This is a genomic window from Acinetobacter sp. Gutcm_16, assembly GCF_028649355.1.
GTDB lineage: Bacteria > Pseudomonadota > Gammaproteobacteria > Pseudomonadales > Moraxellaceae > Acinetobacter > Acinetobacter johnsonii.
In genome coordinates, this window is record NZ_JAQSUV010000029.1 from 1 (window position 1) to 57,671 (window position 57,671).

54 protein-coding genes (1 of these 54 running past the window's edge) are annotated in these 57,671 nt (G+C 41.2%); 25 read left to right on the forward strand and 29 right to left on the reverse strand.

The features are described 5' to 3' along the window. Window positions 1-232 precede the first annotated feature (232 nt). On the forward strand, window positions 233-1,390 hold the full coding sequence (locus PTT44_RS07115; RefSeq protein ID WP_168159585.1) for a PQQ-dependent sugar dehydrogenase: 1,158 nt from the start codon (window positions 233-235) through the stop codon (window positions 1,388-1,390). A 34-nt stretch (window positions 1,391-1,424) separates the two neighbouring features. On the opposite strand, the gene PTT44_RS07120 is transcribed toward PTT44_RS07115, so the two are convergent. Beyond that, window positions 1,425-2,459: a TauD/TfdA family dioxygenase gene (locus PTT44_RS07120; RefSeq protein WP_168159584.1), complete on the reverse strand. Its 1,035-nt coding sequence runs from the start codon at window positions 2,457-2,459 to the stop codon at window positions 1,425-1,427. A gap of 233 nt (window positions 2,460-2,692) precedes the next feature. On the opposite strand from PTT44_RS07120, the gene PTT44_RS07125 reads away from it, so the two are divergent. Next, on the forward strand, window positions 2,693-3,088 hold the full coding sequence (locus PTT44_RS07125; protein WP_168159583.1) for a tautomerase family protein: 396 nt from the start codon (window positions 2,693-2,695) through the stop codon (window positions 3,086-3,088). Window positions 3,089-3,315: 227 nt separating this feature from the next. Here the strand turns inward: PTT44_RS07125 and PTT44_RS07130 are convergent, their stop codons facing one another. The 5 genes from PTT44_RS07130 to ribF form a co-directional block, all read right to left on the reverse strand. Further along, the gene (locus tag PTT44_RS07130) at window positions 3,316-3,858 is read right to left on the reverse strand and encodes an NADPH-dependent FMN reductase (RefSeq protein ID WP_087014932.1); all 543 of its coding nucleotides are present in this window, start codon (window positions 3,856-3,858) and stop codon (window positions 3,316-3,318) included. 154 nt (window positions 3,859-4,012) lie between these two features. Further along, window positions 4,013-4,495, reverse strand: a complete 483-nt coding sequence (locus PTT44_RS07135; RefSeq protein ID WP_004684162.1) for an FKBP-type peptidyl-prolyl cis-trans isomerase — start codon at window positions 4,493-4,495, stop codon at window positions 4,013-4,015. Beyond that, complete coding sequence (gene lspA / locus PTT44_RS07140) at window positions 4,488-5,027, reverse strand: signal peptidase II (protein ID WP_005401585.1); 540 nt, start codon at window positions 5,025-5,027, stop codon at window positions 4,488-4,490. Before lspA ends, PTT44_RS07135 begins: the two co-directional genes overlap by 8 nt. Further along, window positions 5,020-7,863, reverse strand: a complete 2,844-nt coding sequence (gene ileS, locus PTT44_RS07145) for an isoleucine--tRNA ligase (RefSeq protein WP_168159582.1) — start codon at window positions 7,861-7,863, stop codon at window positions 5,020-5,022. The genes lspA and ileS overlap by 8 nt, the downstream gene beginning before the upstream one ends. 64 nt (window positions 7,864-7,927) lie before the next feature. After that, the gene (gene ribF / locus PTT44_RS07150) at window positions 7,928-8,929 is read right to left on the reverse strand and encodes a bifunctional riboflavin kinase/FAD synthetase (RefSeq protein ID WP_273795587.1); all 1,002 of its coding nucleotides are present in this window, start codon (window positions 8,927-8,929) and stop codon (window positions 7,928-7,930) included. Window positions 8,930-9,135: 206 nt separating this feature from the next. Between ribF and PTT44_RS07155 the strand changes: the two genes are divergently transcribed. Continuing rightward, window positions 9,136-10,272, forward strand: coding sequence for a TDT family transporter (locus PTT44_RS07155; RefSeq protein WP_168159580.1), 1,137 nt, complete (start codon window positions 9,136-9,138; stop codon window positions 10,270-10,272). Window positions 10,273-10,404: 132 nt separating this feature from the next. Continuing rightward, window positions 10,405-10,965, forward strand: a complete 561-nt coding sequence (locus PTT44_RS07160) for a 5'-methylthioadenosine/S-adenosylhomocysteine nucleosidase (RefSeq protein WP_168159579.1) — start codon at window positions 10,405-10,407, stop codon at window positions 10,963-10,965. A gap of 60 nt (window positions 10,966-11,025) precedes the next feature. Here PTT44_RS07160 and PTT44_RS07165 read toward each other — a convergent pair whose 3' ends face one another. The 14 genes from PTT44_RS07165 to ubiG all read right to left on the reverse strand — a co-directional run bounded on the left by PTT44_RS07165 (window position 11,026) and on the right by ubiG (window position 22,989). Then, a complete protein-coding gene (locus tag PTT44_RS07165) occupies window positions 11,026-11,664 on the reverse strand; it encodes a TetR/AcrR family transcriptional regulator (protein WP_004684172.1) in 639 nt (212 codons plus the stop codon). Window positions 11,665-12,022: 358 nt separating this feature from the next. Further along, window positions 12,023-12,823 carry an ABC transporter ATP-binding protein gene (locus PTT44_RS07170; RefSeq protein ID WP_168159578.1) on the reverse strand — a complete coding sequence of 267 codons (801 nt, stop codon included), beginning with the start codon at window positions 12,821-12,823 and terminating at the stop codon, window positions 12,023-12,025. A gap of 10 nt (window positions 12,824-12,833) precedes the next feature. Further along, window positions 12,834-13,649, reverse strand: a complete 816-nt coding sequence (gene ssuC, locus PTT44_RS07175; protein WP_168159577.1) for an aliphatic sulfonate ABC transporter permease SsuC — start codon at window positions 13,647-13,649, stop codon at window positions 12,834-12,836. Further along, window positions 13,649-14,824, reverse strand: coding sequence for an FMNH2-dependent alkanesulfonate monooxygenase (gene ssuD, locus PTT44_RS07180; RefSeq protein ID WP_168159576.1), 1,176 nt, complete (start codon window positions 14,822-14,824; stop codon window positions 13,649-13,651). Before ssuD ends, ssuC begins: the two co-directional genes overlap by 1 nt. Before the next feature lie 26 nt (window positions 14,825-14,850). Then, on the reverse strand, window positions 14,851-15,846 hold the full coding sequence (locus tag PTT44_RS07185) for an aliphatic sulfonate ABC transporter substrate-binding protein (RefSeq protein ID WP_168159575.1): 996 nt from the start codon (window positions 15,844-15,846) through the stop codon (window positions 14,851-14,853). A gap of 10 nt (window positions 15,847-15,856) precedes the next feature. Continuing rightward, a complete protein-coding gene (locus PTT44_RS07190) occupies window positions 15,857-16,822 on the reverse strand; it encodes a sulfonate ABC transporter substrate-binding protein (RefSeq protein WP_126039024.1) in 966 nt (321 codons plus the stop codon). Between the two features lie 331 nt (window positions 16,823-17,153). Then, entirely contained in the window at window positions 17,154-18,506 is a 1,353-nt protein-coding gene (gene argA, locus PTT44_RS07195) for an amino-acid N-acetyltransferase (RefSeq protein ID WP_168159574.1), read from the reverse strand. Window positions 18,507-18,630: 124 nt separating this feature from the next. After that, window positions 18,631-18,987 carry an RcnB family protein gene (locus PTT44_RS07200; RefSeq protein WP_159126938.1) on the reverse strand — a complete coding sequence of 119 codons (357 nt, stop codon included), beginning with the start codon at window positions 18,985-18,987 and terminating at the stop codon, window positions 18,631-18,633. Between the two features lie 301 nt (window positions 18,988-19,288). Then, a complete protein-coding gene (locus PTT44_RS07205) occupies window positions 19,289-19,672 on the reverse strand; it encodes an RcnB family protein (protein WP_004983820.1) in 384 nt (127 codons plus the stop codon). Between the two features lie 246 nt (window positions 19,673-19,918). Beyond that, window positions 19,919-20,074, reverse strand: a complete 156-nt coding sequence (locus tag PTT44_RS07210) for a hypothetical protein (RefSeq protein ID WP_168159573.1) — start codon at window positions 20,072-20,074, stop codon at window positions 19,919-19,921. Window positions 20,075-20,224: 150 nt separating this feature from the next. Beyond that, the gene (locus tag PTT44_RS07215) at window positions 20,225-20,644 is read right to left on the reverse strand and encodes a hypothetical protein (RefSeq protein ID WP_168159589.1); all 420 of its coding nucleotides are present in this window, start codon (window positions 20,642-20,644) and stop codon (window positions 20,225-20,227) included. 153 nt (window positions 20,645-20,797) lie between these two features. Continuing rightward, window positions 20,798-21,544: a YciK family oxidoreductase gene (locus tag PTT44_RS07220; RefSeq protein WP_005401600.1), complete on the reverse strand. Its 747-nt coding sequence runs from the start codon at window positions 21,542-21,544 to the stop codon at window positions 20,798-20,800. A 36-nt stretch (window positions 21,545-21,580) separates the two neighbouring features. Beyond that, entirely contained in the window at window positions 21,581-22,276 is a 696-nt protein-coding gene (locus PTT44_RS07225) for an HAD family hydrolase (protein WP_168159572.1), read from the reverse strand. Then, window positions 22,273-22,989, reverse strand: coding sequence for a bifunctional 2-polyprenyl-6-hydroxyphenol methylase/3-demethylubiquinol 3-O-methyltransferase UbiG (gene ubiG, locus PTT44_RS07230; RefSeq protein WP_168159571.1), 717 nt, complete (start codon window positions 22,987-22,989; stop codon window positions 22,273-22,275). The genes PTT44_RS07225 and ubiG overlap by 4 nt, the downstream gene beginning before the upstream one ends. Window positions 22,990-23,169: 180 nt before the next feature. On the opposite strand from ubiG, the gene PTT44_RS07235 reads away from it, so the two are divergent. Then, window positions 23,170-23,787, forward strand: coding sequence for a thiol:disulfide interchange protein DsbA/DsbL (locus PTT44_RS07235; protein WP_168159570.1), 618 nt, complete (start codon window positions 23,170-23,172; stop codon window positions 23,785-23,787). A 75-nt stretch (window positions 23,788-23,862) separates the two neighbouring features. On the opposite strand, the gene PTT44_RS07240 is transcribed toward PTT44_RS07235, so the two are convergent. Both PTT44_RS07240 and PTT44_RS07245 read right to left on the reverse strand, forming a co-directional pair. Continuing rightward, complete coding sequence (locus PTT44_RS07240; protein WP_168159569.1) at window positions 23,863-25,497, reverse strand: O-antigen ligase family protein; 1,635 nt, start codon at window positions 25,495-25,497, stop codon at window positions 23,863-23,865. A gap of 108 nt (window positions 25,498-25,605) precedes the next feature. Beyond that, window positions 25,606-26,283 (reverse strand): TetR family transcriptional regulator, encoded by a 678-nt coding sequence (locus tag PTT44_RS07245; protein WP_160362098.1) that lies wholly within the window; start codon window positions 26,281-26,283, stop codon window positions 25,606-25,608. 161 nt (window positions 26,284-26,444) lie between these two features. On the opposite strand from PTT44_RS07245, the gene rph reads away from it, so the two are divergent. Further along, a complete protein-coding gene (gene rph / locus PTT44_RS07250; RefSeq protein ID WP_004684198.1) occupies window positions 26,445-27,161 on the forward strand; it encodes a ribonuclease PH in 717 nt (238 codons plus the stop codon). Between the two features lie 75 nt (window positions 27,162-27,236). On the opposite strand, the gene nadC is transcribed toward rph, so the two are convergent. Further along, on the reverse strand, window positions 27,237-28,082 hold the full coding sequence (nadC, locus tag PTT44_RS07255; RefSeq protein WP_168159568.1) for a carboxylating nicotinate-nucleotide diphosphorylase: 846 nt from the start codon (window positions 28,080-28,082) through the stop codon (window positions 27,237-27,239). A 184-nt stretch (window positions 28,083-28,266) separates the two neighbouring features. Between nadC and ampD the strand changes: the two genes are divergently transcribed. Next, window positions 28,267-28,839, forward strand: a complete 573-nt coding sequence (gene ampD / locus PTT44_RS07260; RefSeq protein WP_168159588.1) for a 1,6-anhydro-N-acetylmuramyl-L-alanine amidase AmpD — start codon at window positions 28,267-28,269, stop codon at window positions 28,837-28,839. Window positions 28,840-28,916: 77 nt separating this feature from the next. Continuing rightward, window positions 28,917-30,473 (forward strand): murein biosynthesis integral membrane protein MurJ, encoded by a 1,557-nt coding sequence (murJ, locus tag PTT44_RS07265; protein WP_171527557.1) that lies wholly within the window; start codon window positions 28,917-28,919, stop codon window positions 30,471-30,473. Between the two features lie 160 nt (window positions 30,474-30,633). Here murJ and PTT44_RS07270 read toward each other — a convergent pair whose 3' ends face one another. The 5 genes from PTT44_RS07270 to PTT44_RS07290 all read right to left on the reverse strand — a co-directional run bounded on the left by PTT44_RS07270 (window position 30,634) and on the right by PTT44_RS07290 (window position 36,026). Further along, window positions 30,634-31,326, reverse strand: a complete 693-nt coding sequence (locus PTT44_RS07270) for an FKBP-type peptidyl-prolyl cis-trans isomerase (protein ID WP_004983850.1) — start codon at window positions 31,324-31,326, stop codon at window positions 30,634-30,636. Between the two features lie 54 nt (window positions 31,327-31,380). Continuing rightward, window positions 31,381-32,085, reverse strand: a complete 705-nt coding sequence (locus PTT44_RS07275; protein WP_125274497.1) for an FKBP-type peptidyl-prolyl cis-trans isomerase — start codon at window positions 32,083-32,085, stop codon at window positions 31,381-31,383. Between the two features lie 213 nt (window positions 32,086-32,298). Then, window positions 32,299-34,482, reverse strand: a complete 2,184-nt coding sequence (locus PTT44_RS07280; protein WP_168159566.1) for a polysaccharide biosynthesis tyrosine autokinase — start codon at window positions 34,480-34,482, stop codon at window positions 32,299-32,301. A gap of 15 nt (window positions 34,483-34,497) precedes the next feature. Further along, the gene (locus PTT44_RS07285) at window positions 34,498-34,926 is read right to left on the reverse strand and encodes a low molecular weight protein-tyrosine-phosphatase (protein ID WP_168159565.1); all 429 of its coding nucleotides are present in this window, start codon (window positions 34,924-34,926) and stop codon (window positions 34,498-34,500) included. After that, window positions 34,926-36,026: a polysaccharide biosynthesis/export family protein gene (locus PTT44_RS07290; RefSeq protein WP_168159564.1), complete on the reverse strand. Its 1,101-nt coding sequence runs from the start codon at window positions 36,024-36,026 to the stop codon at window positions 34,926-34,928. The genes PTT44_RS07285 and PTT44_RS07290 overlap by 1 nt, the downstream gene beginning before the upstream one ends. Before the next feature lie 469 nt (window positions 36,027-36,495). Between PTT44_RS07290 and wecB the strand changes: the two genes are divergently transcribed. The 17 genes from wecB (at window position 36,496) to galE (ending at window position 57,180) form a co-directional block, all read left to right on the forward strand. Continuing rightward, a complete protein-coding gene (gene wecB, locus PTT44_RS07295) occupies window positions 36,496-37,620 on the forward strand; it encodes a non-hydrolyzing UDP-N-acetylglucosamine 2-epimerase (protein WP_273795588.1) in 1,125 nt (374 codons plus the stop codon). Window positions 37,621-37,659: 39 nt separating this feature from the next. Continuing rightward, the gene (gene wecC, locus PTT44_RS07300) at window positions 37,660-38,913 is read left to right on the forward strand and encodes a UDP-N-acetyl-D-mannosamine dehydrogenase (RefSeq protein WP_273795589.1); all 1,254 of its coding nucleotides are present in this window, start codon (window positions 37,660-37,662) and stop codon (window positions 38,911-38,913) included. Then, complete coding sequence (locus PTT44_RS07305) at window positions 38,914-39,480, forward strand: acyltransferase (RefSeq protein WP_273795590.1); 567 nt, start codon at window positions 38,914-38,916, stop codon at window positions 39,478-39,480. Continuing rightward, window positions 39,477-40,694: a lipopolysaccharide biosynthesis protein gene (locus tag PTT44_RS07310; RefSeq protein WP_273795591.1), complete on the forward strand. Its 1,218-nt coding sequence runs from the start codon at window positions 39,477-39,479 to the stop codon at window positions 40,692-40,694. Before PTT44_RS07305 ends, PTT44_RS07310 begins: the two co-directional genes overlap by 4 nt. A gap of 9 nt (window positions 40,695-40,703) precedes the next feature. Further along, on the forward strand, window positions 40,704-41,636 hold the full coding sequence (locus tag PTT44_RS07315; RefSeq protein ID WP_234954897.1) for a glycosyltransferase: 933 nt from the start codon (window positions 40,704-40,706) through the stop codon (window positions 41,634-41,636). Further along, complete coding sequence (locus PTT44_RS07320) at window positions 41,611-42,735, forward strand: O-antigen ligase family protein (protein WP_273795593.1); 1,125 nt, start codon at window positions 41,611-41,613, stop codon at window positions 42,733-42,735. The genes PTT44_RS07315 and PTT44_RS07320 overlap by 26 nt, the downstream gene beginning before the upstream one ends. A gap of 8 nt (window positions 42,736-42,743) precedes the next feature. Then, window positions 42,744-44,882, forward strand: a complete 2,139-nt coding sequence (locus PTT44_RS07325) for a bi-domain-containing oxidoreductase (protein WP_273795594.1) — start codon at window positions 42,744-42,746, stop codon at window positions 44,880-44,882. Further along, window positions 44,879-46,693 carry a heparinase II/III domain-containing protein gene (locus PTT44_RS07330; protein ID WP_234950894.1) on the forward strand — a complete coding sequence of 605 codons (1,815 nt, stop codon included), beginning with the start codon at window positions 44,879-44,881 and terminating at the stop codon, window positions 46,691-46,693. The genes PTT44_RS07325 and PTT44_RS07330 overlap by 4 nt, the downstream gene beginning before the upstream one ends. Next, window positions 46,690-47,901, forward strand: coding sequence for a glycosyltransferase family 4 protein (locus tag PTT44_RS07335; RefSeq protein WP_234950893.1), 1,212 nt, complete (start codon window positions 46,690-46,692; stop codon window positions 47,899-47,901). The genes PTT44_RS07330 and PTT44_RS07335 overlap by 4 nt, the downstream gene beginning before the upstream one ends. A 1-nt stretch (window position 47,902) precedes the next feature. Further along, entirely contained in the window at window positions 47,903-48,511 is a 609-nt protein-coding gene (locus PTT44_RS07340; protein ID WP_234950892.1) for a sugar transferase, read from the forward strand. Next, entirely contained in the window at window positions 48,511-49,164 is a 654-nt protein-coding gene (locus PTT44_RS07345) for an acetyltransferase (protein WP_168159554.1), read from the forward strand. Before PTT44_RS07340 ends, PTT44_RS07345 begins: the two co-directional genes overlap by 1 nt. Window positions 49,165-49,196: 32 nt before the next feature. Continuing rightward, window positions 49,197-50,366, forward strand: coding sequence for a DegT/DnrJ/EryC1/StrS family aminotransferase (locus PTT44_RS07350; protein WP_168159553.1), 1,170 nt, complete (start codon window positions 49,197-49,199; stop codon window positions 50,364-50,366). Window positions 50,367-50,495: 129 nt separating this feature from the next. Next, window positions 50,496-52,370: a polysaccharide biosynthesis protein gene (locus PTT44_RS07355; protein WP_168159552.1), complete on the forward strand. Its 1,875-nt coding sequence runs from the start codon at window positions 50,496-50,498 to the stop codon at window positions 52,368-52,370. A gap of 39 nt (window positions 52,371-52,409) precedes the next feature. After that, window positions 52,410-53,282, forward strand: coding sequence for a UTP--glucose-1-phosphate uridylyltransferase GalU (galU, locus tag PTT44_RS07360; protein WP_273795595.1), 873 nt, complete (start codon window positions 52,410-52,412; stop codon window positions 53,280-53,282). Between the two features lie 19 nt (window positions 53,283-53,301). After that, entirely contained in the window at window positions 53,302-54,558 is a 1,257-nt protein-coding gene (locus tag PTT44_RS07365; protein WP_273795596.1) for a UDP binding domain-containing protein, read from the forward strand. Then, window positions 54,555-56,228, forward strand: coding sequence for a glucose-6-phosphate isomerase (pgi, locus tag PTT44_RS07370; protein ID WP_168159549.1), 1,674 nt, complete (start codon window positions 54,555-54,557; stop codon window positions 56,226-56,228). The genes PTT44_RS07365 and pgi overlap by 4 nt, the downstream gene beginning before the upstream one ends. Further along, window positions 56,221-57,180: a UDP-glucose 4-epimerase GalE gene (gene galE, locus PTT44_RS07375; protein ID WP_273795597.1), complete on the forward strand. Its 960-nt coding sequence runs from the start codon at window positions 56,221-56,223 to the stop codon at window positions 57,178-57,180. Before pgi ends, galE begins: the two co-directional genes overlap by 8 nt. Before the next feature lie 132 nt (window positions 57,181-57,312). Here galE and PTT44_RS07380 read toward each other — a convergent pair whose 3' ends face one another. Then, a protein-coding gene (locus PTT44_RS07380; protein WP_273795598.1) for a phosphomannomutase CpsG crosses the window boundary here: on the reverse strand, window positions 57,313-57,671 show its final stretch. The gene runs 1,012 nt beyond the window's last position; only the last 359 of its 1,371 coding nucleotides appear in the window; its start codon lies beyond the right edge, outside the window; the stop codon is at window positions 57,313-57,315.

Here is a 57,671-nt window from a genome sequence, read left to right on the forward strand (position 1 = left end):
TCATATCTCACATCCTGATGCTCAAACTGATTATTGTTGTTTTAAGTTTGGGAAACGTCCTGTCTCCTGATGTATTTAATATACGTTGTAAGCTGTTTTAAGGCTAGTGGTCACTTTCCTCAGTATTTGTAAGCTTTGACTTACATAGATTCATCTTGTTACCAAAGCGGATAACCTTGTACTTATAATATCTCTACAATGAATGGTGATCGTGCATTTAATGGGGAAGGCAATGCTGAGAAAAAAAGCTTTTTGTTTGTTGATGACAGTGAGTGCATTTTTTGGATTAATGGCATGTCATGCACAAAGACCAGCGGAGTCAGCAGCACAGGAACAACAGGCTAGTTCTGCTTCTTTAGGTACATCTATGCACCTCAAGCGTATTGCTGAATTTAATGAGCCATGGGCATTAGCGGTATTGCCTGATGGGCGGTTATTAATTACAGAAAGATCTGGGCAGTTGATTTTATTTAATCCTATAGATCAGACAAAGACTCTCATTAGGAATATACCTAAAGTGGCTTATGGTGGTCAGGGCGGATTAGGTGATATTGTTTTACATCCTGAGTTTGCACAAAACCATCAAATTTATCTTAGCTATGCAGAAGCAGGGCAAGGTGGTTATGGTGCGGTCGTGATTCGTGCTAATTTGAATTTAGATCAGGCACAGCCACAATTAGATAATCTTCAAACGATATGGAAACAAGTACCCAAGGTGCGCGGGCAGGGACATTATGCACATCGGATATTATTTGATAGCGCAGGGAAATTATGGATTAGTTCGGGAGAACGGCAAAAGTTTGATCCTGCACAAGATTTAAAATCGAACCTTGGAAAAATGATTCGTTTGAATGATGATGGTTCGGTTGCCTTAGATAATCCATTTCAGGCGCAGGGGGATATCGCAAAACAAATATGGAGTTTGGGGCATCGTAATCCTTTAGGAATGGCTTTGGATGCCAAAAAACAACTGTGGGTGGTTGAGATGGGACCTAAAGGTGGGGATGAACTCAATTTAATTCAAAAGGCTACAAACTATGGTTATCCAATCGTTTCGAATGGTGATCATTATAGTGGTTTGAATATCCCTGACCACGCCACGCGGCCTGAGTTTGAAGCGCCAAAATTAGATTGGACCCCTGTAATTTCTCCATCGAGTTTGATTTTTTATACGGGACAGATGTTTCCAAAGTGGCAGGATAAAGCCATCATTGGTGGGCTTTCATCTGAAGCGTTAATTATTGTAGACAGCACAGCACAGCCAGTAAAAGAAATCCAACGGATAGATATGAAAGAACGTATCCGTGGTTTACAACAAGCGAAAGATGGCAGTATTTGGGTGATTGAGGATGGGAAGCAAGCTGATTTAATTCAGCTGCTTTCACATTAATCACCCAAACAGAGTGTTGCTAAGAAAGACAGTCTTAAAGCGCAGCATGTCGATCGGCATTAAAGACATTGGCTTGGATCTGCATCAGTTTTCGTTGTCCTTGTTTACCATTCATCCGCCAATGGGCAATTTTAATATTATCGATCAAGGCTACATCCCCTTTTTGCCACTGGAGCAAGAGTGCATCGTGATATAAGGTTTCAAAGAAGTGTTGTTTTTCCTGATCGGTCCATTCAATTTTTTCACCTCCATGAGTGAAAAGTTCCCATGACAGTTGCATACAATTAGCCATGGGGTCTGGTTGAAGCTTCCCTCGCTTCTTAAAGCTTTTTTGTGCAGCTTGATGGGCAAAAGAATTGGTATTGTTTGCAAAAGCCCATGGCTGGATCATCGGCTTTTGAGTGTTCGGGTGTATGACAACGAAAGGTGAGCGTTTTAAGGTAAGTTTGGTTTTTTTATTTGGTTGTTTGTTGAAACGAAAGGGCCTTTTGTTTAATAGCAAGCGATCAAATAGATTGAGTTTACGTGTTGAAATATAAGAAACATGATTCCATGCGCCTAAGTATTTTTGTTGTACGCTGACTGGAAAATGGGCCCAAATTTTTTCGAGGTTATTAAACCCTGTTTCGAACACATGGTTCGTAGGTTCTTGGCAAAACAAGGCAATATAACGTGAGCGGGTCGAATGTAGGCCACCTTCGACATGTGGACCTTGAATTGAGTTTTCAACAGAGCCTAATTGTACCGTATTGCAGTTGAGGTAAGGTCTATCATCACCTGTACGATTCTCGCTATATTTACGAATGAAAGAGGCAAACCAACCTGATTTTTTAGGCGTAAATGTATGCCAAGGTTCAAGCTGAAAATGATGTTCGATCAACTCATGAAATTCATAGTGACGTTGTAATTTAAAGCCACGAAATAATAAGATGCCGTACTGATGCAACGCTTGCATAAGTTCTGTGCGATGGACTCTAACATAGGCGGCTAGAGCATCTACATCTGTATATTCGGGGTCAGCGACATAAATTTTGCAATAATCATTTAAAAGTATGGTGTTTAGTTGCATGTGAATGGTCTCTATTGTTGTTTTTTTAATTTATTGTATGGACTGAAGCATTTTGGTTGAAGCAGCAGATGTTCAGTCGGCGAGAGTATAAAGTGTAGTTCGAACAGCAGATGTAATATTTGGTTGTGCAGAAGAACATGCCGACAAACGGTGAAGAGGATGATGGTTTATGCATCATAAAAGTATGATTATATAAACCGTTCAAAGCATTGAAAATAATAATGGAGTGGGGAATGCCTAGTACACAAATTCATGTTCGAAAAAAATATAGTGTCGATGAAGAGCAAGCCATAATGGAGGCGGTTCATAGCACTTTATCTACGGTTTTTGCACTTCCTCAATATGATCGTAATATTCGTTTAGTCGTACATGAACCAGACCACTTTGCTTGTCCTCTTCATTTAACACAACCAGCTTCTTTTACTTGGATTGAAATTGATTGCTTCGTAGGAAGGTCGATAGAAACCAAGCGAAAACTTTATCAGCAATTGATACATCATTTAGCACAGTTAGGTATCCCAAAAGACCATGTCTCTATCTTAATTCGAGAGTCTCAGCTAGAAAATTGGGGAATACGTGGTGGTAAGGCAGCCTCTGATGTTGACTTGGGGTTTGATGTTAAAATTTGAAGATAATTAAAAAGCCCCCGACATCCTGTCGAGGGCTTTTTAAATTCTTTCAAGCGGTATAACTCCTGTCCTACCGATCAGCATCCTGCTGTGTATGTTGTTATTTTTGTTTTTCATCTGAGACATCCTGTCTCTGTATGATTTAACTATAGCGTCGATGCTGTTTATTGAAAAGCCGACAAATACTTAAGTTACTGTAAGCAATAGCGTACAGAAGAATCTCATGCTTATGCACTGACATATTTAATGAGTTTATCAATTGCTGCTTTTAGATTCTTCTCATCAAAAGGATTTGGTTCAAAATCTTCGGTTTTATTGCGTGAAAAAATATCTCGAATTTCAATCACCGCATTGGTATCGACCAGACCGAGTTGAGTACCGACTTGGCGAATTTGATCGATGGAGCGTGAGCCATTGGTCCCACCATAACTGATATAGGCTGCAGGTTTGCCTTGCCATTCTTTGCCTAAGTAATCCAAGGCATTTTTAAGTGCAGGGCTATAACCATGATTGTATTCGGGGCTAATGAAAATAAAGGCATCGCCTTGGGCAATGTGGTCGGCCCATGCTTGTTGTTTGGGTTGATCATAAATCCCTGTCATTGGGGGATTTGCACCTGAAAAAATCGGTAAATCCCACTCTTTTAAGTCGACCAATTCAAGTTGGACCGTATTGAGCCCAAGTTGTTCAAAGCCTTTTTGTACCCATCGTGCAACTTTAATGGCTGTCCGACCTTCGCGCACACTGCCTATAATGACCTGAATTTTCATGAAAAATCCTTGGGAAAATAAATGTGATTACGCTACGGTAGTATGAAAATTAGGCTTTGCATAGATTGAATATGTATCTGATCGACAAATGTTTAAGGCATTAAAAAAGCCCCCGAAGGAGCTTTAGCTGACACACAGACAGTCGATCTGTGTTTTACATAATTTTAATGCCTTGTTGGCCTGCAGGCGTCACTTTGAAGATTTCAACTTCAAAGGTAATATCTTTACCTGCCAGTGGATGGTTAAAGTCGACTTCGGTGATGTCATCACCTACAGTTTTAACCACACCATAAAGACTTTGTTTGGCTTTGTCTTCAAACTCGATCATGTGCCCTTCAATAGGGCGCTGTTCAAATTTGACCGTATCAAACTGTTGTACGTTTTCAGGATTCCACGGGCCAAAAGCATCTTCTGGTGGTAGGCTCACTGTACGACGGTCGCCAGCACGTAAACCAAACAGTGCTTTTTCAAAACCAGGCAGTAAGCTGCCATCACCCATCACCAGGCTTACAGGCTCTTCACGGCTACGTGTGTTATCAATTTCTACGCCATTTTCAATGCAAACAGAAAAATGTAACTCTACTTTTGAACCTTCGCTTACGCGAGTTTCTTCATTGGGATTAATAAAATCAGTCATGGTTTACTTCGGCACGTTGGATACGGTTTTTTTCGAGAAAAAAGGTATCGATCAACAAAAGGATCGTTCCTAGTGTAATCGCACTATCTGCAATATTAAACGCAGGGAAGTGGCTGTTTTGATAGTACACATGAATAAAATCAACCACGTAGCCTAATGTTACACGGTCAATTAAATTCCCTATAGCACCACCTAAAATAAGGGCAATCGCGATGGGCAGCACTTTCACGGTTTTAGGCATACGCATTAGCCAAAACAGGAAAATGACAGACACAATACCTGCAAGAGAGGTAAAGAAATAACGTTGCCAGCCGCCCGCATCGGATAAGAAACTAAAGGCTGCGCCATAGTTATGCAATAAAGTCCAATTTAAAAAGGGCAGGACTGGTACTGGATCTGCATAATTCAGATGGGTACTGGCAATCCATTTGGTCCATTGATCTAAGACAATGGCTAGAATAGCCAAACCTACCCACACCAAATTGTGCGGATAGAATTGGAATAAGCCCTTTTTCTGTTGAGGGTTAGGCATACTTTCTCTCTTCGCCTTGGCCTGTAGGAAGGTTGATAATACAACGACCACATAGACCTGGATGTGTAACATGTGTATTCACATCTGGCAGCACATGCCAGCAGCGTACACATTTTTCACCATCAGCCGCCGAGACTTGCACATTCAGACCTACCAGATCAGAGGCTTCACCTTGAGTTGCATCGAATGCATTGACCAAGACTTGTGAAGTGATCATAACAAAGCGAAGTTCATCATCTAAACGATCCAGTACGTCTTTGAGTTCTGCATCTGCCCACAGTTCAACTTTGGCAGAGAGATTTGAACCCACGATTTTCGCGGTACGTGCAGTTTCGATGAACTTGTTCACCGCAGACTTCACCGCAATCAGCGTTTGCCAATCGGCTTCAGACAACAAGTTTGCTTTTGAAGCCACAGGAATGTCATACCATTCCGCAGTGAACACATATTTCTCAGTTTGCTCTGGAATGAGTGGCCATACTTCTTGAGCAGTAAAGCTCAAAATTGGTGACATCCAACGTACAAAGGCTTGAACCAAATGATACAGTGCAGTTTGAGCCGAATGGCGCGCTTGTGAATCGGCTTTGGTGGTGTACTGACGGTCTTTGATGATGTCGAGGTAGAAACCACCCAAGTCATTGATACAGAAGTTGGTTAGTGCATTTGCCACGATATGGAAGTTCATATCTTCATAGGCTTGTTGAATGGTTTTCTGCACGTCCGCTGCACGTTGCAAGATGTATTGATCAAGTGCGATCAATTGATCTACAGGCAGTGCATCCGTCGATGGTTTGAAACCATTTAAGTTTGCCAATAAGAAACGCAAGGTATTACGAATACGGCGGTAGCCATCTGATGCACGGTTAAAGATTTCTTTACCAGCAGTCATTTCATAACGGTAATCGGCCGATGCAATCCAGAAACGTAAGCCGTCTGCACCCATATCTTTAATAATGTCTTGTGGGGTGATGATGTTGCCCAAAGATTTTGACATCTTACGGCCTTTTTCATCCACCACGAAGCCATGGGTCAGTAAGCCTTTGTACGGCGCACGTTCATTGATGGCAATTGAGGTGAGCAATGAAGACTGGAACCAACCACGGTGTTGGTCTGAACCTTCAAGGTATAAATCAGCAGGATCGGTGAGTTCTTCACGTTCACGCAGTACGGCATAGTGAGTTGTGCCTGAGTCGAACCACACGTCTAAAGTGTCACGCACACAGTTGTACTGTTCCGCTTCATCACCAATAAAGTCTTTCGCTTCACGGTTATACCAAGCATCAATCCCTTCTTGCTCGATCAATTTCGCGACTTCTTCGATCAACTCGGCTGTGCGCGGATGGAGTTCGTTAGTGTCTTTATGCACGAAGAATGGGATTGGCACACCCCACGTACGTTGACGCGAAATACACCAGTCTGGACGACCTTCGATCATGGCTTGAATACGATTTTTACCCCAATCCGGTACAAAGCCGATCTCGTTTTCAATCGCATTTAAAGCGTTTTGACGCAGACCTTGTGCATCCATGCTGATAAACCACTGTGGGGTCGCACGGAAGATAATCGGTGTTTTATGGCGCCAGCAGTGTGGGTAGCTGTGTTTGATTGGTTGATGTGCCCATAAGCGACCGACAGCACCCAAAGCTTCAATGATTTTTGGATTGGCTTTGTAGATGTGCTCGCCTGCAAAAATTGGTGAAGTTGGTAAATACACACCATTACCGCCCACTGGGTTTTCAACTTTTAAGTTGTACTGTAAGCCAACTTTATAGTCGTCCACACCATGGCCCGGTGCCGTATGTACCGCCCCTGTACCGCTGGTTGCAATGACATGTTCACCTAAAATCACAGGCACTTGGCGATCGGTCAGTAACGGGTGTTGTAATAATAGGTTTTCGATTACTGAGCCGTTAAAATCAGCGAGAACCACAGGGTTTTCAAGCTTATAACGCTCAACTGCCGATTCAACCAAGTCTTTAGCTAAAATAAAGTTTTGCACGCCACGGTCGGTGCTAACTTGAACAAGTTGATAGTCAATTTCAGCATGGACGGCAACCGCTTGGTTTGCAGGCAAAGTCCAAGGCGTGGTGGTCCAAATTACGATATCTGTTGCAGCGTCTACGTTGATATTTAAACGTGCGCTTAAGTCTTTTAAGTCGACAACCGTAAAGCCAACGTCAATCGCGTCAGATTTTTTATCTTCATATTCCACTTCGGCTTCAGCCAAAGCTGAACCACAGTCTAAACACCAATTCACAGGTTTAAGACCTGGTTCGATATGGCCTGCTTTTGCAATCGCGCCAACAGAGCGCACAATGTCCGCTTCCTGCTTGAAGTTCATGGTCAGGTAAGGATTGTCCCAGTCACCAAACACGCCCATACGTACAAAGTCTTTCTTTTGCAGTTCAACTTGGGTGTAAGCATATTCACGGCAGGCTTTACGGAAAGTAGAAGCATCCACCTTCACGCCCACTTTACCGACTTTCTCTTCTACTTTCAGTTCAATCGGAAGGCCGTGACAGTCCCAACCCGGTACATAAGGGGCATCGAAGCCGTCGAGAATACGACTTTTAATAATGATATCTTTTAAAACTTTATTGACCGCATGACCCAAGTGAATTTGGCCATTTGCATAAGGAGGACCGTCATGCAGAACATATTTTTTCTTGCCAATACGCGACGCACGAATCTGCTGATAAATGTTGTCGGCATACCACTCTTCTAACCATTTTGCTTCACGCACCGCAAGGTTTGCTTTCATGGCAAATTCGGTACCTGGGAGGTTGAGTGTGGCTTTATAATCCACTGCATTTTCAGTAGTTTGCTTATCGCTCATGCAAGATGTCTTCCAATTTAATCAGCGGCTCGGCTGACGCGTTTTACATAAAATTGATTGGTATTTAAAAGGGAAATGTGGGGGTGTTTTGGCGGAACTCAAGCAGTTTCACCACATCATCATCAATTCCCGCTTTTAGTGCTTCCAGCGAAGGGTAGTTCTTTTCACCATGTAAATAGTTTAAGAAAGTGACCCGCATTAACAAGCCATACAGATTAGCAGAAACATCAGGGAAATGTACTTCTAATCGCCATTCTGGCTGTGCTTGTTGAATGGCTGGACGTGTTCCGACATGACCCGCACCAAAAAGCGCTGAATGGTCATATCCTGCAACCCCTAATCGATCAGGGTGGTCTGCTTTCACTTTGTCGCGTAAAGACGTGGTTTCACACATCACATCTACGCCATAAATGCCGTTTAAACAGGGTTTATGTCGGTTTAAACGTACATTAATGGTTGGAAAATTAAGGGTTCGGCCAATTTGGTCGCCATATTGTACGCGACCCGTAATGCTATAAGGGCGCCCTAATAACTGAGCAGCCAGCGCCAAGTCCCCTGCGGCCAGTGTTTGGCGAATCCGAGTTGAACTGACGCGTTCACCTTCTGAGAGGATGGTTTCTAGATTGTGGACTTGAAAACCATAGTTTTCGAGAAATTCGCTGTTGCCTTGGCGGTTTTTACCAAAGTGAAAGTCATCGCCTAAAACCAAACTTTGGGCATTGAGTTTTTCTTTTAAAATATCGGCAAATTGTTCTGCACTTAAACTGCGGAAGCTGTTGTCAAATTTCGCGACCGCAATATAGTCCACACCCAGCTCAGTTAAATATTCGACTTTCTCACGCAATGATGAAATACGCGATGGAGCATCATAACCTTTAAAGAATTCAAGTGGTTGAGGTTCAAAAATCATCACCACTGTTTTTAGATTTTGTTGTTTTGCAACGGCTTTGAGCTGATGAATCATGGCTTGATGACCCAAATGCACCCCGTCAAAATTACCGATGGTGACAGCGGTTTTTTCTAATTGGGTATTTGAAGGCAAAGCATTTAGACGGAGCAGCTTCATGGGCAAATCAAGTGCTTGGAATTAAGAACGGCTTATATATTGCCATATTCTTGGGCATTCGTCTTGTGGTTGTTTTTTGACAACGCAAAATTTAGTGCAAAGTATATTTATATCAATTTTATTGATTTATTTAATATAAATTAATCAATTTTTCTTATTTATAAATTTGATTAGTATAAATGTAGATTTTAAATGAGGCCGAACTCATGCAAAAACCATTTACACAACTTGGACAGCACCACAATATCATTCGTCAGTTCACCCCCAACTGGTTCACTGTCAGTATGGGAACAGGTGTTGTGGCGTTAATTGTATCAGAGTTTCCGATGTTAAAGGCACTCACATGGCAACTCGGCACAGGGCTGTGGTATTTCAATATTTTATTGTTCGTACTTTTTAGTGTGCTATATGGCTTACGTTGGGCATTTTATCCGCACGAAGCCAAACAGATTTTTCAACATCCAAGCATGAGCCTATTTTTAGGTACGATTCCGATGGCGCTGGCCACCATCCTCAATGGCTTTTTAAAGTATGGTCAGCCTATTTATGGCGACACAGCTGTACAGATTGCGCAAACGCTCTGGTATGCCGATGTGGTCTTGGCGCTCTTGGTGGCGTGGGCAGTTCCTTTTGCCATGTATCGACATCAGGAGCATGCTTTACAGCAGATGACCGCGGTGTGGTTATTGCCAATCGTGGCCTGTGAAGTTGCAGCCAGCAGTGGTGGTTTATTACTGGGGCATTTGGCAGCTGATACTCATGCCGTTGCGATTTTATTGGGTAGTTATGTGTTGTGGGGTGTTTCAGTATTACCCGCCTTTGCTATTTTAACGATTTTAATGTTGCGATTGGTCTTACATAAACTGCCTGAAAAAGAGTTGGCGGTCAGCAGTTGGTTGGCTTTGGGACCAATAGGCACTGCTGCTTTGGCATTACTGGTTTTGGGGCATCAGGCACCGACGCTGATGGCGAGTTTGGGCTTAGCACAACTGGGTCAGTTATTTCAGCAGGCGGGGATTTTGGCCAGTTTAATTCTGCTGGGTTTTGGACTGTGGTGGTTGGGAATTGCGGTGCTGACGACTTTGCACCATGCCAAACAGGAATTACCGTTTAATTTGGGTTGGTGGGGACTGACTTTCCCATTGGGCGTATATACACTGGCAATCTTAACTCTAGCCCAACAACTCAATTTGGCCTTCCTGTATGCCGTTGGCTATGCTTTTGCAGCGATACTGATGTTGTTATGGAGTTTGGTCGCAACCAAAACGGCACACGGTTTTTATCAAGGTCATTTGTTCTTTTCGCCGTGCTTAAAAACCTATTTAGAACAGCAGTATAAATGAGGTCTATAATCCTTTCAGTTTAAAGCGCCATTTGATCTTATATATGTTGTTTGAGCAGAGACCAGAGGCGCTTTTCTTTCGGATCGATTTGTTTTCTAATGGCACGCATGAAGTCTGTTAATTGAGTATTTTATGTCAGATGTTGCACTAATCATGGCTTTACCAAATGAGTCTAAAGGATTGTTTGAGCAAGCAGGGATTGAAGTTCACTACAGCGGTATTGGCAAAGTCAACGCGGCCTATAAAGCATTTGAAGTGATTCAAAAAACAGGCTGTAAAACTCTGATTAATTTAGGTTCAGCAGGCAGTACGTATTTTGATAAGCACGAATTGGTCGAAGTCTCTCAATTCGTACAACGCGACATGGATGTCTCTCCACTCGGTTTCGCTGTCGGTTTTACCCCATTTGACACCATGCATCCTGCGGAAATTCATTTAGAACCTTTTTTCCAACACCTCCGCACTGGCATCTGTGGAACAGGGGATAGCTTTGAAACGGGTGAACCCAAAGTACCGTGTCATTTGGTTGATATGGAAGGATATGCGCTGGCAAAGGTCTGTAAAAAACAGGGTGTCCGTCTGATTTCGGTCAAATATATTTCAGATGGTGCCAACGACACCGCGCATTTGGACTGGGAAGATAATTTGTTATTGGGAGCTCAGAAATTATTAGCATTATTTGAAAGTATCTGAGGCTTTGATTCTGTCTTTTTCAATTCGGCGACCATAGAGTGCTATGGTCGTATGCCAAAATTACTCAGCTTTGAATAATTCAGACGGTGTTCGCGGGATCACGCCATACAGCATCATATGCACGGTATGTTGAATGACTCGTTGTTGCATACTGCGGTTACGTAGGGTTTTACCTGTTACCATTTCCATTTGCGTGGCAAAATCAGCATAGTTTTGTGTTAATGCCCAAATGTTGAGGATTAACAGCTCAGGGTCTATTTCAGTTGAAATTTTACCTTGCTCTTGCCAATTGCTAATGACTTTGGCTTTACGTTTGACCAACTTCTTTAAAGGCCCTTTAAGGATTTCCAAAATATGCGGAGCTCCTTGGATCACTTCTAAAGCAAACAAGCGAGACGCTTTCGGTTGAGTCCGAGAAACCTCAATTTTTTGCAATAAGTAGTTGGTGATCGCTTCTTCCGGCTCTAAGTCAGCTTCTAACATCTGTAGTGGGGCTAACCATTTTTGTAAAACCGTCGTTAAAACTTCAACGTACAAAGCTTCTTTATTTTCATAGTAATAGAAAATATTCGATTTGTGCATTTCAGCAATCTGTGCGATTTCATCTAAGCTTGCTCCATTAAATCCATAGAGCGAGAAGACATCTAATGCAGCATTCAGCAGCTGGTGGCGTTTTTGAGTACTCTTTTTCTGTTCCATTCTCTAATTTAAAAAACAATAAAAAGGGGGAAGGACAAATTGTACGGCAAATCATCAGATTTGTGCACAAAGTGGAAATTTAATTTTTTGAATAATGATCATTTATTCTGTAGATTGGCTCTTAAATTGCGATAAATTCTAAAAGTTGTCCAATAAAATATAATTATATAAAAACTATTTTGTCTAAACTATATGAAATGATTCAATGTGAAGTGGCATGTTTTGATAAAAATAACGTGAAATTTATTACATTATTTAAAATAAAGTATGCTCAATTCATATGATGGTCTTGTGTTTTTTTACTGAAATTCAGCATAAAAAATCCTTAGCACCCCAAGCTAAGGATTTTTTAGTCTACTTATGTGGCTAAAACTGCATTTAACACCTGCTGTTCAAGGGTATTGAACGGCATATCTTTGACGCGAGGGCGGGGTAGATCGACTTGAAACTCTTTGGCAATATGGCCACGGTCTAGCAAAATAATCCGATCAGCCAGTTGAACGGCCTCACTGACATCATGGGTGACTAAAATGGCAGTAAAGCCTTGTTCCGTCCATAATTTTTCAATCAAATTCTGCATGTCTAAGCGGGTTAAGGCATCGAGTGCACCCAAAGGTTCATCGAGCAATAAAATCCGCGGTTTATGCGATAAAGCGCGTGCCAAAGCGGTCCGTTGACGCTGTCCCCCAGAGAGCTGCGAAGGCCAAAGCCCCGCTTTTTCTTTGAGTCCGACTTTTTCAAGCAAACCCGAGGCTGTGGCATGTTGTTGTTTCGGCAGCCCCAGTTGTACGTTTTGTTCAATTGAACGCCAAGGTAGCAGTCGTGGATCTTGGAACATGACCCGTATATCGTCTGCGGTAATCCCTTCGCGGAGGTGTCGCGCGGACTTAAATTTAATTTCGCCGTAGCTTTGTTGTTCTAGGTTGGCAATCAGGCGCAGCAGGGTACTTTTACCACAACCGCTGCGTCCGACAATGGCTAAAAACTCACCTGGCTGAATATGTAGATCTAAGTCTTCAAGGACTTTAACTGAACCATAAAACTTATGCAGTTGTTCGATAATAATTTCGGCCCCAAGCACCGCTTGAGGATTGATGTCTTGATTGTGATTTGGCGGCGACGGAATAGCGGCATGGCGACCAAGGCTTAAATCAGTCATCTCAGACTCCTTATTTTTGGTATCCTGCATGCCAGCGCAGCAGGTATTTTTCTAATGTGACGGCCAGTATATCAGCCAATTTTCCAAGTAGGGCATACAGTAAAATCCCCACCAAAACGATGTCAGTCTGTAAAAATTCACGTGCATTCATGGTCATATAACCGATGCCGGCTTGGGCTGAAATGGTTTCGGCAACGATCAGCAGAACCCAAACCAAACCCAGTGAAAAGCGTAGTCCGACTAAAATAGAGGGCATCGCACCCGGTAAAATAATTTCTTTATACAATTGCCAACGGGTCAAACCATAGCTTTTCCCCATTTCAATCAGTTGTGGATCTACCGAACGTATGCCGTGATAGGTGTTGATGTAAATGGGAAAAAAGACCCCGACCGCAACCAAAAACAGCTTGGCGGTTTCATCAATCCCGAACCATAAGATCACCAACGGAATAAGTGCCAGTGCAGGAATATTTCGGATCATCTGTAGGGTGGTGTCGAGCAGGGTTGACGCCGTTTTTGATGAACCATTTAACAAACCCAGAAATAGACCTAAACCCCCACCCACCAATAGGCCGAGTAAGGCACGGCCTGCACTAACTTGCACATGCTTCCATAGCTCCCCACTCAGTAGCAGGTGCCAAAAAGCAGTAACTACTGCCGTTGGTGCAGGTAAAATCCGACTTTCTAAAAGTCCTGTGCTGGAGGCAATTTGCCAAAGCACAATCAAGCCGATAGGAAAGAGCCAAGGCAGCAATAGCTGCCCCAACTGAGTTCCACGTGAAACCTTTTCCTGCTGGAGGGTTTGCACTGAAACGATTTTGGACATTAGGCAGGCTCCTGAATCACTTTGGTTTTTTTGTTTTCATCGGGTGTGTAGTTGTTTGCCACAATCTCACCAAAGGGGCCTGTTAAATTTGGCTGTGCTAACTTTGCTTGAGTTTCAAGCGGTAGGAGTGGAAACACCAACTCGGCAAAACGAATCGACTCTTCAAGATGTGGATAGCCTGAGAAAATAAAGGTGTTGATGCCCAAGTCGGCATATTCTTGAATACGGGCTGCAACCGTTTCAGGGTCACCGACCAATGCCGTACCTGCTCCCCCACGAACCAGACCTACGCCTGCCCAAAGGTTTGGGGATACTTCAAGTTTGCTGCGGTCACCATTGTGTAGTTCAGCCATGCGACGTTGACCGACCGAGTCCATGCTCTTAAATTTGGCCTGTGCTGTAGCAATGGTGGCATCATCGACATATTGAATGAGCTCTTCAGCCGCTTGCCATGCTTGCTCATTCGTTTCACGCACAATCACATGCAGACGTATGCCATAGTTGAGCGTACGACCTTTAGCTTCAGCTTTGGCACGGACAGTGTCAATTTTGTCTTTAACTGCAGCAGGGGGTTCGCCCCATGTCAGATACGTGTCGACCTGATCAGTGGCTAATTCGATGGCATCATCCGATGAGCCGCCAAACCAAAGTGGAGGGTAGGGTTGCTGCACAGGCGGATATAGCAGTTTGGCATCATCTACCTTTAGACGTTCGCCGTGAAAGGTAAAGCTTTCACCTGTATGGGAGCGGGTTAAAATCTCACGCCAAATTTTGACGTATTCATTGGCAGTTTTATAGCGAGTGGAGTGGTCTTCATAAACGCCATCGCCTTGCAGTTCTTTTTCATCACCACCTGTCACCAAGTTCAATAAAACCCGACCATTGGAGAGACGGTCAAAGGTGGCTGCCATCCGTGCAGCCAATGCCGGAGTGGTCACGCCTGGACGTAGTGCAACCAAGAATTTTAATTTTTTTGTGGCATCAATCAGGCTGGCTGCGGTTAACCATGGGTCTTCACATGAACGACCTGTTGGAATCAGTACGCCTTCATAACCCAAATTATCCACGGCAACCGCAATCTGTTTCATATAGGCATGGTCCACTTGACGAGCACCTTTGCTGGTACCTAAGTAGCGACTGTCACCGTGAGTTGGGATAAACCAGAAAATTTTCATTTTAAAAAATCCTTAGATAGAGTCGTTTAAGGTTTGCTCGGTGCAACCCAAACGGTACTTTGAACTTGAATGTGTTTCGGAATGAGCTGGACTTGTTGGAACAAGTCCGCAATTTGTTGTTGTGCTTGTATCACTTCAGGCGTCAGGGTTTGAATTGGTGAAGGCTTCAGACGTTTGTCGATGACCCGTTGAGCAATAGAAGGCTGTAAACCCGTACTTTGGGTATAGACCAAAAGTGCTTGTGCTTGGTTTTTTAGTACCCATTGATCGGCCTGATTCAGCCCATGAATGAACTGAGCGGTGGCTTCAGGGTAGGTCTGAATGAACTTGGGGTTACCAATATAAAAAGAATAGGTTTGTGGAAAAGCTGTGCCATCAATCAAGACTTTGGCCTGTGCATCTTGCTCTGCTGCACTGAGGTAGGGTTCCCAAATGGCCCATGCATCGATGGACTGTTTATCAAACGCGGCACGTGCATCCGCAGGGGGCAGCCAAATTGGTTGAATGTCCTGCCAGCTGAGTCCTGCTTTTTGTAGAACTTTCGCCAGTAACTCATGCGCGCTTGAGCCGCGTTGTACCGCAATCCGCTTGCCTTTTAGGTCTTGAATTGAATCAATGGAACTATTTTTAGCAATCAACAGCGCTTGAGCATTGGCTGGAACTTGTTCATAACCGACATAACTGAGCTCTTTGTCAGCAGCTTGGGCAAAGATCGGTGGGGTATTGCCCACAGAGCCAAAATCAACTGCACCGACGGCCAAGGCTTCTAGCATTTGTGGGCCAGCGGGGAACTCTTTCCATTCAATTTTGGCTTGAGGAAATTGTTGCTCAAATAATTTTTGCTCACGTGCAACCAACAGGTTCAAAGACGACTTTTGGTAGCCAATCGATAGGGTTTTAACTGGAGCTGCTGCCTGCTTTTCAGAAGTATTTGTTGCTGCTGTGTCTTGCTTTTGGCATGCCCCGAGCCCAAGACTTAAGGTGACAATGCCAATACTGGAAACTGTTTTAAGTGTTTTCATAATGATCTCGTTATTTTTGTTTAATAATGGCAGCGTCAATATTCAGCTGGTTCGGAATGAGTTTTTGTTGATAGAAAGCATCTGCAACGTACTGCTGTTTTTTTGCGACTTCGGCTGAAATGGGCTGAACGCCAAAGCCCATACGACCAATCGAAGTTTGTAAAATGTCTAAAGACAAGCCTGTCGGTTTTTCTAACAATTGGGCTGCTTGTTGTTGATTCTGTTCGACCCACTGTGTGGTGGTGTTGAGTTCATTGACAACCGTTTTTAAAACTTCTGGATGTGCTTCGGCAAACTTACGATCGGCCAAATAGAACTGATGATTACTGACTAAGTTTTCTCCGGTAGCAATCACACGTGCTGAGATTTGGTGTTCAGCGGCAGCAAAGAAGGGATCCCAAATGACCCATGCATCGACTGCACCACGTTCAAATGCGGCACGTGCATCCGATGGTGGAAGATACACCGCTTCAATATCAGAAAGTTTCAGGTTATTCGCTTCTAACACTTTGAGTAGCAGGTAATGCACATTTGAACCTTTGTTGAGTGCAATCCGTTTGCCTTTTAAATCTTGGATGCTTTGAATCTTTGAGTCTTTTTGTACGATCAGTGCTTCTGCTTTAGGTGCAGCAGGTTGGTTGGCAATGTAAACCAAGTTCGAATTTGCAGCTTGTGCGAAAATCGGAGGCGCTTCACCCGCTTCACCAAAGACCACACTGCCGACATTTAAGCCTTCGAGGAGCTGTGGACCTGCAGGAAACTCGACCCATTTGACTTGGACATTTTGTGCTTTAAGCGCCGTTTCTAAAGCGCCACGCTCTTTGACGATGGGCAAAATGCCATATTTTTGAAAGCCAATATTGAGTGTGACGGTCTCAGCTTCTTTTTTCCCACATCCAGATAACATCATGGCACCCACGACTGCTGCAGAAAGAACGCTTGTTTTGATCCAGAACTGTGCTCGAGAAGTGCTCATGTGTTTCATAACTCCAAATAAATAAGGTGAGTGAGTTGGTGAACACATACGCTAATGGGCATTTCTTTTCAGAAAAAATAAGAAATCGGGCTTTAGACATGAAAAAAAAAGATAAAAACAAAAGTGCAAAACTTATGTAAAAAACAGCAATACAAGAAACATAGAATATAAAATTTATTGAGGTTAACTTATTGATATTTATTGTTTAAAAGGTATTTTTATTTTTGGAATAAGCTTAGTGTTTCACGCAATATAGATTTGAGCGATTTTTGCGGTGTTTTCTAGATAAAGATATGAGAAATAAAGATATCCATAATCCTGCAAAAGCCACTTAAAGTGGCTTTTTAAAGACGAGCGAGTTGCGCTGATAGTTGTATAAGGCTTGGCGTGCATTGGGAAGTTCATCCACATTGGCCGTTTCAAAGCCATGTTCTAAGAACCAATGTGCAGTACGTGTGGTCAGTACAAACAACTGTTGAATGCCCATACTGCGGGCTTTACCTTCGAGATAATGCAAAATTTGGCTGCCGCGATTTGATTTGCGATAGCTCGGGTCGACTGCGACACAGGCAATTTCAGCGCTGCGGATTTCACCCTCTGCTGCTGGCAGTGGGTAGAGTGCGGCGCAGGCCAAGATCATGCCATCACGTTCAATCACCGCAAATTGGCCAATTTCGTTTTCGAGACGTTCACGTGAGCGATAAACCAAAATGCCTTCTTCTTCAAGTGGGCGTAATAGGTTAATCAGTCCGCCGACATCTTGAATGTTGGCCATACGGACTTCTTCATAATGGGCATCGGTAATCATGGTGCCCGAACCATCACGCGTGAAGAGCTCCTCAACCAAGGCACCATCATAAGCATAGGAAATCAGATGGACACGATGGACGCCATGCGTCGAGGCCTTTTTGGCGCCGCGTAAATGTACCGCAATGTCTGGATTCGAATCTTGGTATTTTTCAATTTGTGCATCGAGCTTGTGTGGCGAAATTTCGCGTTGTAACTGACCATGTTCATTGAGCAGACCATGTTGTTTGCCCAAGAAAATCAATTTGTCCGCTTTAAGATGAATCGCTGTGCGGGTCGCCACTTCTTCAGCCAGCAGGTTGAATACTTCGCCTGTGGTGGAATAGCCAGTTGGCCCGAGCAGCACAATATTGTGATTATCCAAATGGCGTTGAATGGCATCGGTGTCGATCGTACGGACTTCGCCGGTTAACTGAAAATCGACCCCATCGCGAATGCCATAAGGCTTTGCTGTGACAAAATTCCCTGAAACCACATCAATGCGTGCACCATACATCGGCGAGTTGGCTAGTCCCATGGAGAGTAAGGCTTCAATTTGCAAACGAATCGAGCCCACCGCATTCATTACACAGCCCAGAGATTCTCGGGTGGTGACGCGACGATACTGATGAAACGGCGTTTGTAGTTGGCTTTGTTTTAAGTTGTGGTTGATTTGCGGTCGTGCTCCATGCACCAAGATCAGGCGAATCCCGAGTGAATGCAGCAGGGCAATGTCGTGAATAATATGTTGAAAGTTATCATGCTGAACGGCTTCACCATCGAACATAATCACAAAGGTTTTATTACGGTGAGCATTGATATAAGGCGCAGAATGTCGAAACCAATGCACATACTGCAAAGTTGTACTGTGATGTGTTTCGATGGAATTCGTTTGCATGCCTATCTCAAAATGAACTGCTTAGCATGATTTTAATCAAAAAATGCAGAAGAGGAAGTCTTAAATAGAAAAACACCTGAAGCAACGTTCAGGTGTTCTATCGGTTTTGCGACACTAGCCAGAATTAACCGATAATACGCAGGATACGGTTATTACGTTCATTGACTAAAACATAGTCACCATTGACCTTATACCACTGTTGGTAGCGCCCAGTGTTGGGTAGGCGACGTGCTTCGCGGTCACTGACATGATAACGCGATGAGTCATAGCCGCGTGGCAAAGTTTGACCTGAGCGCCAGTCTCGGCTTGGGTTAACACGTTTGTTTTGGTAGCGGTTGTCATTGTCCCAACGGCGGTCATCGCGATGATCCCAACCGGAGTCATGATCATGCGAGCGGTCATAGTACTGTGGTGCTGCCATTGCAGATGTGGCCATGAGCGCGCCTAAAGAGAGTGTGATTGCAGTCAGAATTTTTTTCATTGCTTTCGTCCAGTATTAGTCTTGTCTCGATCATTCAAAATTAGCGAATAACTCTAGAGAAAGCGTGAGGGCTATTTAGGTGAATTGTGAAATGTATGAAGAGACTGAGGAGATTGTTGTTTTTCTGCAATGCTTGCAAACAAAAGCTTTGGCACATAAAAAAACCTGAAACAACGCCTTCCATGCTGTGCCTGACTGTGGTCTCTTAAGAGGAGTATGCAGTCGTACTAAAGCGGGTGAAAGGGTGTTGATTCAGGTCTCAATAATAATGGTCGCTGCGTTGTACAAAATGAAGCGTAGATTAAAGCCCCATAATCCGCAGAATATTGTTGCTGTCTGCGTCGACTAAGATGTAGTCATTGTTGATTTTGTACCACTGCTGGTTTCGGTTTGGCTTTGGAAGATTATGGTCTTTATATTCGACTTTATAGCCGTTACCACGGTAATGCTGTGGCATGACATAACCTTGTTGCCATTTATGCTGTTGTAAACGTTTGACACCGCGCTCTTCGCGCATACGCCGACGATCTTGCTGATCGTCATCATCTGAATCGCGAAAGTCACGTCCGCGAGGCTCATTGCCATAGCGTGGATGATCGTGGTCAAACTGAGGGGCAGCAGTACTGAGACTGCTTGCCATCAAAGCACTGAAAGAGATTGCCAATACTGTCAAAATCTTTTTCATGTTGAATCCTCATTAAGGTAATTTCATTCTTTCCTATAATGTACGAAAAAAATGCAGAGAAACTGTGAAGATGAATTGGGTATTTATTAACAAATGCAGAGATATTAAGAAGATTATGCCCAATTCTAAGCCTGAATTAAATCATCAATTGCGCCAAAGTCCAAAGCAAACAGTTTGTTTCTTCTGATTTTTGACTCATTTTGAGGGTTCAGATCTCCCTTTGTCAAAGAACGCATAGTGCATTATTTAATTCCACTGCTGCGTCAGATGTTGTAATGAACGGATTAAATGAACCACTGATTCAGCCTGGCTGACATCCTCTAAAGCACCAATCAGGCTTTCGGGTAGTTGTAAATGATGGATATCACGAATGGTGTCATGTTTACGTTGCAAATCAGCCATGCTGCATCCTTATTTTCAATTCTTGATCAATCAGAATGGTAAATAAGAAATTTTAAGCTGAAAAACCGAATATTTTTATTAAAGTAATTTAAAAATACGATTTAAAATATCGAGCTAGCCAAGCTGAGTTTTCAACTTGGCTGATTCGGCTTAATAGGCGTAGTTGAGGTCGGTATAATCACTCAATGACTTCTGCACATGCGCTTGAATAAATTCACGTACATCGGCTGCAGTCATCGGCTCACCATTTTTGCTGATGGCATGCTCAATGTCGGGCTGACCTTCAATTTTGATGCGATACACAAAGCTTTTCTTGGCTTTGTATTGTTCATCATTCTTAGCAATGACCGTGACGTAGTGATAGCTATGTTCAAAGTTCAAGTCGGTATGGGCAAAAACAAACTGGTCGAAAAGTTTCAGTGTGGCGCCATTTTCTAGCACTTGAAGTTCCTCCACAATACTGGCTTCAAACTTCATTCCATATTTTTCTGAAATCGGCTGTTGGTCAATCAACAGGCTAACCATACCATCTTCAGTGGGTTGTATAGTGATGTTGCTCAAGTCCGTCATGGCATATGTTTCAAAAATGGAGTTGGGCATCAGTATCCGCAAAAATTGAAAAAAGACAACCTTTTCTGAACCTTGAAATCATGTTACAGATGACTCAGCTTCAGTTTGATACATAAAAAAAGGAAGCCGAAGCTTCCTTTTGAGTGAATGATTTTAGTCTTGTGCATCAATACTTTGACCATTCATATGCAAACTGTCATCACCCATCAAGTACAGATAGGCAGGCATGATATTTTCAGGCGTTGGCAATGTTTTTGGATCTTCATCGGGATAGGCTTTTGCACGCATTGCAGTGCGGGTCGCCCCCGGATTGATACAGTTAAAGCGGATATTCGGTGAGGTATTTTCTTTAGCAAATAGTTGGCTGACCGCTTCAATGGCGATCTTAGACACAGAATATGCGCCCCAACGTTCACGCGTTTCACGTCCGACACCTGAGCTGGCAAAAACCACGGAGGCATGCTCAGATTTTTTCAGGAGTGGCATTAACTCTTGAGTCATAACGAATGGCGCACGCAAGTTGACGGCCATGACATCATCCCAGACATCGACAGGATAATTTTCCAGTTCGGTGCGCTCACCTAAAATGCCCGCATTATGCAAAATGCCATCTAGGCGCCCAAATTGGCGCTCTAAAGTGTCGACCAATAATTCATAATCACGAGGAGAGGCGCTCGACAGCTGCAAGGGTAAAATTGCAGGTTGCGGCGCACCTAAGCCTTCAATTTCATCATAAATGACTTCGAGCTTATTTAAGGTACGTCCATGCAGCACTACAGTTGCGCCGTGTAGGGCATAACTTAATGCAGCAGCACGACCAATACCATCGCCCGCACCTGTAATTAAGATGATGCGATCTTTGAGCAGATCGGGGCGAGGTTGATATTCTGAATATTTCATCATTACCTCCTCGTTATTTTGATTTTTTAATTGTGATCAAGTCAGTGAATTGGACGGTGTAGTTTGACTCACAAGAGATTGAATAACATCGTCCAATTCAGCCACAGTCTTCACTATACAATCTGCCTGCCACGCTGTTAAGTTATCTTTGTGCGCGAATGGTAAATAACCATAAGCTGCCAAAATGGTATACATCTGCGCGTTACGACCCGCATCGATATCACGTGGATGATCGCCAACATAGATACAGTCTTGAGGCGCAATCGCGATGTGCTTGGCAGCCAAATACATCGGTTCAGGATCAGGCTTGGTCTGCGAGACATCTTCTGGGCAGACCAAAACTGCACAGCGTTCTGTCAAATCCAACGCATTTAATAATGCTTCACTGAGCCAGCGTGGTTTATTGGTGACAATGCCCCAAGGAACCTCTTGGTTTTCAAGTTTTTCAATAAGCGGATACATGCCCGAAAACAGGTCAGTATCTACTGCAATATCGGCACCGTAGGTATCTAAAAAACGCTGACGATGTGCCAGAAAAATTGGGTCTTCGACGGCAAGTTCTGGATAAACCAATTTCACCATCGCCCGCGCACCCTCAGAGACTTGGCTACGGATCAGGTCTGCGTCGACCACAGCAACGCCTTTTTCACGGCACATGTCTTGAATAATGCGAATAAAGTCGGCGGCAGTGTCGATCAGTGTGCCGTCAAGATCAAATAAGACGGCTTTCATGCAGCACCTTCTTTGACGGTATAGACCATGTAATTGACATCGACATTCGGCGCTAACCAATAGCGTTTGGTCAATGGATTGTAATGTAAACCCGTCATATCTTTCAGTTTGAGCCCTGCGCCGCGAATATCATGTGCCAGTTCTGAGGGCTTAATGAATTTTTGATAATCGTGGGTGCCTTTGGCTAACATGCGCAGTACATATTCAGCGCCAATAATGGCAAACAGGTAGGCTTTGGGATTACGGTTAATGGTAGAGAAGAATACATGACCACCTGGTTTCACCAGTTTATGGCAGGCTGCAATGATTGAGGCTGGATTGGGTACGTGTTCCAACATTTCCATGCAGGTCACTACATCGTATTGTCCAGCTTGTTCTTCTGCGAGCTGCTCCACTGGTATTTGGCGATATTCGATATGCTCAACACTTTCTTGTTCTGCATGTAAACGTGCCACATTCAGGGGGGCTTCGCCCATATCAACGCCGAGCACATTTGCACCACGACGTGCCATACTTTCAGCTAAAATTCCGCCACCACAGCCGACATCAAGGACTTTTTTTCCATTGAGTCCACCTGCATGTTCATCAATCCAGTTTAAGCGCAGTGGATTGATCATATGTAAAGGGCGGAACTCCGAGTGCTGATCCCACCATATGGCAGCAAATGCTTCAAATTTGGCAATTTCTTGTGGATCAACATTCAGTTGCGACATCGTCGGCACCTCAATTTAAGTCATGATATTTAAAACGTTCAATAGGGCTTAGTGTAGCGTTTATTCTAGAAAAAGCGATAAAAGCCTGAAAAAAGTTCACAGAATGAAAACGAATTTGGCATATTTGATTTATAGTATTTGCATAAACTTATCATAATGATTTTGAGGACAATAAGTTCAATGAAAAAACTCCTTTTGAGTGGCTTAGCAACCGCTGTTTTCGCAATTTCGGGCAGTGCAATGGCTGCAAATTTTGTGGCAGGTAAAGACTATACGGTAGTACCGACCCCAGTTCAGGTGGAAGTTCCGGGAAAAATTGAAGTCCGTGAGTTCTTCTGGTATGGCTGCCCACATTGTTTCAAACTTGAACCCCATATGCAGACTTGGTTGAAAAAGTTACCGAAAGATGTCCGTTTTGTACGTACACCTGCAGCCATGAATCCGGTATGGGAGCAAGGTGCGCGAGCTTATTATGTGTCTGAAGCCTTAGGCGTACGTAAGAAAACACATTTGATGTTATTGCATGCCATTCATGAGCAAAATCAACCGATTTTAGAACAGCCAGCTTTCGCCAAATTCTATACTCAGTTTGGTATTCCTGAAGCGAAATTTAACAGCACTTATAAATCATTTGCGATTACTTCAAAAATCGCACAGGCTCAAGATTTGGCCAAGCGTTATCAACTCAGTGGCGTACCTGCGGTGACGGTCAATGGTAAATATATTGTGCAAGGTGAAGACGAGAAAGTTGTTCAAGTGGTGGACTACTTAATTGAAAAAGAACGTGCTGCAAAATAAGCTGAATCTGTTTGTAAGTCCTTATTCAGTTAAAAAAGCCTGCTGATGCAGGCTTTTTTTATGCGTTAACGATGTTTATTGCACACTTGATGCAGGTTGTAATAAATCCTCATAACGCAGCTCAATTTTTCTTAAGGTTTTTAAGCGCCAAAGTTGATGACGGGCTTCGGCTTCATAGCCATTAAAGGCCAAGAGTTTGGCAAATTTGGTCAAATCATAGGGAATCGGGTAGTTCAGCACCATTTCCTCATAGTCACGAATTTGCTCAGGGCTGACTTTGCTGTATGGATTTAACTGAATCCATTCAATGCGGCGGTTAAACTCAGATAGCAGCAAAATGTGATCTTGATTGGTGAACTTTTCAGGAGTGTGTTCATAACGTGAAGCCTCATTCAGCTTTGGTACCATCAGCTCATAGTCACGAATAATCAGTGCGATCAAGACCACACAGACAGTAAAGGTGATCGGCATGGCAAAGCTCGGTAAAGTCCACGTTTTCACTTTTTGCTGAGATTGAATAATGCCTAGAATCAATCCGAGTGGCAGCAAGAAATAAGCGTAGAACAACGGAAATTCGAGCATACCGTGAATCAGTAAAGCGCCGACCATCAGAAGGCCAATCACAGATTCGAGTGATGTTGCATGCTTTTGCAGTTGATAGCCCCAATAGCTGAGATAGGCAAAAAATGGAATCGCAATCACTAACCCATTCCACACAATAAAGTCGAGAATGAAGTTATGCGCACTTTTCACCCAAACAGGACCTTGGAACTGATCACTGATTAGGGTGTAAGCCACACTGGTTTGATACCAACCATAGCCAAACCAAGGTCGCTCAGCAATCGCATGGAGCATCTGTTGCCAAATGGCAAGACGCGACATATCGCCCGTTGCTCGCGCAACCGCATCACGGGTTTGGGTCACTTCGACATTAGACAGTTGAGCCAACAGGTGATTGAGCTGTGGAATAAAGGCAGTAAATGCAATGAACAACGCAAACCATGCAAGGGCACTATACCACTTCAGTTGAACAACACCTTTGTACTGTTGATAGAGCAAATACAGCAGTACACAAATGCTTGCGACCCATGATGTGCGGGACTGACTCAGGGCTACCGCAAATAACATCAATGCAGCACTTACGCACAGCAGAATCGAGTTGAATTTTTTCTTTTCAAATAGGTACAGTGTGCCGAGTAAGGACAGAATCAGAAAGCTCGCCATATTGTTCGGCTGAGCAAAGTTGGCATAAGGACGATTGCTTTGTAAAGTGGTCATGCCGGGAATGTACTGTTCAATATTGAGCCATTGGCAAGTGGCGATGAGCGCTGTTACCAGACCGACCGACCAAAATACACTACACAGACCACTAAATAATTGCTCACGTTCCAAGGGTTTTTGGCTCAGGTTAAAACCTAAAACCATACTCAGCCAGAATGCAAAGATATATAAGCCACACATTAGCGCTTTGCTGAAAAAGAACAGCTCGCCAAAACCGTACTGAATGAAGGGCACGAGGCTCAACAGCAATAGCGGCAGGCTCACTTTAGGGAGCAAGAGTTTTTCTTTTAAAAATAAGGCAGAGAGTGCAAATAAAGATAAAAATGCAAACAATTCACCTGTATAGGTGACCCAAGGTCGATAATGAATGGGCAATAGCCATGCCAAGGCAATACAGACACTCGCCGCTAAAAAAAGAAAAAAACGCATAGGAGCTACAGATGAAAAAACTGGCTCTATGATAGTGAAAAAGCATCCAAGTTTGAGTAAAGCGCATTAAAAATTTTGTAATACACCAAAATTGCGTCTGTGAGCGGCTTAATGCAAGGTCGTATTGGCGTGTTTGGTTTGAGCAGATGGTCGTTGCCAATTGGAGATTCCACGGAACATGAGTTGAATCTGCACGATGGTTTGTAGTTTAAATGCAGCCTGCTGCTGTTGGAGCTTATCGGGAGCCACATCTCGACTCAAACCAATCCAGCACATGGCCCAGTTAAAGGAGGCATCCATTAGAATATTGGCCAAAACTTTGAGGTCTTCGCTGTCATGAATATGTTGCATGCTTTCAATACGGGTTAATTCATGGGCGAAGTCATCGATTAAAAAGGCAATTTCTCGCTCAACGGCAGCACGGATCAAGGCTGAACCACCCCAACGTTCTCCAATCAAGAAAATCCACTGTTCAGGATGTTGCTCTACAGCATGAAAAAATAGATCTAAACTGTGCTCAATCGTAGCATGTGGACCATAAACATAGCTTTGCCCCAATTGGGTTAACATGCTTTTGATGTGGAGCGCTGCTTGATCGACCAGTTCAAGTCCTAACTCATCCAAATCATTAAAGTGGCGATAAAAAGCGGTCGGTACTAAACCCACTTGGCGAGTGACTTCACGGAGACTAATGCGAGCAAAGGAACGTCCGGAGGTGCTGAGTTGTAATGCAGCATTCAGCAAAGCTTGGCGGCTTTGTTGTTTACGTTCTTCTCGAATCGACATAGATGATTGCCTCAGCCTCTTTTAAGCTTCAGTTTAACAAAGAATATGGCTGGGTAGGGAAACAGGCGATCAATTACAAATGCAATGCAGTCAGACAAATGCTTTGGGTCTGCTTCTGCTATACTATGCGCCAACCTATTTAGTCAGATGAAGGGCGTATTATGCGTATCGACCAACGAACATTAGATCAATTACGTGATGTCACCATTACTCGTAACTACACACGTTATGCGGAAGGTTCGGTATTGGTTGAGTTTGGTCATACCAAAGTTCTTTGTACGGCAAGTATTGATAACTCAGTACCACGCTTTTTAAAAGGCAAGGGTCAGGGCTGGGTAACCGCTGAATATGGCATGTTGCCACGTTCGACGCATACCCGTAGTGACCGTGAGGCTGCGCGTGGTAAGCAAAGTGGTCGTACTCAAGAAATTCAACGTTTGATTGGCCGTAGTCTACGCGCCATGGTGGATTTAAAAAAATTAGGTGAAAACACCATTACCATCGACTGTGATGTGATTCAGGCAGATGGCGGTACACGTACTGCTGCGATCACCGGTGCTGCGGTGGCTCTCATTGATGCGATGAACACATTGCTTGAGAAAAAGAAAATTAAGCAAGATCCATTAAAAGGCTTAGTGGCTGCAATTTCAGTCGGTATTTTCCAAGACGAAGTGCTTTTAGACTTGTGCTATGAAGAAGACTCAAACTGCCAAACGGATTTAAACGTGGTCATGACCCAAGCTGGCGAGTTTATTGAAATTCAAGGCACGGCAGAAGATAAACCCTTTACCCGTGTACAGTGCAATGCCATGTTAGAAATGGCAGAAAAGGGCATTCAAGAATTGGTGAAAAAACAACAGCAAGCACTGGGTTGGTAAGTTTTAACACAATAAAAAAACGCACTCTAGAGTGCGTTTTTTTATTGTGTGTCGTTTGAATGCAAACTATTGAAATTAAGCATTAAAACGCATAGAAAGGTCGACTGCTTTGACATCTTTGGTTAATACACCCATCGAAATATAATCCACGCCTGTGCTTGCGACTTCGCGTAAGTTGACAATGGTGATATTCCCTGACGCTTCCAATTTACAACGTCCTGCAACATGCTTGACAGCATCAATCATTTGTTGCTGACTAAAGTTGTCTAACATCACGATATCGGCTTGGGCTTCCAATGCTTGGTCTAATTCAGCCCAAGTTTCAACTTCGACTTCGACAGGTTTGCCTGGGGCAATTTGATGCGCTTTGGCAATGGCTTGGGCGATGCCGCCTGCCGCCATGATGTGATTTTCTTTAATTAAAAAAGCATCGAATAAACCTAAACGGTGGTTTTGACCACCACCGACCGCGACAGCATATTTTTGGGCAATACGCAGACCTGGTAGGGTTTTACGGGTATCCAGCAACTTGGTGTTTAAGCCATCGAGCTGTTTGACATATTCCGCAGTTTTGCTGGCCACAGCAGATAGCGTTTGTACAAAGTTGAGTGCAGGGCGTTCAACGGTAAGTAAGCTGCGTGCTGAACCCGCCAGTTTAAAAATGGTTTCATTGGCACGAACCAGATCGCCATCATTTTTGAGCCAGGTGATTTCAACACTTGGATCAAAAGCTGCAATTAATGTATTGACCCAAGGTTGACCTGCAAGAATCATGTCTTCACGGCTAATAATGGTCGCAGTCGCTTGTTCATCTTCAGGTGTTAAAAGCGCCGTAATGTCACCATCACCGATGTCTTCTTGTAATGCTTGTTGAATATTGAGTTGAATAGATTGTTCAAGCAGTTGCTGCGATATGCTCATCCGATTGTCCGTATCTTTATAGAAGCCATGAAAATTGCGCAATATATTAGCATTTTTCCTGAAAAAGGCGTGAAAATTTCAGAATCAAACGCTGACCAATTTGAGAAATGACGGGGAAAGATTTAGCATGAGAGACATTAAAAAAGATTGCCCAAAGGGCGCAATGGATTTGAGGAATAAAAAGATGCAGGTCATTCCGTCGTTTCAAGTGCAAGCAGGGCAACTGCTAGGAGCGAGACAAATTCCATCGCCTAATTTTAACGCACGTCCTGTGGATACTGAGATTCAACTGATTGTCATCCATAATATCAGTTTGCCTCCCTCACAGTTTGGTGGCGGTTATATTGAACAATTTTTTCAAAATCAATTGGATTGGTCAGTACATCCGTATTTTCAAACCATTCAAGGCATGCAAGTCTCAGCACATTTACTGATTTTAAGAAGTGGTGAAGTCCTACAATTTGTCAATTTTAATGACCGTGCATGGCATGCAGGGCGTTCAAGCTATTTGGCCAAGAAAGAGTGCAATGATTATTCGATTGGTATTGAGCTTGAGGGCAGTGATGACTTGCCTTTTGAAGATGCCCAATATGAAACATTGGTACACGTGACGGCTTGTTTACAACAGGCCTATCCTCAAATTCAGCAGCATTTGGCAGGACATTCTGATATTGCGCCAGGACGTAAGACCGATCCAGGCGCATTTTTTGATTGGTTAGGCTATCGAAATCGTTTGCAGCAGTTAAAAAGTCAATGAATTGAGAGTCGACAACAACATTAAACAATCAAATATTCGCTGAAGTTTCATTACAATAGCGGCAAATGAAAAACTAGGTGGATACGATGGCGCTGTGGCGGTCAACCGTAATTGTAAGTGCAATGACCATGCTTTCTCGGGTCTTGGGTTTGGTACGAGACATTGTCTTACTGAATGTCTTTGGTGCGGGGAAAGATTTTGATACCTTTGTGGTGGCCTTTCGTATCCCGAACTTCTTCCGTCGGCTATTTGCTGAAGGGGCATTCTCACAGGCGTTTATTCCGGTACTGACCGAATATAAAACTGGGCGTACCCATGCGGAAGTTCAGATTCTGATTAGCCGTGTCTTTGGTTGTTTAATGACGGTTATGACGGCTTTAACCTTCATTGCCATGGTTGCAGCTCCAGCGGTGCTATATATATACGCACCAGGTTTCCATGCCGATCCAGAGAAGTTCGACCTCGCGGTTTCAATGTTCCGCCTCACCATTCCTTATTTATTGTTTATGTCGTTGACGGCATTTGCCAGCAGTATTTTAAATAGTTATGGTTCCTTTGCTTCGCCCGCCTTTTCACCGGTATTGCTAAATGTTGCGATGATTGCCGGGGCATGGTGGTTGACGCCGTATATGGCGGAGCCGATTATGGCACTCGGTTGGGCAGTTATTGCTGCGGGTGTATTGCAACTGGCGATCCAAATTCCTGAACTTTGGCATAAAAAGTTACTGATTCCGCCGAAAGTTGATTTTAAACATGAAGGGGTGGATCGCATCATGAAATTGATGCTGCCTGCGCTATTTGGTGTTTCTGTCACGCAAATCAACTTACTCCTGAACACCATTTGGGCTTCGTTTATGCAAGATGGTTCAGTGTCATGGTTGTACAGTGCGGAACGCATGACTGAATTACCTTTGGGCTTGATTGGGGTAGCGATCGGCACGGTGATTTTACCTGCTTTGTCGACCCGTCATGCAGAGCAAGATATGTCGAAGTTCCGTGGCATGATGGATTGGGCTGCGAAGGTCATTGTTTTAGTGGGGGTGCCTGCCAGTATTGCACTGTTTATGTTATCGACCCCTATTATTCAGGCCCTGTTCCAACGCGGACAATTTACCCTTGAAGATACGCAAATGACGGCTTTAGCGTTGCAGTGTATGAGCGCTGGGGTGATTTCATTCATGTTGATTAAAGTCTTTGCCCCAGGGTTTTATGCGCAACAAGACACCAAGACCCCTGTCCGTGTGGGGCTAATGGCCGTTGCTGCGAATGCGATTTTAAACGTAGTGTTTATTGGTTTCTTTAAACTGATTGACTGGCAGGCAGAGCATATGGCTTTAGCTTTAGCTTCTTCGGGCTCTGCTCTAGTGAATGCGGGGATGTTGTATTTCTACCTACACAAGCGCGATATTTTCCGTTTTGGTGCACATTGGAAAAAACTGTTTATCCAGTTTGGTATTGCTAACGCCGTGATGATTGTGGCTTTGTGGTATGCATTGACTTGGTATAATGGTGACGTGTCACAGTGGATTCGCGTTGCCGAAGTGATCGGGTTGTGCGTGGTCGGCGTTGTGGCTTATGCGGTTGGTTTGCTCTTTACCGGGTTTAGACCACATCATCTCAAACATGAAGCCTAAAACAAGGTACTTCTTTGTTTTATGCTTCAAAAGACAAGCGAAGCACGTAGCTTAAAAATAAGCATGGCTTGATTTAAGAATATATTGAAATTAATAAAAAGCCTGATCACGAAGATCAGGCTTTTTATTTGGTATATAGCATTGCCTTTGCATTGCTACCTTATTTTGGCAACACTTCAATCAGTTCCACATCAAAAATCAAGGTGCTATTCGGTTCAATCACATCACCTGAACCAATTTGGCCATAGCCCAGTTTAGCGGGAATAAAGAAGCGATATTTTGCGCCTTCTTTCATTAGCTGTAAGCCTTCAGTCCAACCTTGAATCACTTGGCTGACTTGAAACTCCGCAGGCTGCTGACGTGCAATCGAACTGTCAAAAACGGTCTGATCAATCAAACGCCCTTCATAATGAACTTTGACTTTGCTGTTGGCCTTAGGTGACTTGCCTTGGCCTTGTTGTAAAACCATATATTGCAAGCCTGAAGTCGTGGTTTTCACCTCGGGTTTTTTCGCATTTTCAGCTAAAAAGGCCGCACCAATTTTGGCATTTTTATCAGCCAGTTGTTTAACTTCTAATAACTGTTTTGCCTCGGCTTGGCGTTTATATTGGGTAAGTACTCGCGCCATGTCTTCATCACTTAATGAAGCAGCTTGACCTTTAGATGCTTCACGTAACCCTTGCACAAAAGCATCAAGATCTAAATCTTGAATAGACTCGGCATTGCTTCGACCCATGAGGTAGCCAAAGCTATAACCGACTTGTTGGTTGATACTACTTTTATTGTTAATCGGTGCAGCAAAAACAGGTGCAGAGAGCAACAAGCCGCAGAGTAATGTTGTTTGAATTTTCATCTTGTATTCTCAATAAAAAGAGGAGAGCAAAAGCTCTCCTTTGATTGACTTGTCTTATTTTACTTTGATCAGTTCAACATCAAAAATAAGCGTGCTGTTGGCTGGAATCATGCCAGGTACACCTTGTGGGCCATAACCTAAGTTCGAAGGGATGTAGAGGGTCGCTTTCCCACCTTCTTTCATGAGTTGTAGACCTTCAGTCCAACCCGGAATCACTTGGTTTAAAGGGAACTCAATCGGTTCGCCACGCTCAAGCGAACTATCGAAGACTTTACCGTCGACCAGTTGGCCTTTGTAATGCACGGTCACGACAGAGCTGGCAGTGGGTTGCTTGCCTGTGCCTTCTTGCGTAATTTTGTACTGTAAGCCTGACGCTGTGGTTTTCACCCCAGGTTTTTTTGCATTTTCGGTTAAGAAGCTGTCACTGGTTGTTTGTGCTTGCTTCGCATCATTTGCCTGTTTTTGCTGCATTTCTTGTTGGAACTGCTCATAGGCTTGTTTTAATTCTTCTTCAGTATAGGCAGGTTGGCTACGAGCATGACCTGCACGGACACCAGTTACAAAACTGTTAATATCGAGTTCTGGTGGGGTTTGATGAGCAACCTCATAACCCAGTGCATAGCTAATTTTTTCTACGGCAGATGCATTTTTTGAAACTTGGGCTTCGGCTGAAGCTGGGTGTTGAGATGCATAATAAACGGGAACAAGTGCAGCACCGCCTAGAATAACAGCTACAGCAATGGGTAAGGCTTTACTCATGTGAAATTTTTCCTAATTCTATTACATTCAAAAAGTTTTTTAGCATCTTAGCAGACTTCATGAATGACGTGTTTTGTACCACCAGTACATTTTCAAATTAATATATGCCGAAGTCCTTAAAAAAACTATAAGGATTTGAATATATAAACGTTTGTCATACAAAATAAAAAGCCAGAAATCAAGTTCTGGCTTTTTATCGGTTAGAGGATGTATTTAGTCTGATTCTTTATTGGCTTTATAGGCATAAGCATAGTTATAGCCATAACTAGAGCCTGCCGAACGTTGAATATCGTTTAAAATGAATCCATTGACTTTCACGCCAGCTTGTTCGAAGCGATTCAGGGTCAATTCAAGCTCCTTCATTTGTGTTTTCGCATAACGGGCAATCACTAAGTTAACGCCTGTGTATTGAGCAATAATGATGCCATCCGTCACGGCTAAGACTGGTGGAGTATCGATAATCACATGATCAAATTTCTCTGACATTTGCTCTAATAGATTTTTGAACTGGTTAGAGCTTAGTAGTTCAGAAGGATTGGCTGGACTTTTCCCGCGAGAAATCACACTTAAACCTGGCACTTCTGTAGGACGAATAACCGTGTCTAAACTTTGTTGACCATTGAGTAACTCTGTTAAGCCAGGTTGTGTGTCGAGATTAAAATACTTGTGTAAATAACCGCGACGTAAGTCTGCGTCTATGATTAATACGCGTTTGTCACTTTGTGCCAAAATTGTGGCTAAATTCGTTGAGATAAAGGATTTACCAACTTCAGGTGCTGGACCTGAAATCGTAATCAGATTATTCCGGGCAGAGCTTAGCGCGAAATGGATGGCTGTACGCATGCTTCTTAAGCTTTCAATAGCAATATCATCACTATTTTTAACAGCCAAAATAGGAATATTCTTTTTCTTCTTTAAAATATTAATACGGCTTTCTTGTACAGGTGAACGTGGAACCGTTGCATACACGGGCAGATCCAACTCATTTTCAATTTGAGCTGAGTCTTTGATCCCTGAACGCATCATATTACGTAATAACGCCAAGAGCGTACCTAAGAAACCACCTAAGAAAATAGAGAGAATTAAAATCTGTAGCTTCTTCGGTGCAATCGGCTCAATTGGTTCCACTGCTGTATCGACAATACGAACATTTCCAATCTCGCCCGCTTTAGCAATACGTAGTTGCTGATATGAGTTCAATAACGCTGTATAAAGTTGTTGTTTAACTTCAACTTCACGGTAAAGCTGTAAATAACGACGTTGTAAATCTGGCAGTTCTTTTAATGTCGCATTTAACTCCCCAATCTTTTTATCGATTGCTCCTAGTTGTGCATTCATTTGCTGCATGACTGGATGCTCAGCAGTATATTTGGCCGAAGCCTCTGCAACTTTTTGTTCAAGTTCTGCTTTTTGAGTTTCTAAGGTTACACTTTGCGTTAAATACAACTCAGATTCTTTAGTGACATCTACGGTGTTGTATTGTTGGCGAAATTTGTTGAATTCACGTTCTGCTACATCAAGTTGTTGTTTCAGCTCTGGTAGTTGTTCATCTAAGAATTTAAGTGTTTGCGCTGTTTCAGCTGAACGACGTTCAATGTTTTGTTGGCTATAAGAAACCAGAATAGCATTGAGTACTTGGGTAATATGAGTTTTGTCTGTACCTTGATAATTGAGCCCAAGAATACCTGTTAACTTTCCTTTTTCTGCGACTGAATAATTCATCAGAATACTGTCGACTGCGGCAGGTAGTGATTGTTTTTCAAGTAAATAAACGTCTTTTAGTTGATCTTGCGTATAGATAGAAATATTCCACAAGCCATCCGCTGTACGTAAGGTGTTCGCTTGGTTTGTTTTAGCAGTTAAAATGACTTGTTTGGTTTCTTCATCTGTCAGACTAAATTGCTTATCATTAAAGCGAAGTTCAATTTTCTTATCACGGAAACTTGTTGGTATATTAAATTGGCGAATATCGAATACTTTTTCATCATCTTTAAACAGCACCGATTTCGGCTGGTACTCTGTTTGATAATGGTGTGGAGATAATAGACGATCAGTAAATGAATTTTCCGTGCCCGAAATTTTAAGATCTAAATTCAAATGTTGAATGACATTGCCCAATACCAAACGCGATTTTAAAATTTCGATTTCTGCTTGAGCAGGTTGCTTCTGCTCAATCATGCTCGATAGGTCACCTAATAAAGCTGCAGAAGCCCCTTTATTTTCTTCTACTTGTACCAAGGCATTGACTGAATAGGTATCTGGAGTTGCTCTTAAGTATAGTAGGGCGCAAATTAGACTCAAAAGGATACACAGCGCAATTAACTTCCATTGTGCGATCAATGAGAAAAATAGTTCTTTTAAATCAATAGTATCTTCTGTATTTGTAGTTTGGCTCATAATCGTACATCAAAGTTAAATATGTTTAGTCCAATCTGCTACACAGGCTTGTATAAGCAGGGAAGTTTCATCAAAAAAAGCTTGATCATGTTGATAGGGGTCAGGAATATTTTTTCCTTGCCAATGACCTAAGCGAAATGTTTTTCCTTTTGCAAATGGCCATGTTTGCTCAATGTGCTTCTGTTGATTTTGGCTCATGACTAAAATCAAATCAGCTTGCTTAATCAATTCAGCATTAAGTTTCCTTGCAATATGAGGGCTCATGTCAACCCCTATACGTTGCATGCAAAGCTTTGCTTTGTCATCAGCCGCACATCCAATCATGCCAGAAATACCTGCAGAGTGAATTGTGAGCTGTGGATGGTTTTGTTTGAGTAAGTACTCTGCCATAGGGCTACGACAGATATTACCTATACAAACGACCAAAATATTTTTGAACTGCATTACTGCCCCACACGGTCAATATTATAAATCACGTTTGAGAACGGAATGACTTGATTGATGACACGTTGCCAGCGCGTTAACCCTGAGGCATCGATATACACAATATCATTGCTTTGCATTTGAAATTTATTTGCCAATCCAAAATCACCAATACTGGTTAAATCTAGGTGATAGACATCAGTGATCCCTGCATCACGATGACTACGAACCACATAAATTTTGCTTCGACTGCCTGAAAGTGGATTCAAACCGAGACTTTCCCCAATGACATCACTTAAGCTAATACCCTGATCTCGCATCGGGATCGGTTTGTTTTGTCCCGATTCACCCATTACATAAATTTTCTGATTTTCTTTTGAATTTACATAAAGTGTATCATTAGGCTGAATCAATAAATTGTGTAGTGAATAACCCGCCTTTTCAAGCGAAATGCTATTGAGATTATAAGTTTTACCTTGGCGGACAAGTGTAATAGAGGTGTTATCTCCTAACTGAGTATTGATACCGCCAGCTAAACCTAATGCAGTATAAACACTGGTGGGTTGGTCAGTTAACGTAAACTGTCCACCTTTCATGACACTGCCTTGTACAGAGTAGCGTTGTCCTTGATACGATAGAACACGAGCAATGACGTCGGGAGTTTTTAAATACCGTGAAAGCTGGCTACGTAATTCTTGGTTCACTTGTGTTAAAGACTTTCCTGCGGCTTTGTAGCGACCAATAATAGGAAATTGGATATAACCACTTTGATCAATTTGATAGCCATTGGACTTGATAGCTTCTTCATTACTGATGGTATTTGTAGGTGGAGTAATTTCTGGATATGCCCAGAGATAAATCGAGAGAATATCTCCAGCACTGAGCTTGTAATTTTTTTGAGGAATGTTGAACAAATGAGCAAAATATTCTTGATTGTATTGTGCAAGTTGGACAGCTGGTAATGATGTTTGGGTAAGCTTTACAACATTGACGTGTGTGCCTAAATCCGTTTGGTAAATCCCTTCCTCTGGTAAATCATAAGTTTGTAGCCCGGATGTAAGAGCACATCCAGTAGATGTCATAATAACGGACAGTAAAATTATAGATTTAAAATGTCGCACAAAAATTCCCATTTTAGATTTTTTAAAATCGTTTCAATTAAACAGCATTTTACCGAAGTTCGCTTTGGGGTATATAACAAATTGTAATCAATTTTATAGTAAAGGTTCTTCTCGGCCTATCAATGTTATACATTTTGTGAAATTTATCGTACTAAGATAGGCAATACATTGCTAAATCGTACTGAAAAATGGAAAAATGAAAGACCATGCTTAGTGTTTGGTAAAAAATCATAACAGAAAATTCATGTTTTTCTGGTAGTATTCCCGCCGAAAGATATATTCGTTGAAGAATTATTCAGTAATTATCGCTTTGATTTGAACTGGTAGCTAAATATTTTGATTTAAAGAATATTTGCCTAGTACTTTAATTTTTTATTTAGTTCGAAGCGAATTCTAGTTGCACAAGATTGTTAAGGTTTACTATTTAAATTTCTAAAAATCTACTTACAAGTTATAAGGAAACAATAAGGTGAAAAGAGTATTGCTAGTATTTGGTACTCGACCAGAAGCGATAAAAATGGCCCCTTTGGCCTTAAAGTTACAACAGTTTAATGAAAATTTTGAGACTAAAGTCTGTGTGACAGGTCAACATCGTCAAATGTTGGATCAGGTGCTAAGTTTATTTGAATTAACACCAGATTTTGATTTGAATTTGATGAAACCAGGGCAAACGCTATCGGATGTGACCTCTGGGGTACTTAAAGGGTTAGAACAGGTGTTTGACGCATGGATGCCTGATGTGGTTCTGGTGCATGGTGATACCGCTACGACCTTTGCTGCTTCATTAGCAGCATATTATCACAAAATAAAAGTAGGCCATGTCGAAGCGGGCTTGCGCACAGGTGATCTGTATTCCCCTTGGCCAGAAGAAGCCAATCGAAAATTAACAGGTGTACTTGCCAATTATCATTTTGCACCGACCCAATCATCGTATGAAAATTTAATTAAAGAAAATGTGAATCCTGCAAATATTGTAGTAACAGGAAACACCGTGATTGATGCTTTGCTGCAAGTCAAACAGAAGGTTGAGCAAGACCAAGCATTAGTAACTCAATTTCAGCAAGAGTTTTCATTTCTTGATGCAGATAAAAAACTGATCTTAGTTACAGGACATCGTCGTGAGAATTTTGGGCAAGGCTTTTTAAATATCTGCAAAGCATTGGCTAATCTAGCTAAAAAATACACTGATATACAAATTGTTTATCCTGTGCATTTAAATCCGAATGTACAACAACCTGTTAACGAACTGTTGGCGGGTATTGCCAATATTCATCTGATCGCCCCGCAAGATTATTTACCTTTTGTGTATTTGATGAATCGTAGTTATCTGATTCTGACCGACTCTGGTGGTATTCAAGAAGAAGCACCATCACTGGGTAAGCCAGTTCTGGTCATGCGAGATACCACTGAAAGACCTGAAGCGGTTCATGCAGGAACGGTACGTTTAGTGGGTACAGATACAGAAACCATTGAGCGTTCAGTCATAGAGTTACTTGAAAATCCAAATGTATATGCTGAGATGGCAGAAGCCCATAATCCGTACGGGGATGGTGATTCATGTCAGCAAATTATTGATTTTCTTAAAACAAACTAAGCCGAAATTTCCATTTATTTTGATTTAAAAGTATAGAGTATGAGCAATTCATTCAAGCATATCTGCGTTATAGGATTAGGTTATATTGGTTTACCCACAGCTGCGACATTTGCTGCACATGGGGTAAAAGTTACTGGTGTTGATGTGAATCAACACGCGGTAGATATGATTAATCAAGGTAAAGTTCATATTGTTGAGCCTGATTTAGATGCTTTGGTTCGTGACGTCGTTGCTCAGGGTAAATTGTCTGCTCAATTGGCGCCGACTGAAGCAGATGCTTATATTGTTGCAGTTCCGACACCTTTTAAAGATGATTATCAGCCAAATCTCAAATATATTGAATCTGCTGCTAAGGCTTTAGCACCTTTTTTAAAGCCAGGTAATTTGGTTATTTTAGAGTCGACATCACCTGTGGAAGCGACTGAACAAATGTCGGCTTGGTTAAGTGAAGCACGTCCAGATTTAAGCTTCCCGCAACAAAAGGGTGAAGAGGCTGATATTTTAGTCGCGCACTGCCCAGAACGTGTGTTGCCAGGTAAAGTTTTACAAGAATTGATCAGTAATGACCGTATTATTGGTGGAATGACACCACGTTGTTCAAAAGCAGCATGTGATTTATACAAAATCTTTGTAAAAGGCGCATGTATTGAAACCAATGCTCGTACCGCAGAAATGTGTAAGTTGACAGAGAACTCATTCCGTGACGTCAATATTGCTTTTGCAAATGAGCTTTCAGTTATTTGTGACAAGCTAGATATCAATGTATGGGAGTTGATTTCACTGGCGAATCGTCACCCGCGCGTCAATATTTTACAGCCAGGACCTGGGGTCGGCGGTCACTGTATTGCGGTTGATCCTTGGTTTATTGTGGCAAAGACTCCAGAACAAGCTCGTTTGATTCGTACTGCGCGTGAAGTGAATGATGCCAAACCTGAATGGGTGATTGATCAGGTTAAAATTAAAATTGCGGATTTCTTACAAGCAAATCCCAATAAGACGATTCAAGATGTAACGATCGCTTGCTACGGTTTGGCCTTTAAACCAGATATCGATGACCTGCGTGAGAGCCCAGCACTCGAAATCACGAAAAAATTGGCTGAACAAGGTTTAAATATTCTTGCAATAGAACCGAATATTCATGAACTTCCTGCCAAGCTGCCTTCAAATATTAAATTGATTGCTCTTGAAGAACATCAACAAGCAGATATCCATTTGATTTTGGTTGATCATAGACAGTTTAAAGATATGAACTTCTCTTTTTCTTATGTAGTCGATACGAAAGGCATTTTATAAATGTATAGCCTATTCAAATTTTTTTTTAGACTAGGCGATTACTATCGTGGTCTAAAATTATTTTTGTTAATTAATTTATGTGGCGGGATCTGTAAAGGAATTCCTAAAGTTGGGAAAAATGTCATTTTCAAATACCCACCGCATAAAGGTATTAAGTTTGGTAAAAAATGTGATATAGGCTCTTTTATACAATTTGATATACCACCAGGTGGTGTGCTCGAAATTGGAGATAATCTTAAACTAACGAACACAATAAATATTGCCGTATCCAATAAAGTAAGAATAGGGAGTAATGTACTTATTGCTGAAGGAGTTTCAATTAGAGACTCGCAGCATAATTACTTAAATTCAGAAGAGTTAATATCACAGCAAGGTTTGGAGGTTGGTGAAATAGAAATAAAGGATGATGTGTGGATTGGTAAAAATAGTATGATTTTACTCAATACTGTCATTAATAAAGGATGTGTGATTGGCGCCAGCTCTATAGTCAAAAGCAAAACAACAGATAATTACGGTGTATATGCTGGTCTTCCTTTGAAAAAAATTAAGGAAAGGACTAGTAGATGAGAATTTTTATAAAGTTGATGAGCAGTGGAATTCTTGTTCAGGTATTGATGTTGCTGTCGACTTTAGTTTTTTCTCGTATTTATTTGGTGGATGATTTTGGTGAGCTTGCATTTTATGCAAGCTTTGGTTCAATAATGGCAATTATAGGGGGATTGCGTTTTGATTATATTTTATTAAAAGAAAGTATATCGGATAAAGTTGGAGCATATTTTTTATCTAATATTTTGAGTCTTTTTTTAAATTTAATCATCTTGTTGATTTTCTTTTTTATCCAATATTTCTTTCAATTGTTGAACTATAACCTATTGATTTTATTTTTATTTGGTTTTGGTTTTAGTCTTTTTAATAATCTCACCCAATTTTTTGTGGCACAAAAGAAATATAATTACTTTATAACTTTGAGATTTATTCAGGTAATAACTGTATTTGTTATTGCTATTTTAGCTTACGCTTCCCAATATGAATTAAAAGGGTTGTTGTGGGCATATGGTGGGTCTCAATTTTTATTAGGTTTAATGGGGTTTGGTTTTCTCTTAAAAAATAAATGGGTTGAGGTTGATTTAGCATCTCTTCATAAATGTTATAAGGAGAATATTTCTGAAGCTGGAAAAAACTCTTTAATAAGTTTCATGCAGTATAGTACACCCCTTATTCCGGTGTTTGTTGGTGGAATGTTCTATGATAAAAAAATCATAGGAGCATATTTCGTATTTTCTCAAATGATTAGTGCACCTCTAAGTGTTGTAAGACGAAATTTACTTATATATTTCAATGGGGAATTTTCTTCCAGAGAAAAATTTTATCACGCTTTTTCTAAAGTATTTTCTCTAACCCGTTTTTTTCTCTTTTTAGGTATTTTATCTGTCCTACTATTAATAACTTATTTCTTTAAAGATGAGTTAACACTTTTAGTTCTAGGAAGCCAGTGGTCACCTTACGCTTATTTGCTGTTGCCGTTAGTGTTTTATTTTGTTTTTGACAGCCTTTTACAACCTTTTACAACACTTTTACCATTGTGGAATAAAGTGAACATTTCTTTGTTGTACGAAGGAGTTAGGTTTTTCCTGTTAGTGATTATACTTCCAGTATTAATTTATATTTTTAAATTTGATTTTGTTATTTTCCTAACAATATATATTTTAATTATGTTGTGTGTCTATCTGATGATTTTTTATAAAATTTTCAGTCTTCATTCAAGTTTGGAAGAGAAATGAGGGGTGCCTATGAAAATTAATAAAGAAACGATCATTATCGGTGGAATACCAAATCCAATTGGTGGAGTAACTACTTTTTTGAGTAGATTAATTAAGGCTTACTCTCAATATGTTGTAATGCTATTGGATTTGTACCCAAGTGAAGATAAAAAAATTCCTAAGAATTTTTCTGGTCATTATAAGTTAGCTAAAAATAAAATTATCGCTATTTTTCTGGTTTTTTTAGCCCAGTTAAAATATAGGAATAAGGATTTCTTCTTTAATTTCTCCTCTGGGAATAGCCTAGTATTTTTTATTTTTCTACCAAAGATAAATAATGAGTGGTCTTTAATGCTACATCATGGTCATTTATCGAGTAAATTACCGAGGTTTATAACCAAAATTATTCTAATGAAGTTTGATAGAATATATGCTTTGAATCAGAGGCAAGAGGAGTTTTATAGGAGGTTCAAGTCAGATCTCAATATAATTCAAGAAACTTCTTATGTTCCTGCAACTCTTGTTGACATTGAAAATGTTGAAAAAGAAGTTGTGTTAGATAAAATTAATGAAGGTTATAAAATACTGGTGGGTTCGGGTTTCCCTAGGCCCTTATATCAGCATCATTTACTGATTGATCTAGTTACTAGAAATCAGAACCTTTTTTTATTTCTTTTTCTATATGGCGAAGGTGAGCTGAAGGATGAGCTTTTAAAGCTTAACCATCCTAGGATAGTGGTTTTCTTCGATAAAGATGAAGATATTTTTAATTTTTACCTTTCTAAATCAAATCTGTATTTAAGACCAACCTTAGAAGATAGTTTCGGAATAGCATGTGCTGATGCTGTAGAGTTTGGTATACCAGTAATTGCCTCAAATGTTTGTAAAAGATACTCAGGTGTCCACACTTATGAGTTAAATTCGGATCAGGAATTCTATGAGCTATCAAACAAATTTCTATAGTTCGTCAAATGTTATAGTTCTACTGATATTAAGTTTTCTAACTATTGCAATAACATTAGTTGGCTTAGATTATGAACCTATTGTTATGCTAGCAAGAGGGATGACATATTCATTAGCAGGTTTTCTTGTTTTATGTTATTTGTTTAAAGGAGGCTTAGTTGTAAAACTAGAAAAATCTCTCTTTTTCTTTCTTTTATTAGTGTTTTGGGTAGGTGTTCGTGCCAAAAATTTTTATGGTTTGGGGTTGTTGCTGCAAACAATATTACTTTTTCTAAGTACCTTTGTTTTGAGGAATTTAAATTTTAGCTTTAAGGTGGATAAAGCAATATTAATAGGTGCTTTCTTTTATTTATTAATGGCTTTTGTACATTTTTTTATAACTCCTATTTTTGGTAATAGCAATTATATCGGTGTATGTGGTCTAATTTTCCTTGTTGTCTTTTTTTCAAAACAAACCAAAATATATTATCTTTTCTCTTTGCTATGCTTGGTTTTTATTGTTTTATCTGGAACGCGCTCAGCAATATTAGGTTTAGTGGTCGGATATTTATTATTTAAGATATTTAATTTACGGACTTCATTAAGAATCCTATCTCTCATTGGATTTACTGTACTAGCTATTTTATTCTTTAAATCTGGGCTCTATGACTATTTAAACTCTGATGATTTTGCCCAACTGGTTATTGATAAAACAGGTAAACGTCTAGAGTCAGGCCGTTTTGAAATTTGGGATCTCATTTTTTCGAATATGAGTTTTTCTAACTATATAATTGGACTGGGAGGTGGAACTGATTACGAGGCAATAATTGGTAGTAAATTAAGTGCCCACTCCGGCTATGTATATATTATTTCCTCTTATGGCATTGTTGGCCTATTTCTATTTGCCATGGCTAGTATATTTTCTATTATTAGACTATTTAAAAAAGGATATTATTTTTCCTTTTTATTATTTGTAGCTCTTTTATTCCGTGAATTCTTTGAAGTTACTTTACTACATAATAGTTTTCCCATTGCATTGTTTTTTTGGGCTTTTTTATCAAACGGCTATTTAGACCAGTTAAGACTCTATAGACTTTCTTCAGGCACAGTAAAAGATTAAGGTAATTTATGAAACAAATTCTTCAAGATATGGCAAATGGTGGTACGACTGTGACCGAAGCTCCAGTACCACAATGTTCAAAAGGTCATTTACTGATTTCTACAACGACTTCGCTTATTTCTGCTGGAACAGAACGTATGTTGGTTGGATTTGGTAAGGCATCTCTAATTGATAAAGCACGACAGCAACCTGAAAAAGTGAAAATGGTACTGGAAAAAGTACAAACAGATGGTCTGTTAACAACTTACGATGCGGTAAAGTCTAAGTTGGCCCAACCACTTGCATTAGGTTATTGCAATGTGGGTATCGTGCATGAAGTAGGTGCCAATGTAGATGATTTCCAAGTTGGTGATCGTGTTGTGTCAAATGGCCCACATGCTGATATGGTGAAAGTACCTAAAAACCTTTGTGCAAAAATTCCAGATAATGTCAGTGATGAATTTGCTTCTTTTGCTGTCGTCGCAAGTATTGGTTTGCAAGGCATTCGTCTTGCTCAACCGACTTTGGGCGAAAGCTTTGTCGTGACAGGTGCGGGTCTTATTGGTCTACTCACCATCCAGATGTTAAGAGCAAACGGCTGTCGAGTTCTCGCCATTGACTTTGATCAAAGTAAATTAGATTTGGCAAAACAATTCGGTGCAGAGATCTGTAACCCTGGTAAAGGTGAAGATCCAGTTGCTGTGGGTCTGGCATTTAGTCGTGGTGTGGGTGTAGATGGTGTCATTATTACCGCGTCAACCAAGGTCAGTGATCCTGTTATTCAAGCAGCACGAATGAGTCGAAAACGTGGTCGTATTATTCTAGTCGGTGTAACAGGCTTAGAGTTAAACCGCGCAGATTTTTATGAAAAAGAACTCAGTTTCCAAGTTTCTTGTTCATATGGTCCAGGTCGTTATGATACTGGATATGAAGACAAGGGTAATGACTATCCACTTGGCTTTGTTCGCTGGACTGAGCAACGTAACTTTGTTGCCGTTTTGGATATGATGGCTGCGGGTACCTTAAATGTAGAACCATTAATTACGCAGCGATTTGAATTTGAAGATGCACCTAAAGCGTATGATGCATTGACGGAAGACAAATCTGGTTTGGGTTTATTGCTTAAATATAACTCTCCAGTCGAAACTCGTTTAGAAAAGCGAGTGGTATTACGCCCAATTTCTATTGAGCCAAAGAATGCTGTTGTTGGTTTTATTGGGGCAGGCAACTATGCTTCACGTGTGTTGATACCCGCTTTCAAAAAAGCATCTTCTCAATTACATACCATCGTAACTTCTGGCGGCATTAATGGGGTTATTCATGGCGAAAAAACAGGATTTGCCGAAGCTTCGACAGATCTGGATGGTTTATTAAATAATAAAGATATCAATACCGTCGCGATTGCGACCCGCCATAATAGCCATGCATACTTTGTAGAAAGAGTTTTATCGGCAGGTAAGAATGTTTTTGTTGAAAAGCCATTGGCTCTGACTGTCGAAGAAATTGAAAAAATTGAAACGGTCTACAATCAAAATATACAGAATAATCAATATGCACGAGTCATGGTGGGCTTCAACCGTCGTTTCTCACCACAAGTGCAAAAAATGAAAACTTTGCTAGATACAGTGAAAGAGCCGAAAAGCTTTATCATGACCATGAATGCAGGTGCGATACCCGCGGATCATTGGACACAAGATAATGCAGTTGGTGGTGGGCGTATCATTGGAGAAGCATGTCACTTTATCGACTTGATGCGCTTCCTAGCAGGTTCAAAAATTGTTTCTATTCAGGCTCGACGTATGGGCGAAACTGATGCAGTACAGGTTCTAGAAGATAAGGCTTCAATTACGCTTGGTTTTGAAGATGGGTCATTTGGCACCATTTTCTACTTGGCAAATGGCGCTTCAAGCTTCCCTAAAGAGCGTGTAGAAGTCTTTACAGCAGGTCGAGTACTACAATTAGATAATTTCAGAAAGCTAAAAGCATTTGGCTGGCCTGGATTTAACAAGATGAATCTGTGGCGTCAAGATAAAGGTCAAGATGCTTGTGCTGCGGTCTTTGTAGACAGTATTCGAGATGGAAAAGAAGCACCAATTCCTGCCGATGAAATTTTTGAAGTTGCTAGAGTGACCATTCAGGTTGCCGAAATTTTAAGAGCACAAACATGAGTTTAGTCATGAAAGGTCAAACAGCGCTTGCATTAGGGCTGTTTAATTTGTTCAGAGTGTTTAAATATCGTGTGGGCGTAAAAACAGGTCTAAACCCTGTACAAAAGTTGTCTGCACAATTGCCAGCGGGTTGCTTCTTTAGTCAGAGTGCACCCACTGGCGCAATGAATGTGCCCGTAAACTCAACGTTAACAGCCTTTGGATACCTCAAGTATCCAGTGGCTGGACAGCTGCCGAATTGGTTCTATAGCCCTTTAACCCAACATACCTTTCAAAATACAGAGAAGGCGTGGTATCAAATTCCAGATTTTGATGGAAATGTTGGTGATATTAAAGGCATTTGGGAGGCTTCTCGTTTTGACTGGCTAATAGACCTTGTGCTACACGAACGTCAAGTGAGAGATGGGCAAGCACTGGTTCAGCTTGATTTATGGTTGAATGATTGGTGTGAGAAGAACCCTGCTTATTTTGGGCCGAATTGGAAATGTGGGCAGGAAGCATCCATCCGTGTCATGCATATCATTACTGCACTCATCGGTTTAGAGCAAGAGCAGCATCCACATGACAATGTCTGTGCACTTATCGAGGCACATTTAAAGCGTATTGAACCTACAATTGATTATGCCATTGCTCAGGATAATAATCATGGGACATCTGAGGCAGCAGCATTGTATATCGGTGGGGCTGTTCTAAATCTTTGGAAACCTAAGCCTCAATATCAGCAATGGCAGGCATTGGGTGAGAAATGGTTGCTGAACCGTGCAAGCAAGCTCATTATGCAAGATGGCGGTTTTAGTCAATATTCGATTAATTACCATCGCGTGATGCTGGATTCTTATTGCTTAGCTGAAATCGTCCGCCAAAAATTCGAATTGAAGCCTTTTTCAGGACAACTATACCGTCAATTGCAGAAAGCGACAGACTGGTTATATGTATTAACCCAAGCTGATGGAGATGTCCCTAATTTAGGTGCCAATGATGGTGCGCGACTGATTCCTGTAAGCCAAACGGATTATCGTGATTTTAGACCAACAGTTCAGTTGGCAAGTACCTTATTCCATCAACATCGTTATTATTCTGAACCAGATTCATATGATGAAAGTCTAATGTTCTTTCAAATACAAAAATTGAAGCAAGATAACTTTGAGCTGCCTTCGCGAAATCAATTTTTTAATGAAAGCGGTTTGATTAGTTCTCAAAATAATAATTTCTTTATTGCGCTCAAATTGCCGAAATTCAAATTTCGTCCAAGTCAATGTGATGCTTTGCATCTGGATGTTTGGTTTAAAGGACAAAACCTTTTACGCGATGGCGGAACTTATAGTTATAATTCCACCGTAGAAGATTTAAATTACTTTTCTGGCGTTGCCAGTCACAATACCGTTGAGTTTGATCAACATCAACAAATGCCGCGTTTAAGTCGCTTTTTATTTGGTGCATGGCTGACACCAAAAGAATTAACGTATAGCGCTAATGAATTTGGTTGTGGTTATCAAGATCATTGGGGTTGTACACACCACCGTAAAATTTCATTAACAGATAATGCAATTAAAATAGCAGATAATATCTCTTGTTTTCAGCAACAAGCGGTCTTACGTTGGCGTTTACAGCCAGATCATTGGGCTCTTGAGAACAATGTTCTAAGCAATGGTAAAGTGGAGATTATTTTAGAGGCTGAGCATCCGATCACCCTTCGTTGGAGTGAGGGAGAGGAGTCTAGGTACTACTATCAAAAGAGCAAAGTGCCTGTTTTAGAAGTGATTGCTACACAAGCGACTACAATTTTTACTGTAATTAAAGATTTAACATGAAAATTTTATATTTCCATCAGCATTTCTCGACACCTAAAGGGTCAGCAGGAATCCGTTCCTATGCTATGGCTCAATCGCTCATTCGTAATGGCCATCAAGTGACGATGGTTTGTGGTTCTTTTGGTGCAGGTCAAACGGGTTTAACCCAGCCTTTTAATAAAGGAATGCGCCGTGGTATGGTCGATGGCATCGATATCATAGAATTTGAACTGCCTTATTCAAATGCGCTTTCTTTTCTCAAGCGTATTTTAATTTTTTTAAGTTTTGCTTTCAAATCGATCAAGGTTGCTTTGACTGAACAATACGATGTTGTATTTGCGACAACAACACCATTAACGGCGGGTATTCCGGGTATTTTTGCCAAGTGGTTTCGACGCAAACCATTTGTTTTCGAAGTCAGGGATCTATGGCCAGAGTTGCCTAAAGCGATGGGGGTGATCAAAAACCCAATTGTTTTATGGATGATGTCTGTGCTTGAGTGGACCTCTTATCATTCAGCTGATCGTTTAGTGGGATTGTCTCCAGGTATTGTGGACGGCATTATTAAACGAGGGATTGCCCCTGAAAAAGTAGCCTCTATTCCAAATGGTTGTGATTTAGATATTTTTGCATCTGAACATCAAGCATGGCGACCTGAGGGCGTTCAACCAACTGACCTCATGGCAATTTTTACTGGGACACATGGCTTGGCCAATGGTCTTAATGCCGTGCTAGACGCAGCAGTTGAATTGAAAAAACGTCAAAGAACAGATATTAAATTGGTTCTCGTTGGTGATGGCATGCAGAAAAAAGCATTGCTTGAACGAGCGGCTGAGCTTCAATTGGATAATGTGATTTTTCATAATCCCGTTAATAAAGCAAAGTTGGCAGGTCTTATGGCCAGTGCGGATATTGGGTTACAAATTTTAGCTAATGTCCCTGCCTTTTATTATGGAACCTCACCGAATAAATTTTTTGATTACATTTCAGCGGGTTTACCCGTTTTAAATAATTATCCGGGTTGGTTAGCGGAATTAATTACCAAAGAGCAATGTGGTTTTGCTGTGCTCCCTGAAAATCCTCAAGCGTTCGCCGATGCCTTGGAACAGGCAGCTAATCAGCGAGAGCAACTGATTGAAATGGGCAGAAATAGTCAACAGGTCGCCAAAGAGCAGTTTAATCGTTCTATTCTTTCACAGAAGTTTTCTGATTGGGTTACAGGAGCGTAATATGCTTAAACGTTTACTGGATATTGTTATTGCTTCAATTGCTTTGGTATTACTTTCACCCTTATATTTTTATGTGGCTTATAAAGTAAAAAAGAACCTAGGCTCGCCAGTCTTGTTTCGTCAGGTTCGTCCAGGTTTGCATGGTAAACCGTTTGAAATGATTAAGTTTCGTACCATGAAGGATGCACTGGATGAACAGGGCAATCCATTACCAGATAGTGAGCGTTTAACACCTTTTGGCAAAATGTTACGTTCGACCAGTCTGGATGAAATGCCTGAGCTTTGGAATGTGATTAAAGGGGATATGAGTGTTGTAGGTCCACGTCCATTACTGATGGAATATCTACCTTTATACAACAAAGAACAAGCCAAACGTCATGATGTACGTCCAGGTATGACTGGGCACGCACAGGTCAATGGGCGTAATGCAATTAGTTGGGAAGAAAAATTCAAATTAGACACATGGTATGTTGAAAACCAGTCCATCTGGCTCGACTTTAAAATCATGTTGAAGACTGTACAGAAAGTGATTGCTAAAGATGACATTAGTGCAGAAGGTGAAGCGACGATGACTCGCTTTATAGGATCGAAACATAAGGATAAAGAATAATGTCGGATAAATTGATTGGTGTTTATGGTGCAAGCGGATTTGGTAAAGAGGTTATGCCTCTGGTACGTGCGCAATTTACTGAATTAAATAAAGAACATTTTGTATTTATTGATGACGGTCAGGCAAATACAGATTTAAATGGATATCAAGTATTAAGTTACACTGATTTTATAAATAATTCTAAAACCGATAAACGCGTGACAATTGCAATCGCAAATAGCCAAGTACGTGAAAAATTGGTGGCTCGTTTAGATCAGGACAGTGTTCAACATTTAGAAATTCAAGCAGCGAATACGGTTATTTTAGATGAAGTAGAAATGGGTGAGGGCAGTTTACTGTGTCCTTTTACATGCATTACTTCAAATATTAAAATTGGCAAGTTTTTCCACGCTAATATCTATAGTTACGTTGCCCATGACTGTGTGATTGGTGATTACGTTACCTTTGCACCAGGGGTGAAATGTAATGGTAATATTCATATTGAGGACCATGCCTATATTGGTACAGGTGCAGTGATCAAACAAGGTACACCAGACAAACCATTAGTGATTGGTAAAGGCGCTGTGGTTGGTATGGGCGCAGTCGTGACCAAAAGTGTTCCCGCAGGTGTTACTGTTGTAGGTAATCCAGCCCGAATTTTAGAGAAGAAATAAAGATTTTTAAAAAATCAATTTAGGAAAGAGATATGTTAAACACTGCATTTGAACCATGGCCAAGCTTTACACAAGAAGAAGCAGATGCTGTCTCTAAAGTACTGTTGTCGAATAAGGTAAACTATTGGACGGGTCAAGAATGCCGTGAATTTGAAAAAGAATTCGCAACATTTGCAGGAACACAATATGCAGTGGCTTTAGCAAATGGGACAGTAGCGCTTGATGTTGCATTAAAGGCTTTAAATATTGGTGCCGGTGATGATGTTATTGTTACTTCGCGGACATTTTTAGCCTCTGCCAGTTCAATTGTGACTGCTGGCGCTAATCCTATATTCGCAGATGTTGAGTTGGATTCACAAAATATTTCGGCTCGGACTATTGAAGCGGTACTTACGCCAAATACTAAAGCGATTATTTGTGTCCATTTGGCAGGTTGGATGTGTGATATGGATCCAATTATGCAACTTGCAGCTGAGCGTGGTTTATATGTGATTGAAGATTGTGCGCAAGCACATGGTGCAGAATATAAGGGCAAACCAGCGGGTTCTATTGGGCATATTGCTGCCTGGTCTTTCTGCCAAGATAAAATTATGACAACGGGCGGTGAAGGAGGCATGGTCACCACCAATGATGAAGCGTTGTGGAAAAAAATGTGGTCTTATAAAGATCATGGCAAAAACTTCGATAGTATTTATAACAAACAGCATCCACCAGGTTTTCGTTGGCTACATGACTCTTTTGGTACCAACTGGCGTATGATGGAAATGCAAGCGGTTATTGGTCGCATTCAATTGAAAAAAATGACTGAATGGACTGAAATTCGTAATCAAAATATGCAGCGCATTTATTCAGCATTTGAAAAGACCCCATATATAACCTTTTTTCAGCCTTCGAATGATTATGTACATGCTGCTTATAAGTGTTATGTTCAAGTAAATGTAGATCAATTACCGGAAGGGTGGTCTCGTGATCGTATTATGAATGAAATTGCTGAATTAGGTGTTCCTTGCTTTAGTGGTTCTTGTTCAGAAGTGTATTTAGAGCATGCTTTTGACAATACGCCTTGGCGCCCTACTCAACGACTTCAGAACGCACAAAAACTAGGTGAAAATAGTTTAATGTTTTTAGTTCATCCAACTTTGAGTGAAGATAGTATTAATCAAACTATTTCTGCTATTGAACAAGTACTTACTAGAATTTAAATGCTCTGATGTAAAGTGAATGCTTCGCTTTTGCATTCACTTTACATTTTTACATTTGTTTGTGGGTAGCAAATAACTTAAAAACACATTTAGTTTACTTATATAAATAGCATAGAGAAGACTCACCCTGTGAAATCAGTCATTCTGCCTTTGGTTACATCGCCACGATATGCCAAACAATTATTTTTAATCCTTTTGGATTTTTTAGTTTTTCCTGTCTTGATTTGGTTGAGCTACGCATTACGTGAATTTAACCTAGGGGCAGAAGTTGTTCCTAATATCTCATTTGGATCACTCTGGGTAAGTGTTTTAGCAATCACTATGTTATTGATTTGTGGAACATATCATTTTATTGTTCGTACATTCAATGAGGTGTTCTTTACACGCTTAGCGATTGCAACAGGGTTAACCGTTCTTGGACTTTTTGGGCTGGCATATTGTACAGAGGCTTTTATTCCGACATCAATTCCTTTGATGTTTGGTTTCTTTATGTTTTCCTGGATTTGGTTCAGCCGTGGTGCTATTCGATTTATTGTGCGAGCATGTTTGCAAACGGATATTCCAAAAAGAAAAATCGTGATTTATGGGGCTGGATATGCAGGCCAACAAATTGCAGCAATGTTGAATCGTTCTGATGAGCATTTTCCTTTATTTTTTATTGATGATGAACAGTCATTATCAGGGCAAATTATTGGTGGTTTAAAAGTTTATAATGCTGAACATGCGCTTAAACGTCTGGAAAGAGAAACAGTTGATGAAATTCTCATTGCTTTACCATCTGTAGGGCGTACGCGCAAAAGTGAAATTATTCAATTTCTTGAACCTGCACATATTAAAATTACCGAAATTCCTGGCCTTACCAAGCTTGTAGATGGCGACATTAAAGTCTCAGACATCCGAGAAGTAGACATTATTGATTTACTTGGACGTGACCCTGTTCCGCCGATCCCTGAATTATTGGCCAAAAATATTCAACATAAAGTAGTGATGGTCACAGGGGCAGGTGGTTCTATTGGTTCAGAACTTTGTCGACAAATTATAAAGAATAACCCGCAGAAATTGGTTATTTATGAGCTTAGTGAATTTGCACTGTATAGTATTGATAAAGAGTTACGTCTTAAGTCACAAATAGAAATTATTCCGATTTTAGGAACAGTCCTCGACGAAGCTAAACTTGAGCGTGTGATTGAGCAGTATAATGTACAAACTGTATACCATGCAGCGGCTTATAAGCATGTGCCATTGGTCGAGTGTAATCCAATTGCAGGACTAAAAAATAACTCTATTGGTACAGCCTTTAGTGTGAATGCCGCGATTAAAAAAGGTGTAGAGACTTTTGTACTGATTTCAACAGATAAAGCTGTGCGTCCGACCAATGTAATGGGGGCATCTAAGCGAATGGCTGAGCTTTACTGTCAAGCGATGGCAGAAGCACAGCAGCAAACTCAAATTAGTATTGTTCGTTTTGGGAATGTATTAGGTTCTTCAGGTTCCGTTGTTCCTCTGTTCAAACAGCAGATAGCAAAAGGTGGCCCAATTACAGTGACACACCCTGAAGTGACGCGTTATTTTATGACTATTCCAGAAGCATCACAGTTAGTCATTCAGGCTGGTGCTCTAGGTGCTGGCGGAGATGTATTCTTACTGGACATGGGAGAGCCTGTTCGTATTCAAGATTTAGCACGTCAAATGATCGCGTTGAGTGGCTTAAAAATGCGTGAAGAAGGGTCGGATATTGGCGACATTGCCATTGAATACTCTGGATTACGTCCAGGTGAAAAGTTATATGAAGAGTTGCTAATTGATCATGAAGATACACAGTTAACTGAGCATAGTCGAATCTTACGTTCATTTGAAAAGCATTTCTCTTTAGATGAATTATTGCCGATTTTCGAACGCATTTATGGCTTAACTGCAATTGATCAAGACATTGACTGGGCACTTACTCAGTTAGAACATTATGTTGATGGCTATCACCGAAGTCGAGAAGTTAAGGTAAACTAAGCTTTAATGATTTAATGAACGCAAATGTCTGGATCTGTGATGACAATTAAAAAAGCCATTCTTCCTGTTGCGGGTCTAGGAACCCGTTTTTTACCTGCAAGTAAGTCCATTCCGAAAGAGATGGTGACAGTCGTTGACCGCCCAGCGATTGAGTACGTTGTGAAAGAAGCTGTCGCGGCGGGTATTGAGCAGATCATTTTAGTCACGCATTCATCTAAAGCATCGATTGAAAACTATTTTGATCGTAACTTTGAGCTTGAAACAACGCTCGAGCAGAAGCAAAAATTTGATTTACTCAAAGAGATTAAGGATATTCTGCCCGCACATGTCAGCGTAGTCAGTGTGCGCCAGCCGCAACCCTTAGGACTTGGACATGCAGTTTTATGTGCAAAGTCGATTGTGGGAAATGATGATTTTGCTGTGCTGTTACCTGATGTTCTAGTTAAAGATGCTGATCCAACTAATGATTTGAGCTTAATGATTCAGCGTTTTAATGAAACAAATGCTTCACAGATTATGGTTGAAGCGGTGCCTGACCATTTGGTTGATCAGTATGGTATTGTTGATGTAGCTTCTGTACCCAATGAAGGTCAAAGTATAGTGATGCAAGGTATTGTTGAAAAACCAGCAGTGGGTTCAGCACCTTCTAATTTATCTGTGGTCGGACGCTATATTTTGCCCGCTGAGATTATGCAACTTTTGGAACAAACACCGAAAGGTGCAGGTAACGAAATTCAATTAACCGATGCAATTGCCATGCTACAACAGACCAATACGGTTGAAGCCTATCGTATGAAAGGTCAAACTTTTGATTGTGGTAGTAAACTGGGTTATTTAAAAGCCGTTCTACATTATGGGGTTGATCACCCGACGTTGGGTGAGGCATTTAAAGCGCTTATCCAAGAGCTTTAATGATCAGCGGGAAACTCTTATGAAAGTTGCAGTATTTGGACAAACCCTGTATTCAGGTGTTATGGCGGCATTGCTAGCTGAATGTGGACATCAGGTCTTTTGGTGCGATATCTTAAAAAGGTCGGCTTCAGAGCAAGCCTATACCCAAGATGATGCTGTGATCAATCTACTCCATAAGCAAGAAAAAAGTGGATTTCTGCAATACTGCAATTTTAATGCGATTCCTCTCGATATCGATGCTTACTTTTTTAGTCTGAGTCCGACAGAAGAATCACAAGGCATCGAAATTTTAAAAGAACTCAAACAGCGGCCTATTATTCATCCTAAATTGATGATCAATGCCTCGACTTTAGGGTTACATGGCACTGAAAAATTTGAAAAAATATTATCGGACGATGATTGGGTGTATTTGCCTGATGTAATCCAAGAAGGTAATGCTTTACAAAGCCTAGTGCAGGCAAAACAACTGACAGTGGGCTGTTCAAGTGAAACGAGTCAAATTAAAATTCGAGAGTTACTTCGCCCTTTATTTCCAAGAGAACAACAATATTTGTTTATGCCCGTTTTAGATACCGAGTTTACTAAACTTAGTGTTTCAGGCATGTTGGCAACCCGCATCAGTTATATTAACGATTTAGCTGTGGTGGCTGAAAAGCTAGGTATCGATATTGAGCATGTACGTCAAGGCTTGGCGGCGGATAGTCGAATCGGGGCTTCATATCTTTATCCAGGTGCTGGCTTTGGCGGTGAAAATTTCTCTCATGATGTCTTAACATTGGCAAATACTGTTTCGGGGACTGGAGCGAAGAGCCAATTATTGGCACAAGTTTGGGATATCAATGAGCAGCAAAAAGAAATTCTCTTTCGTAAATTATGGAATTATTATCATGGGGATTTGGCGGGTAAGGTGATTGCGATTTGGGGTGCATCATTTAAAGAAAACACGTCTCGCATTCAGCAATCTCCAATTCATGCCATGTTAAAAGCGCTTTGGGCACAAAATATGGTGGTCAAATTGCATGATCCTCAGGCATTGGCCGAAATTGAAAAACATTATGGGCATCGAGAAGATTTGATTTACTGTACCGATCAATATGAAGCAGTTGAGGGAGCACATGCTTTGTGCTTATTAACCGCTTGGAAGCAGTATTGGAGCCCTAATTATTCAGAACTACTCAAAAAAATGCAGCACCCACTGATTCTAGATGGTCGCAATATTTATGATCCATGCTATGTCAAAGCCCAAGGCTTTGCCTATCAGGGAGTAGGGCGATGAAGCATCAAAATAAACCATATCCCGTTGAAGATATTAATACAGCCATTGCCAGACTGCAGGGCTTGAAAGATCATTTTGAACAGCATCATCTGAATGATCTTTTTGCAGATGATTCGACTCGTTTTGAGCAGCTCTCTGTCGTATTAGAGCCGATTATTTTTGATTTTAGTAAACATCGTATTGACCGAAGTGTAGTTGATTCTTTAGTACAGTGGGCGCAAACACGAGATTTAACCAACTGGATTAAAAACTTATTCTCAAGTACAGCAATTAACTATACTGAACAGCGCTCAGCCATGCATTGGGCTTTACGTTTACCAAAATGTGATCAACAGCATCAGGCTATTGCTGATCAGGTTCATGAACAATTGCAAAAAATGTATGGATTGGTCAACAAAATTCACGAGGGCCAATACCGTGGCGCGACTGGTGAAGTGATTCAAGATGTAGTCAATATTGGTGTGGGGGGGTCTGACTTAGGGCCGCTGATGGTCAGCCATGCTTTATCTGATTTTAAAAAATCGACACAAAAGCCTTTAAATCTGCATTTTGTTTCAACAATAGATGGAAGTCAGCTTTCAGAACTTCTGCATAAGCTTCGTCCAGAAACCACATTATTTATTATCTCGTCAAAGTCATTTGGTACGATTGATACACTCTCCAATGCTCAAACGGTACGTCAGTGGCTTGAAAAAGCATTGGGTCAAGAGGCCCAAACCTTAAAGCATCATTTTATTGGCGTATCGACCAAGCCTGAAAAAATGACTGCTTGGGGGATCGCGCCAGAGAATCAATTTTTATTGTGGGATTGGGTGGGTGGTCGTTATTCTCTGTGGTCATGTATTGGACTTCCAATTGCTTTAACTATTGGAGTGAATGGATTTAAGCAGTTTTTAGCGGGTGCTTATACCATTGACCAGCATTTTCAAAATGCCCCTTTTGAGCAGAATATTCCTGTCTTGATGGGGCTTTTAGGGGCTTGGAATAATAATTTCTTAGACATTCAAACCCATGCTGTTTTACCGTATGACGGTCGCCTCAAGTACTTTGCATCCTATCTACAGCAGCTTGAGATGGAATCGAATGGTAAGTCGATCCAACGCAATGGTGAAAAAGTTGAATGGGATACCTGTCCGATTGTATGGGGCGAGGTGGGACCGAATGCACAGCATGCATTTTATCAACTGTTGCATCAAGGGACACATTCGGTGAGTTGTGATTTCATTGCACCAATACAACGTTATAACGCAAATCAGTTTACCTATGTGGATAATGCTGAGGCATTGATTGAACAGCATCATTTGGCACTTTCAAATTGTTTAGCACAGTCACGTTTATTGGCATTTGGAAATCAAGCGCTAGATCAGAGCGAATTAGCCTCTTTGCCTGAATATAAAAAATATGAGGGTAACCAGCCAAGTACAACAATTTTAATGCAAGAGCTTAATCCTTATAGCTTAGGTATGCTCATCGCGATGTATGAACATAAAGTATTTGTACAATCCGTACTTTGGAATATTAACCCTTTCGATCAATGGGGTGTTGAAAAAGGCAAGGAAATTGCCAACCAGTTACTGCCTATTTTAAATGGTCATCAACAAGATTTATCTGCATTAGATGTTTCGACTCAGGGTTTATTAAAAATTTTATTAGGAAAAATAGATGGCTAATATTTTAGTGACTGGTGGGGCGGGTTATATCGGTTCACATACCTGTGTTGAACTCCTTGAAGCTGGACATGATGTGATTGTGCTCGATAACCTCTCAAATAGTTCAGAAGAGTCATTAAAACGCGTTCAAGAATTGACTGGAAAGGCCCTTAAATTTATTCAGGGCGATATTCGTAATCAAATCGATTTAGATCAAGCTTTTTCTTCCAATCACATTGATGCAGTGATTCATTTTGCAGGGTTAAAAGCAGTAGGTGAAAGCCAGCAAATACCACTGACTTATTTTGATCATAATATTTCAGGTTCAATCCAGTTAGTGCAAGCGATGGAGCGTGCACACGTTTTTAACTTGGTGTTCAGTTCATCTGCAACTGTTTATGGAGAAGAAAACTCACCGCCATATCAAGAAAATATGGTTTTGGGGATGCCAAACAACAATTACGGCTATACCAAATTGATTGTAGAACAGTTATTAGAAAAACTGTCAAAGGCAAATGATGAGTGGTCAATTGCCTTGTTGCGCTATTTTAATCCTGTGGGTGCACATAAAAGCGCTCAAATTGGTGAAGATCCTCAAGGAATTCCAAACAATTTAATGCCTTATTTGACACAGGTTGCAGTGGGATGCAGAGAGAAACTGTCTATTTTTGGACAAGATTACCCAACTGATGATGGAACCTGTGAAAGAGACTTTATTCATGTGGTTGATTTGGCAAAGGCGCATGTTTTAGCTGTTGAAAATAGACTGAAGCATAAAGGTTGTCGTGCGTGGAATATTGGGACAGGCATTCCAATTTCAGTATTAAAAATTAAAGAGACTTTTGAAAAAGTGAATGGCGTTATCGTTAATTCCGAGTTTGTTGAGCGAAGAGCTGGTGATTTAGCATGCTTCTATGCAGATGCTTCAAGAGCCAATCGTGAATTAAACTGGACACCCGAATTGACATTATAAGATATGTTAGCAGACAGTTGGAATTGGCAAAAGCAGAATCCCACAGGCTACAAAGCATAATTTTCTATAAGATTTTTCCGCACAATAAAATAGGCACTTAAGGTGCCTATTTTTATATTTAAAACCGAGAAATTAATTTTGAATCAACCGAGTCAATTCATCAACATAGTCTTGCATCGGCTTTGGATGTTGGTCTAAACGAGTTTCAATATTTAAACGTAACAGGGGCTCTGTGTTTGAAGCACGTACGTTAAAGCGCCAAGCACCAAAATCTAAACTTACGCCATCTGTGTGGTCAATACTTGGATTTTGATCTGCGAAATGGTCAAAAAGCTTTTGAATCGTGATTTGAGTATCTGCGACTTTAAAATTGATTTCCCCAGAGCAAGGGAATTTAGTGATCATCTCTTCAACCAATGAGGACAATGATTGTCCAGTTTCAGACAGTACGGAAACAACCAACAACCATGGAATCATTCCACTATCGCAAT

Bases quoted from the DNA above. Each gene is read 5' to 3' on its own strand.
- rph (WP_004684198.1), top strand. From the start codon at position 26,445: ATGCGTATCGACCAACGAACATTAGATCAATTACGTGATGTCACCATT.
- PTT44_RS07320 (WP_273795593.1), top strand. From the start codon at position 41,611: ATGAGCTATCAAACAAATTTCTATAGTTCGTCAAATGTTATAGTTCTA.
- PTT44_RS07200 (WP_159126938.1), bottom strand. From the start codon at position 18,987: ATGAAAAAAATTCTGACTGCAATCACACTCTCTTTAGGCGCGCTCATG.
- PTT44_RS07225 (WP_168159572.1), bottom strand. From the start codon at position 22,276: ATGAAAGCCGTCTTATTTGATCTTGACGGCACACTGATCGACACTGCC.
- PTT44_RS07305 (WP_273795590.1), top strand. From the start codon at position 38,914: ATGTATAGCCTATTCAAATTTTTTTTTAGACTAGGCGATTACTATCGT.
- PTT44_RS07160 (WP_168159579.1), top strand. From the start codon at position 10,405: ATGTCAGATGTTGCACTAATCATGGCTTTACCAAATGAGTCTAAAGGA.
- ssuD (WP_168159576.1), bottom strand. From the start codon at position 14,824: ATGAAAATTTTCTGGTTTATCCCAACTCACGGTGACAGTCGCTACTTA.
- PTT44_RS07340 (WP_234950892.1), top strand. From the start codon at position 47,903: ATGCTTAAACGTTTACTGGATATTGTTATTGCTTCAATTGCTTTGGTA.
- ileS (WP_168159582.1), bottom strand. From the start codon at position 7,863: ATGAGCGATAAGCAAACTACTGAAAATGCAGTGGATTATAAAGCCACA.
- PTT44_RS07365 (WP_273795596.1), top strand. From the start codon at position 53,302: ATGAAAGTTGCAGTATTTGGACAAACCCTGTATTCAGGTGTTATGGCG.
- PTT44_RS07115 (WP_168159585.1), top strand. From the start codon at position 233: ATGCTGAGAAAAAAAGCTTTTTGTTTGTTGATGACAGTGAGTGCATTT.
- wecC (WP_273795589.1), top strand. From the start codon at position 37,660: ATGAGCAATTCATTCAAGCATATCTGCGTTATAGGATTAGGTTATATT.
- PTT44_RS07210 (WP_168159573.1), bottom strand. From the start codon at position 20,074: ATGGCTGATTTGCAACGTAAACATGACACCATTCGTGATATCCATCAT.
- PTT44_RS07125 (WP_168159583.1), top strand. From the start codon at position 2,693: ATGCCTAGTACACAAATTCATGTTCGAAAAAAATATAGTGTCGATGAA.
- PTT44_RS07220 (WP_005401600.1), bottom strand. From the start codon at position 21,544: ATGAAATATTCAGAATATCAACCTCGCCCCGATCTGCTCAAAGATCGC.
- PTT44_RS07270 (WP_004983850.1), bottom strand. From the start codon at position 31,326: ATGAAAATTCAAACAACATTACTCTGCGGCTTGTTGCTCTCTGCACCT.
- PTT44_RS07285 (WP_168159565.1), bottom strand. From the start codon at position 34,926: ATGCAGTTCAAAAATATTTTGGTCGTTTGTATAGGTAATATCTGTCGT.
- PTT44_RS07235 (WP_168159570.1), top strand. From the start codon at position 23,170: ATGAAAAAACTCCTTTTGAGTGGCTTAGCAACCGCTGTTTTCGCAATT.
- PTT44_RS07185 (WP_168159575.1), bottom strand. From the start codon at position 15,846: ATGAAAACACTTAAAACAGTTTCCAGTATTGGCATTGTCACCTTAAGT.
- PTT44_RS07215 (WP_168159589.1), bottom strand. From the start codon at position 20,644: ATGACGGACTTGAGCAACATCACTATACAACCCACTGAAGATGGTATG.
- PTT44_RS07240 (WP_168159569.1), bottom strand. From the start codon at position 25,497: ATGCGTTTTTTTCTTTTTTTAGCGGCGAGTGTCTGTATTGCCTTGGCA.
- ribF (WP_273795587.1), bottom strand. From the start codon at position 8,929: ATGAAGCTGCTCCGTCTAAATGCTTTGCCTTCAAATACCCAATTAGAA.
- PTT44_RS07120 (WP_168159584.1), bottom strand. From the start codon at position 2,459: ATGCAACTAAACACCATACTTTTAAATGATTATTGCAAAATTTATGTC.
- PTT44_RS07170 (WP_168159578.1), bottom strand. From the start codon at position 12,823: ATGACTGATTTAAGCCTTGGTCGCCATGCCGCTATTCCGTCGCCGCCA.
- galU (WP_273795595.1), top strand. From the start codon at position 52,410: ATGACAATTAAAAAAGCCATTCTTCCTGTTGCGGGTCTAGGAACCCGT.
- PTT44_RS07310 (WP_273795591.1), top strand. From the start codon at position 39,477: ATGAGAATTTTTATAAAGTTGATGAGCAGTGGAATTCTTGTTCAGGTA.
- PTT44_RS07275 (WP_125274497.1), bottom strand. From the start codon at position 32,085: ATGAGTAAAGCCTTACCCATTGCTGTAGCTGTTATTCTAGGCGGTGCT.
- PTT44_RS07335 (WP_234950893.1), top strand. From the start codon at position 46,690: ATGAAAATTTTATATTTCCATCAGCATTTCTCGACACCTAAAGGGTCA.
- ssuC (WP_168159577.1), bottom strand. From the start codon at position 13,649: ATGTCCAAAATCGTTTCAGTGCAAACCCTCCAGCAGGAAAAGGTTTCA.
- PTT44_RS07280 (WP_168159566.1), bottom strand. From the start codon at position 34,482: ATGAGCCAAACTACAAATACAGAAGATACTATTGATTTAAAAGAACTA.
- PTT44_RS07190 (WP_126039024.1), bottom strand. From the start codon at position 16,822: ATGAGCACTTCTCGAGCACAGTTCTGGATCAAAACAAGCGTTCTTTCT.
- PTT44_RS07205 (WP_004983820.1), bottom strand. From the start codon at position 19,672: ATGAAAAAGATTTTGACAGTATTGGCAATCTCTTTCAGTGCTTTGATG.
- ampD (WP_168159588.1), top strand. From the start codon at position 28,267: ATGCAGGTCATTCCGTCGTTTCAAGTGCAAGCAGGGCAACTGCTAGGA.
- argA (WP_168159574.1), bottom strand. From the start codon at position 18,506: ATGCAAACGAATTCCATCGAAACACATCACAGTACAACTTTGCAGTAT.
- nadC (WP_168159568.1), bottom strand. From the start codon at position 28,082: ATGAGCATATCGCAGCAACTGCTTGAACAATCTATTCAACTCAATATT.
- PTT44_RS07130 (WP_087014932.1), bottom strand. From the start codon at position 3,858: ATGAAAATTCAGGTCATTATAGGCAGTGTGCGCGAAGGTCGGACAGCC.
- PTT44_RS07315 (WP_234954897.1), top strand. From the start codon at position 40,704: ATGAAAATTAATAAAGAAACGATCATTATCGGTGGAATACCAAATCCA.
- ubiG (WP_168159571.1), bottom strand. From the start codon at position 22,989: ATGTCGCAACTGAATGTTGATCCACAAGAAATTGCCAAATTTGAAGCA.
- PTT44_RS07165 (WP_004684172.1), bottom strand. From the start codon at position 11,664: ATGGAACAGAAAAAGAGTACTCAAAAACGCCACCAGCTGCTGAATGCT.
- lspA (WP_005401585.1), bottom strand. From the start codon at position 5,027: ATGCCTAACCCTCAACAGAAAAAGGGCTTATTCCAATTCTATCCGCAC.
- PTT44_RS07325 (WP_273795594.1), top strand. From the start codon at position 42,744: ATGAAACAAATTCTTCAAGATATGGCAAATGGTGGTACGACTGTGACC.
- PTT44_RS07155 (WP_168159580.1), top strand. From the start codon at position 9,136: ATGCAAAAACCATTTACACAACTTGGACAGCACCACAATATCATTCGT.
- PTT44_RS07135 (WP_004684162.1), bottom strand. From the start codon at position 4,495: ATGACTGATTTTATTAATCCCAATGAAGAAACTCGCGTAAGCGAAGGT.
- PTT44_RS07345 (WP_168159554.1), top strand. From the start codon at position 48,511: ATGTCGGATAAATTGATTGGTGTTTATGGTGCAAGCGGATTTGGTAAA.
- galE (WP_273795597.1), top strand. From the start codon at position 56,221: ATGGCTAATATTTTAGTGACTGGTGGGGCGGGTTATATCGGTTCACAT.
- PTT44_RS07245 (WP_160362098.1), bottom strand. From the start codon at position 26,283: ATGTCGATTCGAGAAGAACGTAAACAACAAAGCCGCCAAGCTTTGCTG.
- PTT44_RS07350 (WP_168159553.1), top strand. From the start codon at position 49,197: ATGTTAAACACTGCATTTGAACCATGGCCAAGCTTTACACAAGAAGAA.
- PTT44_RS07330 (WP_234950894.1), top strand. From the start codon at position 44,879: ATGAGTTTAGTCATGAAAGGTCAAACAGCGCTTGCATTAGGGCTGTTT.
- pgi (WP_168159549.1), top strand. From the start codon at position 54,555: ATGAAGCATCAAAATAAACCATATCCCGTTGAAGATATTAATACAGCC.